Here is a 57,671-nt window from a genome sequence, read left to right on the forward strand (position 1 = left end):
GAAAGAAGGAACACTTTATTTATCTGTATTTATTGATGTCTGTACGAGAAAGATTGTTGGATGGTCTATGTCACCTAGAATGAAAGATCAATTAGTTGTGGATTCTTTTCTTCAAGCATTTGGAAAAGAGCATCCTGGACCAGGATTGATTATTCACACGGACCAAGGCTCACAATACACAGGTACGAAATTCCAATCGGTGTTAAGAAAAAAAGAAGCACGCGCTAGTATGAGTCGAAAAGGAAACCCCTATGACAATGCCTTAATGGAATCTTTTTATAAAACGTTAAAAAGAGAGCTGATCAATGATGCTCAATTCAGCGATATCGATCAAGCTCAAATGGAGATATTTAAATATATTGAAACTTACTATAACACAAAACGCATACACTCTGCCCTTGACTACCAATCTCCTAGAGACTTTGAAAAAAAATCCGCTTATTCTCTTAACTAAGTGTCTAGTTTTTCTTGACAACTCCACCCCAAAAGTCAGATTTTTGGTCTAACTTTTGGGGGTCGCTTCAATCCGCCATTACTTAGCGACTTTTTTACGGAAACCTAAGTCGTTGGAACACTCACTTGTTTTGAAGAAGACACCCAAGCTGCGACACTGTTTTTTTCAGTTTTATCAAAAGACTCCGCGTAGATTTCTTTAATTCATTGAAAATCATTTAAGTATCTCTTTAGATCAATTGATCATTCATTTAGAAGAAGAAGCATTGAAAGACCATGAGGTCTCTAAAACACCGCCTAGTCGAGCAGTAAACGAAGCGAGAAACCAGCTACAGGAATATAATTTGATCCACAAAGTGAGGAAGGTGGCCAATAAATGATTGAAGCATATGCCAAACAATTAAAGCTGCCTTATCTGAAGAAAAACTATTCAACTTTACTTCAACAAGTAATCGATCTGGATCAAAGCTTCGAAGAATTTTTCACACAATTACTTACGTTAGAGCTTGAATAGCGACAAAACACTCGAATCCAGACACTGATTCGTCAATCGAAATTGCCAAGTAAAGTGACGTTTGATGACTACATGGATAGCCATTTGGAAGTGAAAATGAAGAAACAAATCAAAGAACTAAAAACGTTACGATTCATTGATCAAAAAGAAAATCTTATTTTAATGGGCAATCCTGGTGTTGGAAAAACACACTTAGCGACTGTTCTGGGAATGGAAGCATGTCTGGCTGGAAAAAGTGTCTTATTTACGAATATCCCTAACTTGGTCATTGAGTTAAAAGAATCTATGAGTGCGAACCAGTTGAACTTTTATAAGCGTCGATTTGGTAAATACGATTTGGTGATTTTGGATGAATTAGGTTATGTTTCATTTGATCAAATAGGAAGTGAAATACTTTTTAATCTTCTCTCAAGGTAGTTCTTGAAATGACAGGTGTCGATATTTCATTGGGTCTTCAATTAATCGCTGAAATTGGTGACGTACGTCGCTTCTCTAATCGAGGTGCTTTGACCGCTTTTGCAGGACTTGATCCCGGGTGTTAACCAATCTGGAACACATAAGCATAAAAGTGTTAGAACCTCTAAAAGAGGATCCACACAACTTCGAAAAACGTTGTTCTTGATTATGAGCGTTCTTATGAAAAGGGCACCTGATCATGATTCTGTCTATTGTTTTATTCAGAAGAAACGAAATGAGGAAAAACCTTTTTTTGTTTGTATGAACGCTGGTGCGAATAAGTTTCTTCTTATTTACTTTGCACGAGTAAGGGAACACTTAGCGACCCTCTAATCAAATTATCTAAATAACGATCGTTTTAAATCGGCTCTTTTCGGTGCTCTTCTTTATTGTGTCTTCTTTTTCTGTGTCACTAAAACAGATAATCCTCATATTCCCTCTTGACAATTTATTTGCAGGCTGTCCATAAAGAATTGATAAATAACTTTTAAGTTTCTGGCACATTAACATTATTCTGAAATTTAGATAAAATTTCACATTTTACCATGCACTTCTCTTTTTAAACTTTGTTAGATATCTCTAAGTAAAATAGACATACGAACACAGTTATCTTGTTTATTAAAAATTAAATACAAATTTGTAACCCTATATCCGTCTTTCATAAGTAGATATAGGGTTAACTATTAAATACAATTTGCATGTGAATAAAATTCTCGTGTCTCGCTAGTAACGAATTCATCAGATTTGATGGTGAATTTGCCTTTTAGACGAATATCATTACATGAACTACCTAGCATGACGTTAATAAGACCGGATTCAACTTTCCAACGCATTTCTCTATCAAGAAATGCTAACTGGCTTATGTGAAACTCAAAAATAATTTTCTTTTTCTCTTGGGGTGCCAAAGAAATGCGTCCAAAACCAACTAATTCTCTTTCGGGGCGAATAACAGTAGAAATAGGATCATTTATATAAAGTTGAACAACTTCTGTCCCTTTGCAGTCACCAGTATTCTCAATTGCTAATTCAATCTTTAGTTTTTCATATCCATTTACCTCAATTTTAGATAGTGAAAGATCGCTATACTTAAAACTAGTATATGATAATCCATGACCAAAATAATATCTTGGCGTATGTGGTAAATCAATATATGAAGTGAAAGGCGATTGGGTTCCTACATGATAACTGGATCCACGTCCATGATTATAGTATAGAGGTGCTTGGGCAGAACTATAGGCAACCGTAACTGGCAATTTCCCACTAGGATTGTTGACTCCTATTATTGTTTCAACAATTGCTTGACTGCCGAATTCTCCAGGATTCCAAGCTTCAATAATAGCAGAAGCGTATTTATCAGCTGCATCACTAGAAATTGGTCGACCATCAAGATGTACAACAATAAATTCAATTCCTGCTTTTCCTAATTTCTCTAAGAATCGTTCTTGGCAAGGCGGTAAATTGATACTGCTAGAATCTATCCCTTCACCTGTACTACAGGAAGTTCCCCAACCATATTTCCCACCCACAGTTACAATCGTAACATCGGATTCTTGAGCTAAATCTAGAGCGGCGTCATGACCTGTTTCATCTGAACCAACATATGGATAACCATAGGAATATCGAATTTCAGCATCTGAGCATTGCTTCTTAAGTTCCTCAAGAATATTATTGCAATGATCATAACACTTGTTTGCTGTTTTTTCTAGATGAGGAAATTCGACATCAACAATACTCCCAGGATAACTCTCTTTTTCTTGATACTTCCATGCTTTTTCTTGAACTGTTTCAATCCCTGCCATCGTATTGCGACCACCCATAGCCAGCTCCAAAACACTCATATAAGAATAACCACCAAAGAGACTACGAACTGAAGTCGCTAAATGTCCAATAACCGCAATTTTTTTCCCGCTCGGATTGACTGGTAATATACCATTATTTTTTAAGAGTGTCATAGATTCTCTTGCATAAGTCAAACTAACTTTTTTCGATTCTATATCATTAAATGTTTGATTAATTACTTCCTCAGACTTTGGAAATGGTTCTTCAAACAATCCCAATTCAAATTTTTCAGTCAATACACGAGAGACTGCTTGGTCCAATAATAGGGAATTTATCTTCCCTTTTTGTATTTGAACTTTTAGTTCTTCTGTATAAACATTAGGAGTCGGAAACTCCATATCAAATCCTACTTCTAATGATAGTTTAGCCGCATCCGTTTTATTTTCACATACTCCCATACGACTATGCAACTCTTCTAAAGAAGCATAGTCAGATACTAACAAACCATCAAACTTCATTTCTTTACGCAATAGCTCTTGCAACAGACGCCTTGAACCAGCCATCGGTTCACCATCTACTGCTCCATAGTGATTCATAACCGAACGAAGATTACTTTTAGCAATTGCCGCTTGAAATGGTTTGCCAAATATTTCTTGTAATTCTCTTTCTGGTAAGTTGGTCGCAGCTGCGTGAATACCACCTTGCCCAGCTTGGTAACCTACAAAATGTTTACTAGTTGCCATTACATTATAAGACTCATCTGTTCCAGAGTTTTGAATTCCTTCCACATATGCAGCTCCCAGCGCAGATACCAGTGTGGGATCCTCACTATAGCATTCACCATAACGACCAAAACGAGCGTCTCGACTAACATCTAAAACAGGTGCTAAAGCATGCTTGATTCCAACAGCACTCATTTCTTGCCCAATGACTTTGCCCGCTCGCTTTTCTAAAGCCATATCCCAAGCCGCCCCTCGTCCAATTCCCGTTGGGAAACTTGTTGCTTCTGGCATCAAAACGCCCGTTAATCCTTCTATATGAAAAAGTGCTGGTATCCCAAGTCTGCTTTTTTTCATAACAATTTCTTGATAAGATCTCAATTTCCCAGCAACCGTTTCTTTGCTGTCATCCCAAGCTGCAGCTAAAAAGGCCACTGCTCCAACACCATTTGGGAAATCATGTTCTAAATTTGGTCCGTTTTTATCCTTCGGATTATAACATTGTAACTGTGAAATTTTTTCATCAATTGTCATTCGCTCAATTAGATCTTTGGCGCGTTCTGAACTTGAGAGATTTTTATTTAAATACTTCAATTCTTTCAAACCTTTCTTATTTCGAATTATACTGACTCATTTTCCTCTTCTGGTTTTGTCATAAAGAATGTCAATATCGCACTTAATCCAAATGAGACAAAGAAACAGATAAACCAGCCAATCAAGGATTTAGGGTTTCCATCAGGACTCATATGAGCGCCAAAAGTCAAAACTCCTCCTACGGTTGCCGGAGAGTATTGATTAACACCTAAAATGGTACTCAACATTCCTGACAATCCACCAGCAATCATGGCGGCGATAAACGGTTTTCTATAAGCCAATGCGACACCGAAAATAGATGGTTCTGTGATACCGAATAGAGCGGATGTCATAGTGGAAAAACCAAGTGCTTTTTTAGTTTTATCTTTAGCTTTTAAGGCAAATCCTAGAGAAGCACCTGCTAAGGCCCAAACTCCCATTCCTAAAATTGGATTGAAAGCACTAGATCCTTCACGCAAGACGATATCGGTTAATACTGGAATTAAAGCATAGTGAATACCAAACATTACGCACACTTGCCAGAAAGCTCCAAAGAATAAACCAGCTAAAATTGGACTTAATCCATACATTCCCATAACAACATTTCCTAACAGTTTACCAACTTCTGTAAACACTGGACCCACCGCAAGAAACATAATAGGAATCATTACTACAACAACAATCATAATTTTGATAAATTCTAAAAACTGTGGAATATATCTATCCAAGAAGTGTTCGAACTTCGCCGCAATTAAAGTCCCAATCAGCATAGGGAATAAAGAATTTCCATAACTGACTTGCGGCACATTTATACCTAAAAAAGTGAGCCCTTCTGCCCCTTCACCTAACGCAGTTACTATAGCCGGTAAGACCATCGTTGAAGCAATTGCCACTGCAATATAAGGATTTGACTTCATGTATCTTGCTGTTGAAAAGGCAATCAATAAAGGCATAAAATAGAGAAATCCATCGTTCGCTGCTGCAAGAATAATATAAGTACCATCGGTTTCCGTTAAAACACCAGCCAAGACTAGCAATGCCATCAGACCTTTAAAAACACCTACTGCGGCCATCGTTGGTACCAATGGATATACGGTATTCATCAACATTCGAGAAATACGATTAATCCATTTTTCTTTGTTCTTAGCCTTGATGGAATCCATTTTTCCTTTTAACTGAGCGACATCTTCATTTATTTCGATTCCTTCAACTTCTGTCGCTTGCCTATTCTGATCGTTAGTTAATAAAGTGATAACCTCTTCATATACGTTACCAACCTCATTCCCAATAATCACTTGAAATTGACCGCCAGCCTTGATCACACCAAGAACTTTATCCATCTTTTTTAGCTCATCTTCGTTAGCAATTAACTCATCTTTTAGTGTAAATCGCAATCTGGTCGCACAGTGTACTACCTCATTAATATTGGATTCTCCACCAACTTTTTCTATGATTGACGATGCAAGCTTTTCATAACTCATTATTCTCACCTTTGATCTAAGCTTAACTTAGATCGTCCCTTTCGTTTAGTATTTATATATAAAATCATGATAGATTTAGTTCCCATTTTCCTTGCCATTTCAAGGTGGGCATATCATCATCAAAATCAAAAGGTAACCAAACATACTCAGAAATACTTGTATCAATTTTCCATGAACTTTTCTCAATCGGTTTTAACAAATCAATAATCCAGCGATCACCAATAGCAATATAAAGATCTTTATGAGGAACTTTAAACACACTGCTGATTTGCGCATTGAATGTATTCTTCTCAATGTCATTTATGCAAGGATCTCCCATAATATACCAAGGTCCGTGCATACTATCTGCCTTTGCAATCATTGAAGAATTCGGATAATAACCGGTTGTCCCTGAAGTGACCATATAATAGATATTTTTTCGTTTAAAGACTGCAGGTGCTTCTCTCGCTAATGGTGGTCCCGCGAAATGTAAATGTTCTGTATATTCTCCAGTAAGATCCGTGTAGTCTTCATTAAGGTCTGCTACGATGACTTCCGTATGAACTTTACCAAAAACCAAATAGGCTTTACTATCATCGTCAACAAAAAGATCAAAGTCACCACTACTCATGTTTAAAGGAATAATGCGATTTATTAGTTTAAACTCTCCAGTGATTGTTTTTGAAGTTGCAATACCCATGTACTGATCGTTCCAATCACGTGGGTTTTCGTCTGAGCCAACTAATTTACACCACATGACATATTCTTCATTCTTTTCATTATAAATAATGTGAGGTCTATCCATAATGCGTGATGGATGTAGGGGATCTGAAAGGTCCTTTCCTGGTTTTAAGATTGTATTCTCAAATGTCCAATTGACCAAATCATCAGACGAATAACAGTTCACCCCTTGATGCCAAATACCCGAGTTTGCTTTTGAATCCTGTTTGTTTTCACCAAAGAAATAATATTTCCCTTCAAAATACTTTACACTTCCGCCATGAGCTTGTATTCGGTTACCATCTGTATCAAACCATGGTTTATTTAAGATAATTTTATTTTTCACACTTCTCCCTCTTTTCTTAAAAATATACTTGCTTCCATTTCTTTACATTCCGTTACTAAGCGAGCCAATTTCTTTGCTGTGGGGAAGTATGCCAATATTATTTAGCACCACAAAATCTTTTTCATTTTTCGTAATCACTACGATAATTTCTGACGAATATCCTCTTTCTTTTATTTTATTTATATCTATTTCTGCAAGTAGTGTATCCTGTGTAACCAGCTCGTTTTCTTTTGTAAAAATTTCAAAACCATCTCCTTTCATTTCTACGGTGTTGATTCCCATATGAAGCAACAACTCATCACCATTACTAGTAGTAAGACCAATTGCGTGCTTCGTCGGAAAAATAGTGGTGACTCGTCCATTTACTGGAGAGTAAATACTGCCCTTTTGAGGCTCTACAATAAAGCCATCTCCTAGTAACTTTTGAGCAAAAACAGGATCAGTTGATTCATCAATAAACTTCACATTACCATCAACAGGGTTATATAGATTAATTTTATTTTTTTTATAAAAAAACACTTTGATTCCTTCTTTCAAATACAAGAATATACCATCCAAAACTATGATTAGATTACCAAATCCCTTAAATTCAACCTTCCAGTTCTAGTTTGATTTCACCAATTAACCCCAAAGGTTCAAAATCAAGATACTGAGATAAAAAGTCTTTCATGTATCTTCCTAGACTATTGGTTACTTCTATTTGTATTGTATTTTCTCCTGTAATTAGAGAATCCGTTACATCAAAAGTATAGGGGTAACTGATTCTTGTAGCTATTTTTTCACCATTAATATACAGAGATACTATTTCATTAGCATTCTCAATTGATAAATGTGCGCCTTTAATAGGGTCTGTTACTTTGATCGTTGTTTCGTAGGTTATTTTTCCGCTAAAATCTTCCAGATCATCACCAACTCCCAACAGAGGTAAACTTTGGAAAGTTTTAGGGTACAGTCCCTTATTTCTCGCTCCTTTTCCTTCAATAGAAAGGATCCATTCATTATCGTTTAACGAATAGCAAGTAGTTGCTAACGGCGAGACTTCTTCAATACAATAATTATTTTCCTCAATGGCTTCAAACAAAATTACCGCTTCACCTCTTGAGAGTTCTAATACGAAGTTATTAGCTGATCGTTTGATATTTTTAATTTTGTTTGTTATCGGATCAAAGAGTAAAAGTTGACCATCGAATCTATCTTCAAAATAAATGACGGTGTCAGACAACATACTTTCGTTAAATATCATATAAACAGATTGCTGCTCCTGTTCGTAATGAAAGTACCGAATATTGCTATACTGCTCCATCGTTCTAAGCTGATCCACATCTTTTTCAGCAAGACACTTGACTAAATTAGATAAAGAGGTTATTTCAGCATGAATCGCTAATTCTTTTAATTCATTAATCACAGAAGCTTGTTCACAAGAACCTGCGGGCAGTGAATCAATAAAAAGTACAGACACTCCATGCGCAGCTAACAATGCTAGTTTCTCTATCGTCTTTTGTGGAAGGTATTCAGAATATGGGATCACTAAAACTTTAAAATCTGCTTGATTAATAGAAAAACAATTTTCATGATATTGACTGTCCTCAATCATTTCACAAGAAACAATATCAAATTCTACTTGATTTTCAGTAAGAATCTTTGTCGCTTTTTGAATCAACATCGCCTCTCCAGACCATTCTGCTTCAGCAGTGTATAGCACAGCAACGTCAGCACAATGCCGTCCACCACTAAAAATATAGCTAAGCTTATTCATGTAATTCATCAACTGGGAAAAGCCGAAAAACTGAGGATTTTCCCCGTGAGCATAAAAATGTGGGGGACAATCAGGATCTGGAAATTTTTTCATTGTAAATGCGTGCGGTACAAAGTAATTCACCCCTCTAACTAGCATATGATCAGCTATCCACTTCATCAATTTTGTTCCTTCTGCCCATCCATATGCTCCAAAAACTTCACACATTGTTCTCCCCTGTTTTTTTGGATCTAAGTACGCTAGAGAAGAACCTAATTTAGCTAAGGCAAAATGGAAAAATTCACCATCCCAGCCATTAGCCGTCATTGATTGAAAATAACCTTGGTTTTGATCTGGTAGAAGTTGATGCAAGACAATATCAATTCCAGCCATGTCTTGTCCAGCCATGGATTTAAAAAAGTGCCCTGCACCATATCCTAGTCGACTATGAGCATTATTATCTTCAATTACATGTCCTATATATTTAACTCCATGATTTTCACACCACTTACCAATTCGTTTTGTAAAGTTTTCCTTGTATAGATTTGTGACATAGTTCATATAGGAAAAACGTAAACTTTTAGCTTCCGTTGAAGTCCCTTTCCTTAGTAAGAGCAGCTTCTTTGATAATTCTTTCTTTTCGATTTGTAAATATTGCGCAAAATCGGTGAGCATTTCTGGTCGCCAAGGTAATGGCATGTCCTGCTCGCCTATTACTGCATTCGGCCCCTTAATATTTCCGAATCTTGGTTCATCTGAAAAAAAGCCTTCAATTGTAGAACCAAATTTATCACCATACTTATCATAATGAGACTCATAAATTGTATTGATAAGAATATCAGTAGCTTCTGGTACCAATGGGTTTAAATAACCTTCTGTGGCAGCTTCTCCTCCTTCAGTCGTCTCAAAACAAACAAAGATACTCCAATGGCCCTCAGGAATATTCCAATAAAGCATGTCATTTTTTAAATACTTTGTTACATCAATTATTTCTTTTTCATCAATTTGATTATGATCAGTCTTAGGTGCTGCCACGATCGAAAGTATTTTCCCTTTGGAACTATTTTCTTGAAGTACGATCTCTTCTTCCGTTCCAACACTCATAAAATTAGGACGATTTTGTGTTGTCCATCGAATAAGCGTGCCTATGTTGTTCTTCGGCCCTACAACGTCTAACTGGTAAAAATCTAAGAATAGTTTCTTAAAATGTGGGTATTCTGTCGCTACTTTTCCTGCAGCATATCCAGTTGGAAAGTGCTTATCATCTAATATCCAGACTGTCATGTCATGTTTCTCACATTCATCTAGAATAATTGAGACATCTGTCCACCATTTTTCTTCTAGAAATTCATCATGAGGACGCGATTCAATACATACAGATTTAATACCGCTTTCATAAATTTTAGTAATGTATTCACGAGTTATTGCTTCATCCTCACCATGCATCCATAAGAATGGCATTATATGATTATCATATTCATTGTTTATGATTTCATTTATTTTTTTCATCTATTCACATCACACCTTTAATTACCTTTGATTTACTAGTATAATTAGAGTATATTTTAGTTAAAATAGAAACGATATATCAGAAAACGGTTTCTTTTATATCACATTTTTATATTTCAGTTAATGTAATTACTTTTTTATGGAGGGATTAATTTATGGATTTTCACTCTGTCCACCAAACATTATTAGAATTAAACGAGCGTGAAAAACATTATAAGGAACATCCTGTATTGTCCCAAGAGTATTATCAAAAATTGTCAAAGAAGAACGTAAAAAATGATGAAGTATACATATTTGATGACTTGATTCCTACTGGGCAAAATTTTAATGTAGTAAAACATACTCGATTTATTCCTGTCCCTTTACATGTACATAATTTCATCGAACTTAACTACATCTATTCAGGAAAATGTACACAAATAATTGATGGTAAAAAAGTTACTTTAACAAAAGGGCAAATCTGTTTAATAGATATTTCTGTTCCGCACTCAATAGAAACTACGAGTGAAGAGGATATTATAATTAACATCCTGGTAAAGAAAGACTATTTTATAAAGCAATTGAGTCAAGAAAAGTTTAGTTCCAGTATAGTTTTTGATTTTATTTTGAACGCACTATCTGAAACGCAAAGTCATAACCAATACATAGTGTTTCAAAAAAGTGAATATGATCAGATTCAATTAATTATTGATCAAATTCTTTATGAATACTTCGAAAAAAAAGTAGGAAATACACTTATAATTGAAAATCTTATAGCGATTTTATTTACGTTGCTAGTAAGAAATTTTAATTATGACACCAATAGAAAAGAAAAAAAGAACAAAGAGCAAATTGTAAATCTCTTACAATATATTGATAAACACTTCATGAACTTAACTTTGGCAGACCTAGCAAAAAGGTTCAACTATACTTCGAACTACCTCAGCATTTTATTGAAAAAAGAGACAGGGAAAAATTTTAGCCAACTAATATTAGAAAAAAAATTAGATCAAGCAGAAATATTGTTACAACATACTGAAAAAACTATCCAAGAGTGCGCTGAGGAAAGTGGGTTTTCAAATATTACTTTTTTTTATGAGAAATATAAAAATTATTTCCATAAATTCCCATCTCAAAGAAAAAGAAGTACAGAACCTTAAAGTATCAGGAATTGATGTAAACGTCACAAACAGTACCATTAGCAGCCCGCATATTTCTCGAACCTTAGACATAGAAAAATTCAGTAGGTTTCATTTAATCAAAAAATACAAATAATATTTGGATTATAAAATTCTTTATTAACTCTATTTATTAATCTCACTATCGACATTTTCAGCCAAAAGCAAATTACCCAAATTAATTCAAGTATCTATCTACTTACCATTTTCTGAACATTCTTTATCAAAAATTTTTATTACTAAAAAAATCTTAAATTTCTCCCCCTTAAATGAATTGTTCTAAAATTCATCGACTCCTATTTTTAAACTGAACATAGCTTTTGTTACAGGATTGTGTACACGACATAGAATAATTTTCATAGAAATTTGATCCCAAAAAAGAGTGTCCAGAAATAAGTCATGAAGTGCTCCCCGTAAAGTAGACAGCTAAAAAACAAAAGTAAAACTATTCAGGAATCGAGTTGCTTGATTCCTGTTTTTTATACCACTAGCTTCCTAAACTCGTTTGGTGCTAGTTCGTTCAACACTTCCGAATAGCGATAGTTATTGTAATAGCACATATAACTACGCACAGATTTCTTTAACTCCTCAAAGTTCTGATAGCACTCTTGATTGAACTTCTCTTCTTTAAATGTGCTTAAAAATGTTCGATCGGTTGATTATCCAGGCAGCGACCGACTCGGGACATGCTTTTGATGAACTTATATTTTACTTCAAGTGACTTATAGTCATAAGAGGTGTATTGAAACCTGCGATCACTATGAAGAAGCGGTCTTGCGATAGGATTCTTACACATGGCTTTTTCAACAGTATCCATGACAAGTGAATTATTATTGGAATGACCGAGCGCCCAAGAAACGATCGAATGATCATAAAGATCGATGATGGCGCCCAAATAAGCCTTTCGACCATTACCGTATTCCAATTCAGAAATATCCGTACACCATTTTTGATTGGGCTTCTCAGCGGTAAATTTCCGGTTTAATACATTTTCAGCAACGTGTGCTTCCATTGCTTTTATATAGGTCGGACGCTTTTTCTTGATCACTGCTTTGATTCCCAGTACTTTCATTAACCGGTAATAACGCTTCCGAGAATAGTGCTTTTTAAGTTTTATATTCAGCTGCATTCGAATTTGTCGATAACCGATCGCGCCTTTTTTACTATCGTATTTTTTTAATCTATTTGGCTAGTTTTCTGTTTTCAAGTTCCTTTTTGGAAGGTTGCCACTTTAACCATTTATAGTAAGAAGAGCGTGCAATCCCAGCTAATTAACAGAGAGGAGTGATTGAATAGTGTTTTTCTTCATGCAGTTCTGAAATCGCTTGGTAGAGTTCAACGTTTCTCACTAACGTGAGGGTCGATTTCGTCGTTGAATCTCTTGTAACTTTTTTGCGAAGTCATTCTCCATTTCTAAATGCCTGTTTCGTGCTTCTAGTTCTTTTATTCTTAATTTTAGCCGTTCTTCTTCGGTTAAGAACTCACTTGATCTGTTTCGTCCACGGTTGTCTTTTAGTGCTTCTTCTCCGTGTCATTGGTATTTTTTACCCAAGAATACAATTGTCGGTATGAAACATCATATTTTTCAATCGCTTGCGCGTAATTCAGATCGTTAGCGATTGTATATTGAACAATCTCAATGCGTTCTTGATAGGTCGTTTTACGTCCGTTTATCATGGTTTTGGGTACACTGCATTTACTCGTAGATTTTAGCATTTCCCCATTAGTATAGCTTGAAATCCATTTTCTTAAACTAGTAGTCGAAGAAAGTTGAAACACTGCTGTTGCCTGCCGAAGAGATAGCTCTTCATTTATGACTGCTAGAACAGCGTTCCGTTTTCGATCACTCGTGTACCGTTTCCACGTTGTAGATTTTTTCAGTCCCTCGATTCCGTCATCATTATATTTACGAATCCAATCTTTTATTATCGCCCATGAAAGGGAATGCTTCTTGGCGATACTGTTCAAGCTATGGTGTCCATTCATCACTTCTGAAATAACTTGATATTTTTCTTCTGGAGAATAAAGGCTTTTCTTAGACATGCAAAACTCCCTATAAAGTAGATTTGGAATTTTTGTTTTTTCTTTGTCTACTTTATAGGGAGCATATCATTATTTTCTGAAAACTCTAGAAGTGTATAAATGATCTTTAGAAATTCTACTTGCAATTATTCTTCTAAATAATAACCACCGCTATCCAATAATTGCGTACGTCTATATTCCTTTGATAGAAAACATCTTATTTCTCTCTCGTTAAATCCAATTACTATCTTTTTTTCATTGACTATAATAGGCAACTTAATCATCGAAGGATTCTTGATAAGTATTTCGATTAAATATTCTGTAGAACACTCATTTTCATCAATTTCTAGCGCCTGAAATTTTTTTGTCCTAGAATTGATCAAGTCATCAAATCCATTTTCAGCACGTGCCAATATTTTTTTAGTTCGTGTACTTCAATCGGATTTTTTTAGTAATCTTTCGATCGACATATTGCAGATTGTGATTCTCCAACCACTTCATTGCCGTACGACCCGAATTAGTATTAGAAAGATAATAAACCTTAATCATATCATCGTCTATCCTAAAAATTTGTCCCAAATTTATTGAAGTTGATTATAGTGTTAAAAAAAGCCTGATCATTCATGATCGAGCTCAGAGAGTTAGAACGAAAGGTTCTAAATGATAGGATAAACTCAGTCTACCTTCTTTAAGAAAATTGTTCAAGAATAAAACAATACCTAAAATGAGGTTTGTCTTTGTCTATGTAATATCTAGCCATGCCAGTAGAAAAGCTTTATGTTCTTTATGGGTTTAAATAAGGAACTGTTTCCAGTTGGATAACAAGAAATAAGACCGTAGGTTTGTTAACAGTAAACTTTATTTACTGCCTGGGCCTAGCTTCTAGCAAGCCCATGGATTTTGTTTATCAGAAGCTTTTAGATTACGAAGAACCTTACCTAAACAGAAAAAGAATTAAAAGAAGGATCGATATTTAAGCAAAATAAAACGGCTCTTCTACATTTAATGTTGTATCTTTCTCTACCAATACTAAATGTAAAAAAGCCCCAAAAAACCGCAAGAAATTAACGCTTTCTCGTCATTTCTTGCGATTTTCTTATATGGACTTATGTCGCAGTCCCTTTTTTCTACCTAGTCTTTATCCTTCTTCTTACCAGAAATTCAAAAATTCCTATGACAATAAGCAATCCAGCCAATATCATTGATAACTGTCCGATTAATGATTCACCTGTATTAGGTAATCTTTTATTTGAATCGGAGAAGTTGTTATCTGTCGATAAATTAATATCAGAATTGTCTTGATCACTATCGATTTTATTTATCGCATAGATATAAACAACTTCTTGAGGTTCTTCGGTGAATGTTCCTGAAGCATTGTCTGGTGTTTGGACCACATACCAACCACGGATCTCTTTGGCTTCACTTTCATATGGCAAGCCGACTTTTCCGTTTAAGATACTTGGTTCGCTCAGCTGGTTCCCTTCTGTATCTAAGTATCTAACGGTGACCGGTGCGGCATCCTAACGATCGTACACGTACACCACTTCTTGTGGACTATCGGTAAAAGTGCCTGTGGCATTTCTCGGTATTTCGACCACACTCCAGCCGGGAATTTCTTTAGCTTCCGTACTATACTGACTACCAAATTAGCCCTCTATGGTAACTGAAAGCGCCAACTCATCTCCTTCAAGATCAAGAAATTTAACTGTTACTGGTTGAGAAACTCTTTTTTCTAATATATAGGTTCCTGGTTTTGAGCCGTCGTAAAAGGTACTTAACAATGTTCCTCGAGCTGTTACTACTCTTTCTTCAGGATCATTCCCGTTTTGATCTTTGAGATAAAGCCAATTTCCGGTGTATTCTACAGAAGGGGCACCGGTTTGGAAAACCGGTCTTGAAGAACTACTCATGAGCATTAATGTTGTATTTACTCCTAAATGAATGGTTCGTAAGTTTCGAGCCTCGAAGATAAACCAAGAGTTCGTTGAGGTATTCCTTACGTTCGCCATATTCCAACTACTAATATCAAGTTCAACTAAGGAAGTCATATTATGAAAGGTTCTATTAATTGATCTAACATTGCTAGTGTCCCAACCATTCAGATTTAAAACTTCCAGAGAATCGCTGTCGGAAAACAAAAAATCGAAAGTTGTTACCTGGCTTGTATCAAAAGATAGCGTATCAATATAGGTCAAACTTTTTAGATTTTGAAATAGGTTAGCTGCATTAGCTTGTAAAACGACTGTACCCTCAACAACAATGCTTTGGACATTGGTATACTTTTTCCACGGAGCATCACCAACTGTTCCCGCATTCCCTCCTCGTAATATAAATTTCAGAGCCGATAATTCGGTCTGATCGTTCACTTTTGTTTCTTGATAATTGAATAACACATTATTTTCTTGGTTACTGTGTGATGTCTTAGAATGGAACCTGGAAAGGACTCACGGGAAAATGCTCATCCTCCTTGCAGCTTTGACTGCCTTAGAAGTCTGTGACCCGAACCGTTGATGAAACAACCAACACACTAGCTGTATCCACTGGCTTTCTACTCGTTCGTACAGGAACGAGGGTGGCTTTGAAAGCCAGTGATCAGAATACTATTAAGCGAGGCTGTCGTAGGCAACGGTCTTCTGGGATATCCCACAGTAACCAAGCAATTTCCAAAATACATTTGAAAGGAGGTCCTTCCCTCATGAAATTATTTGTCGGTCTAGATGTCAGTTCACAACATTTGGATGCTTGCTTTATGACAGATGATGAATCACTCACTGTCTTGCAGGAAGCACGATTTGAGAATAGCCTGATTGGTGCCTCTCAAATCAAGAAAGTCATCTTGGACAATGCCCGGGAATTGAATTTCACCAAAGTTGTGATTGGAATGGAAGCCACATCTTTATACAGCTTTCACCCAGCCATGTTCTTCAAAGAAGATGAAGAACTGAATACGTTGAATCTAGAAGTTTCTATTGAACAACCAAATAAAATCAAGAAGTATCGAGATATTTTCTCAGAAGAAAAAAACGATCAAATCGATGCTTTCTATATTGCCGACTATTTTCGTACACGTCGCTTTGCGACTTCTATTACCAAGAAAGAGCAGTATGTTGCTCTACAACACCTGACTCGATTTCGGCTTCAAATCGTGGAACAGCTTGTGGAAGCCAAGCAACATTTTATCGAAAATATCTACTACAAATGCAATCGACTGCCTATTGAACTGAAGGCTGATAATACTAATGCTTCTGTCTTAAGTGCAACGATCGTCCATTTGATGACAGAGGATGACTCTCTTGATCAGTTAGCTACTATGCCTTTAGAGGACTTTGCCAACTTGATTCAAAAAATGGGGCGCGGTCGCTTCAAAAATCCTGAAGGAACTGCAAAGGCAATTGCCAAAGCCATTCGGAGCAGCTACCGCCTTGGAAAGGTTCAACAAGATTCTGTAGACCTTGTACTCGGTGTGATTGCCCGAGAAATCCGCAGCTTGGAAAAGCTAATCAAAGAGCTAGACAAAGGAATTCAAGATCTTGTAGTGACCATGCCAGAGTATCAATGCCTCACTAGCATTCCTGGTGTTGGAGCAGTTTATGCAGGTGGTATTTTGGCAGAGATTGGCCAAATTGAACGTTTTGAAGATCAAACCAAAATCGCGAAATACGCCGGTCTTACTTGGCCGCGAAATCAGCCAGGCAATAAAGAATCAGAGAACACACCGTTAGCCAAACGGGGCAATCGCTATCTTCGCTATTACTTAGTTGAAGCCACCAACTTAGTTCGATTACGCGATGCCGAATATGGTGAGTTTTACCGCAAGAAATATATGGAAACCGCAAAACATCAACACAAACGTGCCATCGTCTTAACCGCAAGAAAATTTGTGCGTCTGGTGGATATCCTGTTACGTAACCACCAACTCTATATGCCGCAAAGGAGGGCGATAGAGAAATAACAAACTGTTATTGACGCAATCCTTTGAATGCGGCTAGCGAAAACGCTTTATTTCGGTGCACCTTCTTTCAAGTCTTTGTGGTGAAATTAGGAGAATCTTTCTCTTGACTTATTACCACTAGACTTTACTCAATTGGACTACTTTTCCTTCTGTAATCCCCGATTCATTGAACGCATCGACACGTACATAATACTCACGGTCTTTCACAAGCGCTCCAATACGTTGTTTTTCATGATAAACCAAATAACTGTGATACAATTTATCGGCTTGATGCCCCCATAAAATGTTGTAACCGACTGCTTCACTTGGTTGAATGGTCACTTCCATATCTAAGTCGCTCGTGCGTACCGCTTGAAATTGTGGCATTTCTGGTTTCAAACCCGTTCCGCAACCAAAAACACGTAAACCAGATACAGCCGGTTGTTGCTGATAAGGTAAGGCCATAATAGTTAATTTGATATAACGTGCCGTCACAGCCGTTTCATTTACAATCAAATCATGCGCTAAATCAGTTGTTGCCTTTGTTTTATCCGCCATTACAAAATAATCGCTACCGTCTAATGATCCTTCTAATAACCAACGAGTCGGTTGTGTTTCTTCGACAATGTATCGATTTTCTGCCAGCACTATTTTTTCAGCAGCAGCGGGTACCAATAAACGGTCATCAGCAAAATTAATTTGAATCGCAGCGACTGGATACGCTTCGCCTAAATCCAGTGTCAGCCATTCGCCCGGTTCATTGGTTGTTGCACGCCACCATGTTCGGATGTCTTCATTAATTGCCAAACTTGCTGGGTGGTCGCTTTCTTCAGAGGAAGCTTGGATGGATTTGCCATAACTTAGCAAATACCATTCCGGTTGCGCCCAAGGATTTGCTTGTATCGCTGCCAGATTTAGCGGCCAATCACCGTAGCGCTGATTGCAAAAAAGTTCTCCCTCCACATCAATTCCGGCTGGCCAAATCCCAACTCTTCTTTCAAATTGATGATTCAAGCTGATACGACTGGTCGCCGCATGCCATAAATTTCCATGTGGGTCTTCCATCGTAGAACCGTGCCCTGCACCTGTCAAAAAACCACCTGGTTGATAAGAATACGGATTATTTTCAGCTAGCGTAAACGGTCCCAGCGGTTGGTCAGAAACATAAACACTGTCACCATACACATTAAAATGGGTTCCTGGTGCCGCGTATTGTAAATAATATTTGCCGCCAAATTTGTTCATCCACGCCCCTTCCAAATAAGGTGCTTCTCTTAAAATGTCCTTAATTAAGGTTTGCATTTCGATTGGCAGAGCCGCATCATCTGTCAGCCCCATTTTCTTTATTTCCGCTTGATAGCGTACTTCTAAATCAGCCGCAGTCACTGGTAACAAACGATTGTCATCACCAATACGCTCAAACCCTTTTTCAAAAGGATTCGCTTCAATTAGCGCCCGTTTTTCACCCAATGGTTGCATCGTTTGCGGATCTAATTCAACTCCATAGATTGGATCTTTACACGATAACCCCCAGTAAAAATACAACCGGCCATCGTCATCGGCAAAAAGATTCGGATCTAAAAAAGCAAACGAACCTGCAATTTTTTCGTATGGACCATGGATGAGGTCTTTGCTGCGATAAAAATGACAAACTTCCGTGCTTTCATTGGCACAAAAATATACGTAGTCGCCTACCACTCGAATATCTGGTGCATAACCATAAAGCGGAAGTTCGGCTGGCAAGCGCTCACTTTGCCAAGCCACTAAATCGTCAGATACCCAAACGTCCAAAGTCATGGAAGCTACCAAATAATACTTGCCTTTGAAATAAATCAACGAAGGATCGGCTGCTTCACGATTCACCGTGATTGCCTCCTCCACTGGACTTTTGGTATATTGATAGCGATAGTTTACATTAAGTGGATTACAGATAACTGGTTTCATCTTGCTTTTTCTCCTTTTGCATCGCTTCTTATTTTTTTATACGGTCGTCAAACAACTCGTAACGGTTTGCAAGCCCGCACCTTTGACTGTGATTTGAACCGTTGGTTGCATGATTCGAATCACCGCTTGACTGCGTCCATAATAAGTCGTGTAGCCACCACTTATAAACGATTCTTCTGTTTTTGGATTGGCACTACCAAAAGCTAATAACTCGCCTCCTGCAACCGAAACATGTAAAAAGGTATCGCGATTGCATTCAATCTCACCATTTTCTCCTGTTAAATCAACAGCTAAATACACAATGTCGCCCACTTGGAAGGTGTTCGTTTCAGGTTGCACACGAATTTGTGTCTGCGCATCCGCTGATTGTAACTGACTTTCCGAATGAATCTGTCCCTTTTGATCATACGCCACCGCTTTTAACGTACCTGCATGATAGTTCGTGTGAAAAACCGCTTTAAAATCTTCCACAGGTGCTGTTGCCACACATTCCTCATTTAAAAATAACTCTACACGAGCAGCAGTTGTATACACTTCAATTTCTGCCAGATTTCCTTCACAACCTTGATAAGACCAATAAGGTAAGGCATTGCTACCGCGCCAAATCGCCTTGGTTGGTACCACTCCCGGATGATTTACAGGGCAAACGCCAATATATGGTGTGGTTCTTTGCCCCCAAATCACGGCAGCCGCACCAGCAATTGCCGTGTCATTTCCTAAAATGTCAAATGCACCTGCACCAGATAATAACCACGGATACGTTTTATTAAAGCCCATATCCTCTGAGTCATACGACCAACTACCAATCCCGACTTCTCCCAAATAATCCCAAGCCGTCCACATAAAATCGCCTAACAAATACGGATATTTTTCCACCTTTGGCCAGACAGTTGCCAAATCATACGTGTAGGTTTCCGTTCCAATGACTAAACGGTCTGGATGTTTTTGACTTTCCTCATCGTAACGGCTCACCGCATAATTGTAGCCTGCAATATCCAAGCGGTCAAAAATAGCTTGTGAGACTTCATCCGCTTGCGGTGTAGCAGCGACCATCGTCATGCGATTGCCCATTTCATAAACCATTTGATTATACGCAGTACTGTTCATCTTTTGCGATTCAGCTACCACGTCATCACTGGCATCTAATGGATTCTTTTCTAAAGTGGATAAAAATAATAAGGTTAAATTAATGCCCGCTGTGATTGGTCGTGTCGCATCGAGTTGTTTTAGCTTTTGAATAATAGCATCCGCTAATGCAAGCCCCTCTGGTTTACCTGGTTCAGTAATTTCATTGGCAATTGAATAGAGAATCACAGACGGGTGATTGTAATCTTTGGCAACCAATGATGCCAAATCAAAGGCATAATGTGCTTTAAAATCTTGTGCATAATCGTACGGGTTTTTAGCAACATCCCACATATCCCATGTCTCATCCATTACGTACATTCCCAACTCATCGCAAGCATCTAGTGCTGAAACACACAATGGATTGTGTGACGAACGAATGGCATTGAAACCAAATTCTTTCAAACGTTTGATTCGGCGGTATTCAGATTCTGCATAACTTCTAGCCCCCAAAATCCCATTATCGTGATGAATACAGCCTCCTTTTAGTAAAACAGACTTCCCATTAACAAATAAGCCAGACTTAGACCAACTAATTTGTCGAATACCAAAGCGCGCCGTTTGCTGATCCAAAATTGCGCTAGCCGTTCGCAACGTGACGCGACAATCATACAAATGCGGTGTTTCTGCGGACCAAAGTTTGGCGTTGGCAATCTGAATATTTTTTGTACCGACTTGTTCGGCGACTTTTTGTCCTTCATCAAAAATTTCAACCACCACTTCTACTTCAGAAACATTGGCTGCTTGATACGCAACGTCCACTGAAATTTCTGCAGGTTGGTACCCAAGTGTCGTCACACGAATGCCATCTGGTTCCACATGTGCACGTGAACTCGTCAGCAACCAAACTGGCCGATAAATCCCTGCACCTGAATACCAGCGACTATTTGGCAATTGACTGTTATCAACTTTCACAGTCAGTTGATTTTCTGCTTCATAGTTAAAATCTGCTAACGTCACTCGAAATAACGAATACCCATACTGACAACTGCCCACTTCTTTGCCATTTAAAAAAACGTGCGCATGAGGATAGACACCTTCAAATTCAAGCATCACTAATTGATTTTCCCACGCTTGAGGTGCCCAAAAAGTCTTGCTATATTCATAGGTTCCGCCTAAGAAAAAGGCGCCTCCTGTTCCTGTATCTGCTTCTTGTGCACGACCTTGTTGCAACATTGCATCATGCGGTAGCGTTATTTTTTCTTTCGGTTTTACTACTTCTGAAAAAAACCAGTCTTCGCAAAATTGGGTTCGTTTCATTTGATAAACCCCTTTCATTTTAATCTTTGTTTGCTGTTTCAAACGAAGCGATTCATTTAACCACAGCTTTTCTCATTACAATTACTATAATTCGGATGGTATTTTATATCTATTCGATTTCTCATAAAAATAGCAAATAACTCATTTTTTTATTGTCTATTGGTGCAAAACAGTCTATAGTTTGTAGTAAGAAAAAAATCGGATGAACCAACATGAGGTGCAACAAATGACTGACTCTTTTAAAATCAATCCCCTTCAATTTATTCCAGGCGAAGAAACGTTTGACCAAGAATACTCCGTCCAAAAGCAATACACCACTTTGGTTTTTGAAAACCGGGAAAACCAACAAGCTCATAATTCCTATCAACAAGAATTACGTGAAATGCAAAGTATTGAAAACGGTGATCTGGAACAATTGGAAGCTTGCTGGCTTGATTTACAACCAACTGCCTACGGAAAATTGGCAAATAATAAAATTCGCAATATTAAAAATCACTGTTTAATTGTCGTGGCTTTTGCTAGTCGGGCTGCCATTCGAGGCGGACTAGCACCGGAAATTGCCTATTCTTTGTGCGATAGCTACATTCAACAAATTGAAGACTGCGATGAATCCATTGTTTTGGTGCAATTGGCGCACCGTGCAGAACAACAATTTACTAAATTCGTGGCTGATTTAATACCTGCGTCCACTAAAGAAATCAGTCAAAAAGCCCGTGCGCATATTGATGCATGTAAACAATATGTTTTTATTCATTTACAAGGGAAACTAACCGTCCGTCAAATTGCAGCTGCACTCGAATTAAACCCCAATTACTTATCTAGTATTTTTAAACAACACGAAGGGCAACGCTTATCCCAATTCATTTTAGTTGAAAAAATAAAAGTGGCTCAAAAAATGCTAATCTACTCGGACTACAGTTTTGGGGAAATTGCTCATTTCCTAGGTTTTGCTTCTCAAAGTCATCTCGGTACACATTTTAAAACGTATACCCACCAAACTTTGGGTGATTACCGCGCCTTTTATCAAACAAAACAAAAAAATGACGAATAAAAAGCCCCTCTCAACCATGTGTACTACACGACTGAGAGGGGGTCAAATTAACTATTTTGCATTTTTTCAACGATTTGGTGCAAATAAGCCAAACTTTCCTTGGGATACCTTGTTTGCGTCTTTCGGTCAACTGCAATCAAGCCAAATGTTTGGGCATAGCCTAACTGCCACTCAAAATTATCCAAAAGCGACCAGTAGCAGTAACCAATGACAGGCACACCCGCTGCTTTGGCTTGGGCAACTCCTTCAATCGCACGAGCCATAAATTCAATTCGTTCCGCATCGTTATCTGTTGCCACGCCGTTTTCTGTTACCAAAATAGGTTTATGCCATTGTTTCGCAACCGCTTGTAGCACATTTCCCAACGCTTCTGGATAAAATTCGTACCCCATTTTGGTCATGCGCGTGGGCTCTTCTGGTACTGCTTGTCCTGGTAGCGCATGGATTTTACGCGTGTAATTTTGAACGCCTAAAAAATCATCGGCTTCCAAGTAAGGTAAATAGTCGAGAAAATCAGCTTGCTGTCCGGCTTCGGCTAACGCTTCGGCTCCTGGCAAGGCTTGATGGTCATACAATGAAAAGGTAATTCCTACTTGCGTTTCTGGATGAATGGCTTTAAAAGCTTCACGCGCCGCTTGGTGACAAGCCATAATAATTGCTTCCCCCGCTTCGCTTCTTGGTGCTAAAAAGGTTTGAATTTTATCAGGTGCGATTTCGAAACTATCGGCTAATCCCTGATTAAAAATCGCTCTTTCATCATTTGCCTGTAATTCATTTAATCCAATTTGTAAATCAGCAGTTTTCTCTTCCGTTGCTGCTTCGGGTGCTTGCTGTGCGGCGGCTTGCATGCCTTCAATTAATTTTCGAATTTGTTTGCCCATATTGGCTTCATTAATCGTACAAACATAAGGAATCAAATCGCCCAAACGTTCTGCAATCAATTGTGCATATTGACGGAAATAGGCAATCGTCGTTTGCGCTTCCCAACCGCCTTCTGTAATCAACCATTTGGGTGATGTAAAATGATGGAGCGTCACAATTGGCGTTAGATTTAACTGATGACAAGTTAATAAAACCTCACGATAATGGGCAATTTCCGTTTCATCATAAACCCCTTTTTGTGGTTCAATTCGAGCCCATTCAATTGAAAAACGATAGGCATTCGCTCCTGTATCTGCGAGCAGTTGTAGATCTTCTTTATAACGGTGGTAATGGTCTGCTGCATCCAGTGACGGTTCAGAAAAATTACTGCCTGGCAATTGTTCCATCGCCCAATAGTCACTCTTTTTATTGTTTCCCTCGACTTGATGCGCCGCTGTAGCCGCACCAACTAAAAATTTTGTTTGCTTCACCTGTTCGTCCTCCTGTTTTCCTCTATCCATTCGCATTTAGTGTTTCAATAATGTGAGTCAGTGTTTCCTCGCTGAATCTTCCACCAGATAGTGTGACTAACGAACGCAGAGGCATTTTATTCGTCATTTCATCCATTAATTGTGTATCGTTTGAATCAGCAGGATCACTTGGTTCAGGTGCTAAATTCATTTGCTGCAACACTTGTTTGCCAGCAGGTGTTTTCGCCAAATCGCCAATCAATGAATTGCGGTCAAATTTCAGCTGGTGAACCGCCGTTGAAGTAACATACACTTGTTGACTTCCCAAAATAGTTTGTGAAGAAGAACCAATTAACAGATTGAAAAAACCAGACGTAACACACCAGTCATGGCGTGTTTCATCATAATAAGCAAAGGCTCGTTTCCCTAACTTAAACTGAACGACTTTTGCTTCACCAGCTTCTAAAGCCACTTTTTCAAAGCCTTTCAGTTCTTTTAGTGGGCGAATCACTTGACTGTTCACTTCTTGAACATACAGCTGTACAATTTCTTTTCCGCTACGCTGACCTGTGTTTTGAATCGTAACAGAGACCGTCACTTCTTCTTCATCCGTCAATTCTTTCCGGTCAACGGTTACTTGACGATACTCAAAATTAGTGTAACTTAAGCCATGACCAAAGGGAAACAACACTTCGGTTTCGGTTTTATCATAATATCGATACCCAACAAACAAACCTTCCCGATAAGCTACTTGCTGCTTTTCTCCTGGAAAATTGAGAAAAGAAGGATTATGTGACAGTTTCATAGGGAAACTTTCGGCCAATTTACCAGAAGGATTCACGTCCCCAAATAACACATCCGCCACGGCACCTCCCATTGCTTGCCCTGCTAAATACGTTTCAAGTACCCCTTTTACACTGGAAAGCCAAGGCATTTCAATCGGACCACCATTTGCCAATATCACGACAACGTTTTCTTGTACTTCGGTAATGGCTGCTAATAATTCCGTCTGATTAACTGGTAGCTGTAAATGTTGGCGGTCATAGGCTTCTGATTCATAATGCTGCGGTAGTCCTAGAAAAACGAGTGCAATCTCGGCGGCTGCCGCACCTGCGACTGCCTCTTGAATTAAATCAGCATCTGTATCTTCATTCAATAAGTAACCCGGATAATAGGACGCTGCACCTTCTTCCGTCAATTTCATATGAATTTGTTCCTGAACCGTATCCATCATTGTTGGATTGACACGCGAGCTACCGCCACCTTGAATTCGTGGTTCTTCTAGTAAACGACCAATCAACGCCACTTTTTTATCTGATGCAACTGGTAAACTCTGCGCCTCATTTTTTAACAAGACGAAACTTTCACTGGCTGCTTTACGGGCTAATTGATGATGCGTAACCGAGTCATCTGTCACCGACTGCATCTGTTCTTGCACACGAAATGCTAAACGTAAAATTCTTGCAACCGCAGTATCGACAACGGCTTCTGACAATGCACCTGACTGCACAGCTGCGATTATTTTTTGATCATTAATCCCTTGATTTCCCGGCATTTCTAAATCCAGTCCTGCTTCCAGACTCGCTACTCGGTCGTCAACGCCTCCCCAATCTGAAACGACAACTCCCTCAAAGTCCCATTCATCTCTTAAAATCTCTTTTAGCAAATGCGTATTTTCAGCACAGTAGTCCCCATTGACTTTGTTATAGGCGGTCATTACGGTCCAAGGTTGTCCTTCTTTAATCGCCGTTTCAAAACTGGCCAAATAAATTTCTCTGAGCGTTCGTTCATCCACTTGAACGTCTAAAACCATCCGTAAATGTTCTTGATTATTGGCGGCAAAATGTTTCACGGAAGCTCCGACTCCTTGGCTTTGAATGCCTTGAATTGCATGTTTTGCCAGTTGAGAAGACAAATACGGATCTTCTGAATAATATTCAAAATTACGTCCACATAACGGTGAACGTTTGATATTTGCGCCAGGTCCTAAAACTACACCGACTTTTTCGGCTTTTGCTTCAGCTCCTAAAGCCGCACCCACTTCTTCTATCAATGCTCGATTCCAAGAAGAAGCTAGTGTTACTTCCGTAGGAAAACAAGTCGCAGGAATACTTTCATTTAATCCGACATGATCGGCTTTTCCAGCTTGTTTTCTTAAACCATTCGGCCCATCTGTGAGCATAAAAGCTGGAATTTGCAAACGGTCAAGCGCTTCTGTATGCCAAAAATCGGCACCTGAACACAGACTGGCTTTTTCTGCTAAAGTCATTTCACTAATCAATTGTTCGATTTGATTCATCACGGTTTCATCCTTTCCAACTTTTTTATCAGTTACTTGTACCACTACGGGTTAGTCTTTTTCTAAACTATACATTTGAATGCCTTGGCTTTCTAAATGTTTTTTTAAATTGGAATAGTGAAAGGATAAATTTCCCAAAAGTGCTTGTCCAAAACCACGACAATCAATCACTACGTCGTATTCATTTGAACGTAACCAATCTGTCCACTCATCCAATGTTTGCTGATTGGCAATTCCTGTAAGCAACCAAACTTTTTTTCCCTCAAAATCAGCCGCATGATGATTCATCCAAAGAATAATCCGATCTTGGTCATACGATTTTTCAGCTTGTTGATATAACGTCATAAAACTTTTGACTAGTTCATAATTACCGTCTTCACTATAAAAAATATTATTCATGTGCATTGCTCCTTCTTATCCAATCAAGAACCTGATTTTTTTAAACAGCTAGGAGAAAGAGGGCATCCGCCATAAATCTTGCCTAGCTGTTATTTTAAATACTCACTTATTCAATTGTTGCTTTAAAAATTCATAGACAGCATCCATCGTTTTTTGGCTGTCAAAAACGTCAATATTCGCATGTGGGCCATTTTCATAAAAGAGAGTGGTTACTTTATCTTCACCGATTACTTCACGCGCCTTGGCTTCCATTTTATAACTATGGTCGATTGTCACCGCTTGATCATTCATTCCATGGGTCAAAAACATCGGTGGACAAGCCGGCGTCATTTGTTCCAATGGACTCGCCTCTTGCACTTTTTCTTCTGAATAATCGGCTCCAAATAATAATTCACCCATAATTCCGTGCATATCCGTTGGACCAAAGTAAGAAACAATTGCCTGAATCGCACTCGATTCCTCTGGATTGCCCATTGTTAAATCTTCATGTGATGCTTTGTCATTAGTGGTTCCCATTAATAAAGAGAGATGTCCACCAGCCGATTCACCCATCGCTGCAATGAAGTTTGTGTCCAGGCGATATTTCGCATGATTCGCTCGGATAAAGCGAACCGCTGCTTTTAAATCATAAATCATTTGCGGATACCCCGGCGTAATCACATTGTCTTGGTTAACCGAAAGGGTATATTCGGCACTCACAATTGCAAATCCTTTTGAAAGCAAGAACTCCATCGTATCACCAATAAAAACGGACTTACGGGTAAATTGTGTCCACGCTCCCCCATGAATCCAAAAAATCACAGGATAAGGTCCTTCCCCTTTTGGTACAGTAATATCAATCATCTGATTCGAGTTTTCCGGTTCAGTGGTTGGGATGTCCAAATATTGATCTGTTTCGACTGGTTCCCATGTTCTTTCTGCAATCGTCGCATTCGGGTCAATTTCACCAAATTTCCATTCAACCGCAAGAATTTCAAACTCACCAAAAATGCCACAAGCCGTTAAATGATGCGCATCTTGGTTAAACAACGCCATATTCCCATCATACGTGACTGTCGTTGTTTCGCCTTCAGCTAATTGATTGCCTGCATCAAAACCATGTTTGAAAAACATATATGACGTGTATGAACCCGCACCCGTTGCATGAGTGATTAATTCTTTGGCTTTTCCAACATAACGTGGAACACCTTCAAATGACATTGCAAATTCTTCTGGTTGATAGGCACCGTTGGCAATCATCAACGCATTGAGTTGAAAATCACCACCTAAAGCACCACTTTTAATCAAGCGATAAGTCATCTCAAAACCGGTAATCTTCGTATACGTATCCGGATATGTTGTTTTTGCATCCAACCAATACGTATTTTCTGCTTTTTTTTCAATCATTTTAAAATCCCTCTCCTTCAATGCCAGTTGCTAATTCAACTGTCGCATTATTTTCTTGTTGATTTCGTTTTTCTTTCAATTCTTGATCAATTTTTGGCTTAATCGCATCGTATTTGTAAAAATGAAGCGCAATTAATGAAATGAGAATCCCGACAGCCGGTAAAAAGGAATGCAAGAGTCGAATGCCTTCAATCGTCTCAGCTGATTGCGTTTCGACACCTGATTGTAAATTAACAACAGTTAATGCCAAGCCACCTAAGAAAGCACCCACAGAAGCACCTGTGTTGTTGAAGAAACTAGATAATCCTGCAATGACACCTTCCATTCGAGGCAATCCTTGACTTTCATTATAGTTAGACTGATCAATTAATAGAACAGATAACATGTAAGAAGAAGCCATTGTTGAAATTCCATTTAAAATACCAGCTATCGCTAATGCGAACAGACTCGTGTAAAGATAATACGTTATAAATGCTGCCGGCAGTGCCAATAGACTGGTAGCGATAATTAATTGTTTAATTGTATAGCGTTTCAAAATAAACGGATACAGCGCCAACGTGATAATTGGAATAATTCCTGATATACCAAGATATCCGGCTACTGCCAAGTCACCCACTACATATTGGAAGAAATAGGTTCCTAGACCAATGCCACTTGTACAATTCACTAGAAAAGAGAACAGGAACAAGGAAACAACAAATTTATTGTGTTTAAACAATCGGAAGAAATCAGAAAATTTTACAACGTCGGTCTTCACATCCACTTCATACACTTCTTTGACTGCAAAGAAACGTAGCATGCCCATCACACACATTGGAATGGAAATAAACAACATCGTACGGCTCCAAGCACCTGCATCTGAGCCTAAACGTGCTAAAATAATCGGAGCTATGATATTGAAGACCATGATGAACAACGTCGTTAAAATTCCACCCCATGAATTCAATTTAATATAAATCGAATCATTATTGAACGCTCGAACTTGATACGCTAAACCAGCTGCTTGTAGCAATGAACGTGCCACCGTTTGAGATAACGTATAGAAAATAAAAATCCAAGCATATTTAAAGGTCGCTGACGCATCCACTGGTGTCGAGAAGAGTAGCCAAGTCGCAACCCACAAAACAATCACAAACAAATCATACGGACGACCACGCCCCCAGCGTGTATTGGTGCGGTCAATCAAAATTCCAAAGAATAAGTCAACGACACCATCCAAAATTTTAGAAACCAACAAGACCGTCCCTAAAAGTCCAGCGTGTAAGCCCAAGACACTCGTTGAGTACAACATCAGATAACCTAATAAGACAAATTCCACTGCCAATGAGGTACCATTTAGTACCCAAGATACAAATTTAAACATGCCAACTTGATTTGGATCTTTTTTCTTTTTAGCCATTTTAATCCCCTCTTTTAGACATATTTTTCGTATTTCGAACTCTTATCAAAAAATCAATCACATGAATCAACAGTAATCCGTACCCGATCCAGATTTAGAACGTCTAAGAATCGATCTCGTTTACCAGCAGGCAGAGGATTGGTGATGACATTGACCACTGCAAAATAAGTACCTGGTTGGTCATAAATAAATTGGTTGGCGACTTGATAGGTTTCAGAATCCAATGCAGTCACCGCCAATTGTTCTTCCCCATAACACACTTCACGAATGTGATCTCCGTACGTCGTTTGTCCTTGACCAGTTTGGTTCCAACGACTCGCAACCACTTGTCCACCACCGGAAGGTACGCGAATGGTTGCTTGTAAATTAACTTTTTCGCCCACTTTCACATGGACATGTTTTAAACCATTCACTACTAATTCGATTCGCGGTTGAACACCGCCTAATTCATCCGCTGTTTCATCTAATAAAACTTGCGCACCTTGTAAATGATAAGCCGTCGTTGGCGCAGGTTCAATCTTTTTTTCTACCCAATCACTAAGCGCTAATAATCCCCGTTTAACTGCACCGTCATAATTAACTGTCTGCGGTCCTAAATCATAAACAGAATCATTGTGTAACGCACGATCCATGTACCAGACTCGAATCATTTCATCCGATGCCATTCCTTGTTTTTGTGCCTGTTGATTAACCAATTGTCGATACCAATCTGCTTGCCAAGGACTAGCAAATTCATCCATTAAACTTTCTACGACAATCGCTTTACATTGCAACTGACCGTCTTGGACACTTCCTGAACCACCTTGAGCAATCCACGGCCCTACCGATTCAACCGGTCGTTTTGGTAAATTCGGATGCCGCTCATTCAGATAGGCATACGGCGCAAACGCGCTAGCGACTGATTGATACATAAAGTAATGTTGAAAAGCTAAATAATCGGCATTTTCAATCGCGATAGCATCTCCAGGCTGCAATTGCGAAACGACTGCTTCTAAATCATCAATTCCATAAGTAGGTCCTAACAAAATATAATTATCTTGAACCGCTGAAATCGTTAAACTCGTACCGGCAGCATTCCCCGACAAAATTTTAAATTCTAAACCTAAAATATATAAGTCTTCTTTCTCCAAAACATCTTCCAGCTCAATCAAACTTGTACTACCCTTACTTAGTTGTTTTAAAAAAGCATCGTTGGTTCCATTGCTACCAATATTTTCACGCTGCACTTCTTTACCAACGGTCACTTTTTTAATTCGGCTGGAGAACGCAACCAAATCTTTGGTTGCACTTTCTGCTTTTTCATAGCCCGCATAGCCTGGTTTTTGCCAAAAATCATCCCAATACGTTGCGTCAAATGCTTTTACAATCGGTGCGATTACGGGAATTGCACCGTCATCCATCAATCCCTCTTGCATCATAAACCACGTTCGCGGTGGGAAACCAAGTCCAATCATTTCTTCCAACGTATTCGCTTCCAATTCAGTCAACTCTGATTGAATGGCTGCTAAGCCGACACCGCCCGCATCTAGCGCATCTAAAATTTGCGGTAAACGATGCCGTAAAACACGTTTACCTAAACTTGAAATCGTCAAACACAATGGTAACGCGTAGGGACTGCCAATCACATAAGGTAACCCACCATCCCAAGCATTGGTATTTTCAATGCAAGACATTGTTTTATAGGCGCCGCCACTTCCACCATAAACATAACCATAGGGACGTCCCATGTCGTATTCTTTTTGCGCAATCTCCCTTGATAATTCCGCTGCCGCAGCACTCGACTGATACAATAACGTCGCATCAGAATTCCCACCTTTGAAAGGATCTTTGGAACCCATATTTGTCGCTACAAAATAAGCACCATGAGTCAACGCAAAGACAATCTGATTGTCTAAAGCGGGACGGTCAAAATAAGCATTTTCTTCATCTGGTCCAGGAAAAGGGGACAAATGTTGAAAAAATCTTCCTTGATAGTGTTCTTTCAGCGGGAAACAAAAGGAAAATTTAACGCACCGATTTTCTTCGTCTTCGGTGACAAATGTTCCATGGTAGTATTTGTAACGCAATGGTTTTCCATCTAGTCCTTTGATTTCTCTGAACTCCTCGCAATCAAAGACCGGTTGTTGCCATCTTGGATCTTTTTTGGCATCATAAATTTCTTTCATCGTCCAACTCTCCTTACTTCCCCCAGAATGTATAAGTCCCCGGTGCAATTTTTGTTTCCACACCATCTAATCGCACACAAGCTGCAACTGGCGTCGTCACTTCATAACACAGTTGTTCTTCACGCCAGCTCCATTTGGTTTTTACAAGACCATGCGGTGTTTCCATACAAACAGCTAGCCACGGTAAGTCTTTCGTTACTTTTGGTTCAAACACAATTTCCTTAAATCCAGCTTGTTGTATATGAATACCGGCTGCTTCTTCATACATCCAATCAATGACTGAACCATACGCATAATGGTTAAACGAATTCATATCTTCTGACCAGAAATCGCCATGCTCATTAAAACCATCCCAATGCTCCCAGACAGTTGTCGCACCCATCTCTACCGAATATAACCATGAAGGAAAGGCAGTTCGTAACAAGAGTTTGTAAGCTAGTTCTGTATAACCGAAACGACTGAGTGCATGTAAAATATGCGGTGTTCCCACAAATCCAGTTTGCATTTTAAAGCCATCCGCCTCAATTTTTTTGGCAAGGTCTGCTGCCGTTTGTTGCGGGTCACTCGCTAACTCAAAGACTAACGCTAATACATGCTCTGTCTGCGTTTCATACGTTGGAAAAGTTTCTCTAAACGTTGTCACAATCTTTGCATATAATGTTTCATATTGCCGAACATCTCGGTTAATTAGGCGACCGGTTTCTACCAAAATACGCGTTGAGTTGGCATAAAAGGCACTCGCAACAAAATCAACACGGCTAGAGCCCATCAATGAACCTGCTGGCGCATCTAAGCCAAGCCAATCACCAAAATACAACGTACCCGTCCATAAATTTTCAGTTTCCGTCGTTGCCGTTACAAAATCAACCCATTTTTGCATCGCTTCAAAGTTATCCACTAAAAAGCTTTTATCTCCATACGTTTGATACAACTGCCACGGAATAATCGTCACTGCATCCGCCCAAGCAGCGCTATAATGCCCATCATTTAGATAATCTGGGACAACATCTGGAACCATGCCATTTTCTTTTTGCGCCACACGCAAATCAGCCAACCATTTTTTGAAGAAACGTGCAACATCATAGTTATAACTTGCGGCTTTAACGAACGCTTGCGCATCGCCTGTCCAACCTAAGCGTTCATCTCGTTGCGGACAATCGGTTGGTACGTCAACAAAGTTCGTTTTTTGTCCCCAGAAGATATTGGAAATTAATTGATTCAATTGCACATTACCTGTTTCAATACTTCCCGTTTGCTTGATATTAGAGTAAATCGCAATGGCTGAAAAATGATCCGCACGAGGTGTTTCAGGAAACGCCTCAATTTTTAAATAGCGAAAACCAAAGAACGTTAACTTAGGATGATACTGATTGTACCCTTCTTGACAAATATAATGTACTTGCGCTTTGGCAGAACGATAATTGGCATTATAAAAATTGCCCTCTTTATCCAAAACTTCACCATGTGTAAATTTGATTTCAGCTCCACGTTGGGCTGTCAGTTGAATTTCAACGTAACCAGTCACTTCTTGCCCGAAATCAACCACAGTTTCTCCTTTTGGCGTTTGAAAAATACGTTTAACAGCTACTCTTTCTTTTTCTTGAATCATTTCTCCTTCTTGTGCAATCAAGTTTTCGTGCGTTTCATCCAAAATCACAGGACGCTGCCAATCCGTTACAAGAAAGCCAGCATCATACGTTTCACCATCGTAAATTTCACTAAAACGAATGGCACTTTCTGCGACTTCCCACTGTTCATCGGTAACAAGAATTGTTTTCTTGCCTGTAGCATCGGTCAGATGAATTTCTGCGAGTAAAGCCGTGGGACGCTCCATGCGACCACGCTTATCTTCATTATCATCTGCAATCCAACCCGGCATTGGTGAACTGTACCAGCCTTTTCCTAATTCGATTTGAAGTTCATTCGTAGCCTTTACTAAATCTGTAATCACATAACGCTGAACTTGCAACCGTTCATCGTACTCTGTCCATCCCGGTGCGAGTACAAAATCACCGACCCGTTTCCCATTAAGCGTTGCTTCGTAAACGCCTCTTGCCGTAATCCATAACTCTGCTTGTGAAAACTCTGTTTGCTGCCACGTTTTTCTAAACACCTGACACGTTGCTGTCGGTTTTTCACTTAAACTAATCCATTTCGCTTTTTCTAACATGATGTCCTCCTAGTCAAAATCTTCTATTTTCCATTCATCAAACCAGTCAATCACTGGTCCTTCTTCCGTAAACCGCAATGGTAACCAAACATAATCAGCGATTGATGTGTTGCGTTTCAAATCATTCCCAAACGTATTTTCTGGGACAGGCAAGTTATCATCAAATAACGCTTCAAAAAATTTGGCGTATGCTGGATAAGACAACTCTTGTTGGTCAGGTACCCAGCGGTCTGCACAAGCAATGTATAACTTTTTTTTCCCTTGTACTTTAAAAACCGACGAAATCTGCGAGTGAAACGAGGTATTCGTCGCATCAGTCGGATGTGGATTTCCTAAAATAGTAAACGGACCATGCCAACTGTCAGCCACAGCAATTTCAGACGGATTAGGTAAATAACCAGTCGTCCCGGATGTCAATAAATATTGTTTATTTTTTCTCGTGAAATGTGCCGTTGCTTCACGGACAAACGGCGGCGATTTCCTTGCAAAATGTGTACTGTAATATCCCGTCACATCTAAATAGTCATCCGTCAAATCCGCACAAATGGTTTCACTGTGAACGCGTTCAAAATAGTAATACGCTTTCCCATCAGGAGCAACCACTAAATCAAAGTCTCCTGCGGACATATTTAATGGACGCAAACCACTTTTAACCATTCGATACGGCCCTAAAAAACGATCAGCCACCAAAACAGTCGATGCCTGTTGTCCATTTGGCAACATAATTTTTAACCAACAGACATACTGCTGATTGGCTTGATGATAAATAATATGTGGGCGATCCATCATACTACTTGGATGTAACGGAGACTCTGGATTTTTGGTATCTGGTGGAATGATTAAACCCAAGTCCTCCCAGTTATACAAATCTTTCGATGCATAACAGCGAACACCCCAATGCCAGATACCGTTTTTTCCATCGGTCTTTTCTTTATTTTCTCCGTACCAATAATAAGTTCCTTCTTCATAAAATACTGAGCCACCGTGTGCTTGAATTCTTTCTCCCTTAGTATCCAGCCACACCTGACCCGGTCGAATGCTCGTTTGCATCTTTCTTTTCCTCCATTACATGTGCCTCGGCGTAAAAAGCTCTGGTTTTCCCATCAATGACGGCACTTTCTAACACTTCAATGCGTTCAGTTAGCACTATATTTTCAGCCGTCGTCCCCAACATCACGCGAAACATTCCTTTTTCAATGAGCCATTGATTGTCACGATTGATAAAAGCAACTTGGCTCGGATAAAACGTAAAGACCACTGTTTTAGCCTCCTGCGGTTGCAAAGAAACTTTTAAAAATCCTGCCAATTCATGATGTGGTCGCGTCATTGAAGCGGCTTCATCCGACACATACAATTGCACCAATTCACAGCCTGCCCTTTCGCTAGTATTGGTCACTGTCACGGTTATCTCCACTGCTTCATGCGGTAAAAATTGCTGCTTATTTAATTTAAAGTCCGCATAAGCAAACTGACTATACGATAAACCATAGCCAAAAGGATAACGAGGGTGGTGTGATGTTTCTAAATATTCGGTAAAACCAACCGATTCAGCTTGATGCCACTGGGCGCCATTCAAATGATCGTGATACACCGGAACTTGCCCCGCTACATAAACCACCGACACCGGCAAACGCCCGCTCGGATTGTTCACACCAATTAATGTATCGACAAGTGCGGCGGCGGCTTGATCTCCGGGATTCCACGCTTCGATTAGCGCATCAAGTGTCTGGTCAGCCCTATCACTTGAAATTGGTCGGCCATCAAAATGAATCCCAATGGTTTTCACATTTATTTTCGCCAACGCTTCAAGAAACTGTTCTTGCACCCACGGCAAATTAATTGAGGTACTATCAATCCCCTCACCCGTACTAGCAATCATGGACGTCCCATATTTACCACCTAAAGTTACAATCACTACATCCGCTTGTTGTGCAACCGCTAGAGCTTCTGCAAAATGACTCGTATCGGTCCCCGCAATGTCATAACCATAAGCCGTTAAAATTTCTGAATCCGGCATTCTGAATTTTAATTCAGCAATTAAGCTACGTTCGTCTGGTTTTAACTGCTGAAACAACGCTTCAAACTCAGGACTATCGACTTGAATCGGCGTGCCCGGAATTTTTTCATAGTCTGCTGTTGCTTCAATTCCAGCCACACCGGCCATGGTTTTTTTCGCTGCCAGTACACCTTCTGCCATTGAAAAATGGGAATACCCCCCATAAAAAGTACGTGCAGTGTCCGCATGGCAACCAATCACAGCAATTTTAGTGACAGGTTTGAGTGGTAACAAGCCATTGTTTTTTAGTAACACGAATGATTGACTCGCAATCGCTTTGGCAGTTTCTCGTTTAGCCGATTGACCAAAGTGTAACGAAAGTTCCTCTTCTGGTAAGGCAAATGGCGCTTCGAATAACCCCATGCGGAACTTGGCTTCTAAAACCTGTAGTACCGCTTGATCAAGTACGGCGATTGGGACACGTCCTTGTTCAAACCATTGCCCCAGTTCTTCATTAAAAGTCGTGGCATTGGGCAATTCAATCGCCATTCCCGCTGAAAGTGACGCGTAACCTGTTTCCGTCAGACTTTCAAAATTTTTCTGAGCGGTGTGTACGTTACTAATCGCTGAATAATCCGATACCACGAGTCCTTCAAAGCCCATCTCTTGTTTCAGCAAATCTGTTAATAAGGCTTTGGAAACACTTGGCGGTTCATTATCAATCGCCGAATAGCACGGCATCACACCTTTTAAATCAGCTAAGACCATCGCTGCTTGGAAAGGCTTTCCATATTTCTCACGCAATGTTCGATTGGAAACGGTCGCCTGCGTGCCATGAATCCCACCTTCGGAAGCATGAGATGCTAAAAAGTGTTTAGCAACTGCTTCGGTTCGCTTGCCATTACTAACTTCTGATTGCAAGCCTTGCGTATAAGCAACGCCCATTTGTGCCACTAAATTGGCATCCTCACCATACGCTTCACCTTGGCGCCCGAAACGTGGGTCTAAATTAATATCTAAGACTGGGGCAAATGTATGCGTAATGCCCACGGCTCGTTCTTCTTGCGCCGTTATCAGTCCGACTTGATATTCAAGTGTTGGATTAAACGTGGCACCGCGCGCAATCCCGGTTGCAAAACTCATTGCTTGTGGAAGATAGGCGCCCGATAACCCTTCCATATGAAAAATTGCCGGAATCTGGTGTGGCGAAAGTTTCATAATCTCTTCCTGCATTTTTTTTTGATAACGCGCAGTTTCCTTCAAATTGGTTAAGCGTCTCATTTCCAAAAGCGAAATTTCGCCAATACCTTTTGGACAATTTTTTCTCAGGGCATCCATATCTGAAAAATCTTGTGGTAGAAAACCCACTATTTGTGCCATTTTTTCTTCAATACTAAGTTCTTCTAATAATTTCTCTGCACGTTCTTTGCTTGAAAGTTGCGTATCTTGCCATGTCATCACTTCCTAGCTCCTTTCTTTTCTTTAGTTTACTACCTATTGACAGCGATTCCAATTTCACATATCATGAATAGTAGTACGCGATTCTCAGATTGTTTTTTCCCAAAAAAGGAGCCCGTCATGTTAAATCAAATTACTTCGGATTATTTAATCACACTCAATAAAATTGAACATTTGCAAAAACAAACGGGGCATTTCGAATTGGAATTTCCCCAACAAGCTTATACGCGCACGGCTCAAGGTGAATTATTTTTCTTAAAAGATTTTTTTCTAAAAAAATCCAGCGTGAACATTTCCAAACACAACCGATTTGCCCCTTTTCCTTTGCATACACATGACTTTGTAGAACTAAGCTACATGCTCAAAGGTCACTCAGAACAAATTGTCAACAATGAACGTGTTCTTTTGAACCAAGGGGATATTCTTTTAATTAATTCTGGTTGCCACCATTCCATCGCCCCTTTAGGTGAAGAGGATATTCTAATCAATCTAATTTTTGACTTAGGAAAAATTGATACGACTTGGTTTGAGAAATTAGAAAGCTCTCAAAAGTTTTTATTCACTTTTTTGTTACATCCGGGTGAGCATCAAACGTCGCAATATGTCATTTTCTTTGGTCAATCCAATACGGATGTACTCACCGTTTTTGATAGTTTACTTAATAAGTATTTTACAACCGAACATTTCTCCACTTATCTGGTTCACTACTATTTGACGATTCTTTTAATTGAACTATTAAGCAATACCAAATTTGATGTCCGCGGGAACACGAATATGAAAAACACTCAATTATTTGAACTATTTTTCCAAATTGATAAGCATTTTAATGAGATTAGTTTGGATCAGTTAGCACGGCAATTTCACTACAATAACAACTATCTTTCTGGCATGATTAAGCGTTTTACAGGGAAAACTTTGTCAGAGATTATCAATGAAAAACGAGTTCAGCGAGCAGCTTTTTTACTTGAAAATACAGATTTAAGAATTGAAGATATTTTGGATGACCTACATTTGAAAAATAAAGGTTTCTTTTATAAAATTTTTAAAGAACACTATCAACAGACGCCGATTCAATACCGCAAAAAAAAGCAAACATCTTCATAAAATTACTGAAAATGTGCATGAATGCGTCTATTTATCAAGCATCCCTACACATTTTCATTTTTTATGTCACTCTCTAAATTTATTTATATGCATTGTAAGCGAGTTCATTCCAACGTAATTCATTCTCCAAAGTGTGAATAGTCGTGTTCGCATCAATCAGAATCGTTTCAATGCCTAATGTTTTCGCCCATAATTCCAATTGTTCTGCTGTCGCATGATAGGAAAAACCAAAATGATGACCTGCGCCCGCTAAAATCCAGGCTTCCGCTCCTAAAGTCGTTGACGGCTGATTTTCCCATAAAATACTTGCTACGGGTAAATGTGGTAAATCATTGGGATTTTTGACTGCAGTCACTTGATTAATCACTAATCGAAAGCGATTGCCCATATCAACAAGTGACGCTACCACAGCTGATCCGGCTTTTCCTTTAAAAATTAAACGAGCCGGGTCTTTACGATTCCCTACAAATAGCGGATGCACTTCAATTTTAGGTTTCTCTTCACTTAAGGTTGGACAAAGCTCCAACATATGCGCGCCTAAGACGGTCTGTTGACTTGTTCCAAAATTGTAAATGTAGTCTTCCATAAACGAAGTACCTTGATTATGCGTCATTACTTTCATCAATCGCACCATACCGGCCGTTTTCCAATCGCCTTCTCCGCCAAATCCGTAGCCTTTCGCCATCAAATTTTGCGCGGCTAAACCTGGTAATTGCTCCAAGCCATGTAAATCTTGGAAACAAGTAACGAACGCTGTGTATCCATTTTCATCCAAAAATTCCTCGATAGCAATTTCAAGTTTGGCTTGGTAACGTACTGCATTTATATCAAATTGTTGTTCGTCAAAATCGTAGTTCGTCAAATATTCTGCCATCAACTGATCGACTTTTTCTTCTGCTACAACAGCAACCAACGCCGCTAAATCACCAGCTGCATACGTATCAATCGTCCAGCCCAATTTAATCTGCGCTTCTACTTTATCTCCTTCAGTGACCGCTACTTCTCGCATATTGTCGCCAAAACGAGCAATTTTTAAAGAAGATACTTCCGTAATCGCAACCGCTACATTCATCCACTCGGCTACTTTTTCAATCACTGACTCCGCCTGATAATAACCCGAAATCACTTTACGAACTTTCCGCAAACGACTGGCAATAAAACCAAACTCTCGGTCGCCATGCGCGGATTGATTCAAATTCATGTAATCCATGTCAAAACTTTCCCATGGAATGGTTTGATCCATCTGTGTATTCAAATGCAATAACGGTTTTTTCAACGCTTGTAACCCTTTAATCCACATTTTTCCAGGTGAAAAAGTATGCATCCACGTAATGACACCACCACAAGCGGGATCCGCATTTGCTGCAACAAAAGCATCCAAGATTTCCTGTTCAGTTTTGACAACTGCTTTGAATTTCACCGGATAAGGTAACGTTTCTAGCCCATTATAAAAATCAACAACGCGCACTGAATCCGCTACAACTTGCTGAACCACTTCTTCCCCGTATAAAGATTGACAACCGGTCACGAACCACAATTCATATTTTTTTTCTTTAATCATTCTTTTCTCCCTCTATCTCAAATCGCACGGTCAATTCCGTGGTCATTTTTTCTTTTGGTGCCAATATTTTTAATGATTTTTCTTGACTTCTCCCTTGCGTCCAGACATTAGCAGGCTCAATTCCTAAGACATAGTCACCTTGACCGGCCATCTTCCATTGCACCAATCGTGGCAACTGTTCTGTGTTCCATGCCAGTTTTGTCCACAAGGTATGCGCATGCGGTCCTACATAAAAATGGGGCGTTTTTAAGCGCACTTCCGCCCACTCTTTTTCTAACACTTGATGGTAAAAGACTTCTTCTTGAAAACCGGACGTGGGTTGTTGAAAGCCATGCACGTTTTTTTCTTTCATATCCCCTGCCGTCGCCAAATGCGTTTGGACTGACGGTAAATAAATTTCGGTTGCTTCGTTCAATAATGGAAAACCAAAATTAAAATGATACAACAATAATAGCGGGACTTTTTCAGCGCCAGCATTTTCAATTTCGTCACAAATCTGAATCGCATTCGAACCCAAGGTGACTGTGATGGTACGTGTCATCCGCAACCGATGTCCTAACATGCTTGTTTCTTGTACAATGCCGCGAATCAGCCATTTACATTCATCGCCTTGCCACTCTTCACTGATTGAAACTTGTTCAGCAGGTGTATGGTGCACTGCGCCATGCAACCCATACACCCCCCTTTCATCTTCGCCAGGTTGGCCAACTTGCGTTAAGCCACAAGTCATTAATAAACCGCCTGAAGCCGTTTTTAACCAATTTTTACCGTTAGCATCATAATAACTCGGATGTACCATCCCATTCGGACTGTCCCACGAAAGCGCCGCCCCATATAATTCAGCATGCGCAATATCCATACCTTTATCCTGCGTAATCCAAAAACACAGACCACCACCTGTTTTAACTTGTAAGACAGTGACGCCTCGTTCTTTTCCTGTTTGCATCTGAAACGTTTGGACACCTGCCACTTGCGTCATTTTACCGGTATAATTTTCCAAAGTCGCTTTCGTCATTTTTCTGCCAAAAATGTCCATTTGTTACGCCTTTCCTGATGAGCCAAACAACTGCATACAAGCGGCGACTTCTTGCTGAATGTAAGTTTGCGACCATTGTGCAACGTCACTAATAAACACTTTATTGGTTTCTTGATTCAATTTTTCTTTCATCGCCATCGCCGTGTCATAAGCCATCGTACTATAGTAATTAATTTTAGAAATACCGAGAGACACCACTTTTTGATATTCTTCTTTAGTCAAACCTGAACCACCGTGCATCACTAGGGGTACCGTCGTTATTTTTGAAAGTTCGTGTAATCGTTCAAAATCCAACTTAGGGGTTTGCGTGTATACGCCATGAACCGTTCCAAATGCCACCGCTAACATATCAATGCCGGTTTTTTGTTCAAATTCTTTCGCATACGCTGGCATCGTAAATGTTTCACTAATGTCTTCATACTGCACCGAATGGTCATTCACGATGCCACTCTCCCGGTTCATTCTGCCCAATTCAGCTTCCACACTTACGTTTAAAACATTCGCAATACGAACGATTTCTTGTGTTTTACGGATATTTTCTTCAAACGAATCCCTTGAGGCATCCATCATGACGGACGAGAAACCAAGGTGCATCGCTTCAACAATTTTTTCAAAAGTTTCACCATGGTCAAAATGCACCGCAACAGGCACACAGGCTTGCTTTGCCTCACGAACCATAATCTCTCCAATACAATTCAACGGTACATACGCTTCATGTCCTTCTGCAAATTGAAGAATGACAGGCGATTTTTCTGCTTCCGCTGCTTGGATGACGCCCCGAATCATTTCTAATGTCGTGACGTTAAAAGCACCGACACCATAACCTTCTTTTTTTGCTTTGCTTAACATTTCTTTAGTATTGACTAATCCCACATTCCTGCACCCTTTCTAATTACCATTTGTGCGTGATACAAACGCTTGTAAATTTTGAAACTTTCTTGATAAGCATGTACTTGTGCTTTTTGCGGATAAAACGTTTGTTGACGGTGACAATTTTTGGTCATTGCCTCTTCCAAACTTGGCATCACACCAGTTGCTACACCAGCTAAAAGAATCACTCCCATGGTTCCAGATTCTTTCACTACCAATTGCGAAACTGGTTTATTATAAATATTAGCCTTGATTTGTAGCCATTTATCTGATTGAGAGCCCCCACCTGATGCAATGATTTCATCAATCATGATGCCCGCTTGTTCAAGCTGTTCGAGATTGATGTTCATTTCAAAGGCAATGCCTTCCAAAATCGCCTGATAGATGGTATGACGAGTGGTCTGCGTCGTCAATCCATAAATTAACCCACAAGCAGCATCATCTTGATACGGTGTCGCCGCCCCACTAAAATGCGGCAACACATAGACAGTAGACGGTTCTTTGGAAAAGTGCGCTTCCAGCTGATTAAAATCCTCATACCATTCATAATGTTTCCGAAACCACTTCGTTAGCGCCCCACCATCATAAATATAAGCGTACGTCGTATATAGATTTTGTTGGTATGGCACACAAGCATAGCCTTTAGCCAACATTTGCTGACTATCAACTGTATCCAACTGAAACAACGGTGTAATACAATCAACCGTCCCCATCCCATCCAGCGCTTGTCCTTCTTTGCAAACGCCTGACCCAATTGCACAACAAACTTGGTCATGCCCGCCCATTACTAATTGAATGCCCGGATTCAGACCTAATTCATGCGCTCGTTCGTCCGAAATTTGACCAAAAATTTTCCCAATCTCAACCAGCTTGGGAAAAACGGCTTCAGACAGACCGACATACGTTACTAAATCGGTATCCCAAATTTTTTCTCGGTAATTCAGTAAATACGTACGAGCCGCTAACGAATAATCGACCGCCTTAACACCACTTAACTGATAATAAATAAACGTACTGATGGGCATAAAGGAAGCAATTTTTGCAAAAAGTGTCGGCCACTCTTTTTTAATCCAAAGTAATTTAGATAAGGAATAACTTTTATTCACGGATAAACCAGTCACTTGTTGCAAGCGCGATTTGCCGAATTTTTGTTCTAACTCTTTGGCTTCCGTACTTCCACGCTCATCCGCATAAAGCAATGTATTCATCAGAGGCTTGTCCGCTTCATCCAATAACACAAACGACTCGCCAAATGAAGAAATACTCAGCCCTATAATCGGTTCTGGACTTACTTGAGCCACTTCTTGTAAGACACTTTTGGTTTGATTCCAGATTTTTAAAGGATCCAATTCCTGCACTTCTTCAGAAATAGCCACATACGGGCGATAAGCAGCTGTGATAAACGAACCGTCTGCTTGCGCTAACGTTGCTTTCACTCCGGTTGTCCCTAAATCAATTCCTAGTAATGTCATGAATCGTTCTCCTTTTCAACTTTATTTTTCACCACTTGCAAAGATGGATTATTCACTTTTTTATTCAGCTATTTAATCTTTGTACAAGTCAAACACAGCAATCCCTTTTAAAGCCAACTGCGCTCTCAAGTAATTGTGATGAAATTTTTTATCGCTAAAGAAATTCTGAGCCAAGCCCCGCGCATCAACTACTAAATCATATTTATTTTCCAATAACCACGCTTGAAATTCTTCAAACGTCTGGTCTTTCTTAATCCCTGTCAATAACCAAACTTTTTTATTTTCAAATAACGTTTCATGCTGATTCATCCAGTCAATAATTTTATTTTGGTCATAGGATTTTTCAGAACCTTGCAAGAAACTCAAAAAACTCTTGACTGCCAATTCATTCAAGTTATCGCTATAATAAATATTCGTTAATTTTTCATTTTTCATCTACATGATCCTCCGCTATTTTTGATAAAGTCTGTCTAAAAGTTCAATCCTTGGGGGCAATTTTTAGACAGACAGGTAGTCAAAAGCTATTTATTGCGTTTTATTCATTTTACTCGCTTTCTTCAATGTTCATTGCAACCGCACCGACTGCATCTGGTGCAGCATTTGCTTGACTCGCTTCACGTTTTTTCTCTAAATCAGACATCATTTGCGGTTTCACATCATCAATTTTATAGAAGAACAGCAAAGCGGATGCAAGTAACATCCCAATCGTAGGGACTAAAGCAAAAGCCACTTTAATATGGGCGATGGTTTCTGGTGTTTGTACTTCAATCCCCGATTGCAAACCAGCTATCGTTAAAATAATACCGCCTGCAAAGGTACCAATCGCTGAACCAGTATTGTTGAAAAAGGAGTTAACACCAGCAATGACCCCTTCCATACGTGGCATCCCTTTCCATTCATTGTAATTAGCAGCATCAATCAACATATTGGTAAACATATAAGAACCTGCTAAACTAGAGAATCCCCAGAAAATGCCGGCAATAGCTAACGCCACGAAATTTTTTGGAAAGAAATACAAGCAAAAACTAGTAATAATCGACGAAAGTGAAGTCAATTGAATCAAATGTTTGACAGAAACTTTCTTTAGAATTGTTGGGAAGAAAATCATTGCAACCATCGGCACCATCCCAAATATCGCAAGGGTTCCCATTACCGATAAATCACCAGTCACATACTGATAATAATACGTATTAAGCGACAAACCAGTTGTGATATTCAAAGTCAATTGGAATAAAAACAACGGTAAAATATTTTTATTCATTTTAAAGAGTGCTAAGATGTCTTTGAATTTTACGACATCTGTGTGTGAATCAATATCGTCATAGACTTCTTTCACAGTGAAAAAGCGTAACAAGCCTAAAATTGTCATTGGAATGGCAATCATCAATGTAATTCTTGACCAAGCGCTCGCGTCTGACAAGATTGGAAAAAGAAGTCCTGGCAATTTCATATTGAATAACATCACGACACCGATTGAAAGAATACCACCGTAACCATTGATTTTATTGTAAATTTGTTCATTATTAAACGCGCGAACTTGATAAGGTAACCCTGCCGCTTGCATCAATGAGCGAGCCACACTCATGGCTAACGTATAGAAAACAAAAATCCAAAGATATTTCAAAGTGTTAGAAAGTCCTAATGGTACAGAAAATAGCGCCCATGTACTTCCCCACAACAAAATAATGAATAAGTCATACGGACGACCACGTCCCCATTTCGTATTGGTCCGGTCGATAATCATTCCGAAAAATAAATCCACTACACCATCCATAATTTTTGTTACTAATAAGACCGTTCCGACAACGCCGGCATTTAAACCTAAAGCAGATGTACAATACATCATTAAGTAACCCAAAACGACAAATTGCACTGCTAAGGAAGTACCTTGAATAACCCATGAGAAAAACTTCATTGGTCCGATTTTTGTTTGTTCTTTGCTCTTGCTTTTTTCCATTTGTTCTCATCTCCATATCAAATTTATTCGTTATAAAGAAACATTCCCACTTGAAATCGACGCCTCAGTCCCTTCAAGAGGTAACCACCGAAGTACGGCTTCAATTTGTTGATCCCAAAACTGCCAATTATGCCCACCTGCAGTCTTAGACCATGTCACATCAAAATCAAACTGCGACAATTTATTTCGAAAAACTTCATTGGCCTGCAATAAATCATCTTCTTCTCCACAAGCAAGGTACACACGCGGTTTTTCTTTCTCTGTTGGATAATTTTCGACTAAAAAATCATAATCATTTTCACTGCCAGCCAACATATCTAAATCACCAAAAGTTGTTTGATAGTACGTACGACTAAACGGCCCTTGCGTCTCATCCGTGGCTTGTAGAATCGTATCAAACACTAATGCGGAAGAAAGCGCGCAGATATGACTAAATTTATCCGAGTGTTTCAATCCATTCACAATAGCGCCGTACCCTCCCATGGATAACCCACCGATAAAAGTATCTTCCCTTTTATTAGAAACAGGAAAACTTTTCTGTACAAAATCAATTAAATCGTCAACAAGATATGAACTATATTTTTCCCCAGAAGTCGGATGATTAATATAAAAATGATTCTCACCTGAAGGCATCACTACACATAATTTTTTTTGAGAAGCATAGTCAAGTAATCTCGTATGGTTTACCCAATCGGTATGATTTCCTAAAAAACCGTGCAATAGATAAAGTGTTTTAAAATTGCCTGCTTCTTGATTGGTTGGTTCAAATGGTGAAAAGGTATCGGTTGGTAATATAGCTGTCAATGGAACCGTTCTCATTAGGCTTGGTGATAAAAAATTACACGTTAAAATTGCCATTACTCTTCGCCTCTTTCTTGTTAAGCAACGTGTTAAACCGACTCTTTAGGAAATATACCTAAATAATTTTTCCAATTACTTTTTTCAGATATCTCTGCTTTTTACGCTTTATCAACCCTCTCTAAATGCATGCATCCTCCAAAATTTCTTCTCCTTTCCTTCACTCACTATCCTCTTTTAATCATGAAAATGAGCAATTAGCACTGTGTTGCAAATTCAGTTACAACCCTTGATAACACTCATTTTCAAATCGTTTGAATCCATATTTCGATTCGATTGATAGCGTTTTCTTTTCATTGATTATTTTATCTTTATTTGCTTTAACTTCAATTACGTGTATTATTGCTTTATGTACGGTATTGTGACCTTAAGTTCTTAGGAGGTAGTTTTACATGTTAAACGAGATTGCATTAAAATACTTGGAAGCCTACAACAGCGTGGAATCCAAACAAAAAAAAACAGGGAAAACGATTATTGAATTCCCTTTAGCTTCGTATCAAGAAGAAGCCAATAACTTATTCACTTTTTTTGATGATTCCTATTTTTTAGATTTTAAATTGTATCTTTCTAAACATAATCGCTTTGCCGATTTTCCTGAACATCGCCATAACTTTATCGAAATTAATTATGTTCTCAGAGGAAGCTCTACACAAAAAGTCAATGGTGAGGATGTGTATTTGCAAGAAGGCGATATTTTATTGATGAATCAAGGTTGTACCCATTCATTAAAAAGGCTGGAGGAAAATGATTTGTTAATCAACTTAGCCTTTTCATTTAAAAGTCTTGATTTATATTGGTTGGAAGAACTCGAACCCGCACATGCTTATATTCTTAATTTCCTGATTCACGACCCTGAAAAAGGCAGCAACCAATATATTATTTTTAATGGGCGATCTAATCCAGATGTTTTAACTATTTTCGACAGCATCATTAATAAATATTTTACCGGCGTACATTTCTCAAAATCAATTATCTACAGTTACTTTGATATTCTGATGATGGAACTATTATCCAATACCGAAGCAGACATTCGCGAACCGCTTGCGCTTGGGAAAAATAATCTGTTTAATCTATTTTTAGACCTCAATAAAAATTTCCGCTCCATTACGCTAGCCGGTTTGGCGCAAAAATATGGCTACCATAAAAATTATCTTTCAAAACTAATCAAAAAAATATGTAGTCAGACCTTCTCTGAAATTGTCACTGAAAAACGCTTAGAACGGGCTGCTTTTTTGCTTACCTATACGCAATTATCCATTCAGGACATTTTAGAAGACATCAATTTGAACAACCGAGGATATTTCTACGAAGCTTTTAAGAAAAAATTTGGGATGACTCCATTTGAATTTCGAAAATCAACTCATCAAGCAGCCTCTGAACAAAACTTTTTAGACAAATAGGCGCTTCTCTACACCTAGCACACAAAAAAAACGACTCTTTAATTCCAAGCATCTAGCAACTGCCTGCAAAGTCATTCTGTCAGCAACACAAATATGACTTTGTAGGCTGTCTTTTTTTCCATCAAAAAAAACGTAAATAAGTCACACACACCGCCTTCTTTGAGAGCGCCAACTAGCCAAGCACACCAATTGATGTTGGTCTATCCAATCGGTACAAGTCTTTAGCTATAATTAGTTCAGCTCTCTTTCACTTCAGCTCGTCTTCACTTTCGGTTTCGTCCATGCTTACATCACGGCAATTTTCCGAATGGTATTGGCCGTCCGAATCGTAATTTTTTTACTGACTTTTGAACGAGCCGTTTTCGACCACCAATTGGTTTTTTGATAGGCTTCACGAACAAAGGACCAAAAAATGGTATTTTCAAAATGTGCCACTTGTTCATACGCCGCATGCGGTGCACCCAAATCTGCGATTACCTCGTCATAAGTCAGCGACGGGAATAACACAATCAAGTTATCATACATTTCTTTCGAAGAATTTCCCCACCACTCCGGAGCATTTGCTAAGACGGCTTGTAACTCCACTTGTGCAAGCGTGCAAACCGGGACATTTAATTGCCAATGTTCTTGAATCAACGCACTCATTTGTTGCGACAATTGTAGCGTATCGTCCGTTGCACTCGAAAAAATCACATTGCCACTATTTAGATACGTCATGACTTCTGAAAAACCATTAACACTTAGTATTTCTTTTAATTCTGGCATAGAGAGTTTATTTTTCCCACCGACATTAATCCCTCTTAATAACGCCACATACCTTTTCACATCTGCACTTCCTTGTAACCAATAAATAGAATATCATTCTTTTAATGTATGCTAATCAATCACTGAACACCACGGAAGAAAACAAACACGTATCATAGATATAAATGTAATGGCATAGTGCGGGTTTTAATTTCAGCCTGTATCATAGCCAAACAAATCGAGTTGTGTCGCTGTTTTTGGACGTTCTGCCAACTTGTTTAGAGTTTCTTGAATAAATGTACGTTCTAAATTAAACGAAGCTGTCAGCGCCTTTATATAGCTTTCTCGTTCTTCTTTTTTTAATTTAATGATCGATAGCAACAATGATTTAACACTAGCAAGTTGAATACCACCATTTCTTCCTGATTTAATCTTAAAGAAAATCTTCTGGTTCGCCTTCAGTACCTTCAGCAATTTATCTAATGTCCGTTCAGGAATGCCTAGCGCTTCTCTAATCTCTTTTTTAGTCGTCACTAAATAAGGCTTGTATACATAGCTTTTTTCGCTAATATAAGCCATTAAATCTTCTTTCCATTCTGACAAATGAACACGTTGACGTTCACTTCTTTTTTTCTTGAATTTAAACCACCCTTGACGGACAAATAAATCTTTACTGGTTAAATCACTTGATACCCAAGCTTTGCAAAGAATGGTAATGTATTTCCCTATTAGCCCCTTGATAGTTTTCTGAATAGGGGTACATGGAACATAGAAACGAAAATGCACGGTAGGAAAGCGAATGAATGTAGTATATTTCTACAAATCATTCGCTTTCTTTATTTTATATATGGTTGGTCGAGAGAGACCATTTTCTTTGGAAATCTCTGCAACTGGAACTCCTTGCTTTAACATGTCTACCCTGTTTTATAAACTAATCGCTTTTGCGGATCTGTCGAATCAGTAGAATATTCAATTGGTCGACCTTTATATCGTCCAGCTTTTTTAGCCAATACTACGCCTTGACGCTGGCGTTCACGGATCTTTTCACGCTCATTTTGCGCAATATAACTCAGTAGTGTGTTAAACGCAACTGAAAAAGGGGCCATTCGATGATTTAAAAAGGGGCCAAAAATTATTTTAGCCAATTTTTCGTATCTTCCACCCGAAAAGATGGGCCACTAAGATCCAATACATGAGCCCGATGGGCCAAACGGTCCACCATAGCCGCTGTAAGCATTGGATCTTTAAAGGTTTCTTCCCATCGATCAAAGGAAAGGTTCGTTGTAATAATCATCGAACCAGCAGCTGTTCGATTTGAGAGTAGATTAAAGAGAATCTCGCTCCCAACTTGATCAAATGATACATAACCAAGTTCATCCAAAATAACCAAGTCATACTTTCCAAAAGGTCGTTTATAAAAGTTTAGTTGATTGGCGCTCATGGATTCTTTCAATTCGATGACGAGATTTGGAATGTTAATAAATAAAACACTTTTCCCTGAAAGACAAGCTTCCATTCCTAAGACAGTCGCTAAATGCGTTTTTCCAATACCAGGATTTCCCATCAGAATGAGATTTTCCTTTTGATCAATAAATTTCAGGGTTTTTAATTCGCGTATTTGTTTTTTTACTTTGATCTCTAAATGGCTATCCATATAATCATCGAAAGTGACTTTATTGGGTAATTTGGATTGGCGAATTAATGTCTGAATGCGGTTATTTTGTCGTTGCTCAAGTTCTACACTGAGCAACTGAATTAGAAATTCCTCATAGCTTTGATCTAAATCAATCGCTTATATGTTAATCACGCATTGGCCAGACTTGTTGTTATCATTACAAAAAAATCAAGAGAAGCTGCCTGTTTCTCTGGTCTTTGATTCTGATAGTGCTCATACCTTTATGATAAAAAATATATTAGAACTAAGCTTTCCGAATATGTTTCTTTTTACCGTTGAACAAAATTATGACAGTCTTTCGGATTTAGAAAATAGACCCCTGCACCAGCTAGTTATTACCAATATCCCTAATCTCACCTTACCAAATAAAGAGACTATTTGTATTTCCTTATATCCTACGGACAGAGAGTTAGAGAACATTTATCACTATTACTCCAAAAACCGAGAGAACGATATGCTAGTTGAGTGATCCTATCAAAAAAATGTCGAACCCTTGAGCGCTCAAAGTTATTTTGTTGCCCCAAGACATTCGATTACGAATCACATCAGAAAGAAAATTATCCATTTCTATTGTTTCAAATGAGCTTAGGATCACACTCTGACAACCAATAAATAGCAAAACAAGCGAGCCGAGTGAAGGATTCGCTTGTTTATAATCAATTCTTTTTAATTTTACCTAGGATCACTTCAAATGTTTCAAAGGTATCTATGTCTAACTAGCATAGCCACAACAAATATTTCTTCTCCTTGTATGTCCATTCAATAGTAGGGTAAGCGGATAGGAGTTTGTCGAACCTTGCATGTTGATCACTAGACGCTAATCGCCAGCGTTTTTCAAATATTTTTTTCTTCTTCCATTATCGATCCCCCAAAAAAGAGCGCTGCCTGAAACTTCAATAACGGGCAGCGCAAGTCTAATTATGCAGATCTAAGTATAGCATAACAAACATTTATGAAAAAACTTTGAACATAGAAAACATTCCTGAATAACGACCAACACAAAAACTATTTAAATAGATCCGAATGACTACCTGTACGTTCAAAAATGATTGTATTATCATAATAGTAGAAGATAACCACCCAGTCACTATTTCGACCACCTATGTGTATATCCCATCGTTTAGGAACGAGATTTTTTGGTTCTAACGGGTGAAGTTTGTACTCAGTGCCTAACTCTTCTTCATTAATAAGTAGTTCCATAGCGACTTGTAATTTCTTTATAGGCTTACCTTGCTTAATTAACTTTTTAACATCTTTATCAAACCGTTTCGTCGTCCTATAATTCAGCATGCTCTTCCTCAAATGCTTCTTTTTTCATTCTAGTAAAATAATCGTTCAATTCTTCTTGGTTGGACAAGTCGCTTTTTTCAATTATTTCTTTGGTTTCTTTAAAAGCTTGCAAGGTCTCATTCGTAGGTTGAAATGAAACTGTTTCAATGTCAAATGGAAATTTTCCAGTTTTAACAAATTTAGTTAGAAATATTTTCACTGCAGTAGACGTGTTCATTCCAACTTCGTCAAACATTTTGTCAGCATCATTTTTCAATTCATCATCAATTCGAATAGTTGCCATGATAATTCCTCCCTTTGATAAATTCATCATACCACAAACCATCTCATTTGTATACAACCCTATACAAATGTATATAAATTTCAAAATCTAATAGATAGTGAATGTTCGTCCATCTAATTACTGACATTTTTTTCTAATACGCCGACTAATCGAGGCTCGACTTAGTTGTTCGCACTTAATGCACTCTTGGATAGTGGAATATCTCCTGAGCTGCTGCTTCTCTTCATCGAAAACAGCAATCCCATTCACTTTTTTAAAATCAATGCGTACAGAGGAGCCATCAATAACCAGTTCACCTAAATCTTGGACTTTTTTAACTGTCTTGGGACAATCCATCCATTCTTTATCCGAGGTAAGCTTCAAAATCTGAGTATACACTTCTTTATTCCTCAATCGTTCACCACCTTTAATACTTTTTCTTCAGCAGCTTGCTTCTTAATTCGATTTAAAGTAGATAAAGAGATTTTCATCTTTTTTTCCACGTCTCTCATACTGTGGGTTTCCATTAGCTCTAATGCCAGTTTGTAATGATCATTCAGTACACGTTTTGGTCGACCTTCTTTGTAGTTCTTTTGATTGGCTCTATGCCATTGTTTACCCTCTTGTGTTCGGGTAACGATTAAATCTCGCTCAAACTGCGCAAAACTTCCAAGCATGTTCATCATCAGTGTCTGCATTGAATCATTTTTATTTGGTTCAAAGGTGAGGGAGTTATCTAAAAAAGTAATGGTTACGCCAGAACTGTTCAACTTAGATATAATGCCATTTAAATCGACAATACTTCGAGCCAAACGATCAATTTTCGTCACTAAGACGAGATCACCTTTTTCTACTATTGATAGTAGTTCTTCTAATTCTTTTCTACCTTCTTTTTTTGTACCCGTATATTTTTCACTAAAGATTTTATCAGCACCAGCATCTTCTAATTTAAAAATTTGCGTTTTGTAATCTTGATTGCTGGTACTGACTCGGGAATAGCCGTAAATTGCCAAATTTCGCTCACTCTTTCTGGACATAAGTTTCTGACACCTGTTAAAGTCAAGTATATCAAGAAAATTTGAAGGGGTCAAAAACTTTTGAGTTTCTGATCCTTATCTTCATTATGCCTTAAATGACATTTCAAGATCTTGGAAATCATAGATATTCTCATCTATACTTTTTATTTAAGAAATTTGATAAATACTTTGCTTGTCGTATATGTTTCTAAGAAATTATTACCTGTTTTAGTTTTTTCTAATAACTATTCCTTCTCAACTTTTGAGAATTATCAATAGATATAAGCGATTTAATCCCTCCTCAAAGAGGATACTCAAAACTTTCGAGTCTAACTTACCAACATAATTAGTAATTTTATGTACAAATTAGGACATTGTATTTTTTGAATATCACATTTGAAAATTGTGTAAGTTGGTGGTATAATTTATATAAATATCTATCGAAACGTTTCGATAGGTTGGAAAGGAGATAGAGATGAAATTAGATTCTGAAAGAGAGATTCAATACATTTATAAAAAAATCAATGATTTAACTGAAAAAGACTATCTATCAAGCTACGTTTTCAAAATTAATCAAGTATTATCTGTACACATCTGTAACAAAGTCTGGAGATATACAGAAAAACACAAAAATTTCATGGGCAAAATCAAGCATATATTTTTAAAAACAGATTTTTATTCTAATATGAAATATATCAACGATGAACTATACTCTTTGCAAATTGATGAGTACAATAGAGCGGTTATTTGTTATAAATGTGATAAATATGAAGTTCTTTTTCTTTATAATAATTATGTAACTAAAAATGATACCGTTATCAAAGAACTTGAGTTATTACAGAATAAGTTTCCAATTGTAGATTCGACAACAGACACTTTAAATAAAATAATTCGTGAAAAAAAATCCTTATCTAGATTTGGAGATGGTGAATTTAATTTAATATTAAAAAAAGACATTGGATTTCAGAAACATAGTGATCGATTATCGAAAAAGCTTATAGAGATTCTTACATCTCAGAAAAATAGCATACAAATTTCCATACCTGAGTTTAATTCTATGCACAATAATATACCAAAATGTTTTGGGGATTTATCATTCTGGGAGCACTATTGGTACACTAATTTCGATAGCTTAAAAAATTATTTTACTCGTCCTAGTTATGGTAATACGGATATGACAAGAAATACGGTATTTTTTGAAAATACAATCAGTGAAATAAAAAAAATATGGCAAAGAAAGAAAGTAGTTTTTGTCTATGGTAATAAGTCAAGATTTAATACCGACAGTGTCCTCTTCGAAAACATTTGTGAAAAATTCGAAATAGAGTGCCCAGCGACAGATGCTTTCTCTTCTTATAGTGAAATAAAGAAAAGATGTTTACAGTTTTCAAAAGACACCCTTTTTCTAATATCATTAGGACCAACTGCTACAGTACTATCTTACGAACTAGCAAATTTAGGCTATCAAGCAATAGATATTGGGCATTTAACTAGCTCCTATGAACAATATTTGGGAAAAATTTCATTTCCTGAGTCATTACCTATAAAATGAATAGAAATATGGAAAGAAAAAATACATTAAGTTTGATCGTGATCGGAATTTGTATGCTCGTTATAATTTTTTTAAACTCTTTTCTTATTTCAAAAATAAATATAATTATTGGTCAAATCATTGATTTTATGAAGCAAAAAATGTATCTAGAAATCCATAACATTTTGAAGTACCTACTTATATTATTAACAGCTTTTTTTATCCTAGATATTTTACAATCTTTAATCACAAAGTTTTTCTTAGAAATATATAGTGCCTTAATAAAAATAAATAACTTTAACAAAATATTATATTTAAACCCCTTACATTTTCAATTGTCAAATGAAAGAAATTACTTTACAAATGTTTTTTTGAATGTAATCGAAAACTATTGTAATTGTATGACTACCTTCTTTACTTGGCATTTAGTTTTAATTCTAAATGGAATTGTTGCATTAGTATCTCTCTTTAAGATTAATCATGTTTGCACGCTCGCATTGCTGATAATATTCCCGACATTCAGTATATTTTTCTCTAGGATTGCTAATCGAATTGCAGACTCCCAAACAAAAATTTACAAAGAGCAAAAAGAACAGATTAACTTTGTTTACTCTATTCTAAAAAATATATTTAAAATTAGAAATTTAAAAATAGAAAATTTCATGCTTTACAAATATAAAAAATATCTCGAATTAATTTTTATGAGCCAGAAAAGATCAAATTTATCAGATGCATTTTTATCGATACTATCATACTTGCAAAAATGTTCTATTGCAATAACCTTGTTTTTAATTGGTTTTTTGCGATAAAAAATAATATATTAACGATTGGGGAGTTCGTTTCTTTTATTATTTTAGCCAATATTGTTAGGAATCCGATAGAACTTTCTGGCGAAATTATTAAGAATTTGCGTTTAATCAAAATGAACAGAGATGAAATAAATAATTCTTTTTCTTTCTCAAAGATAGCACAAGAAGTATCAAATCTATTAGTCTATGATCAAAATTCAAAATATTGTATAGAAATGAAAAATGTCGAAAATCGTATAAAAGACAAGTTAATTCTAAAAAATATTTGTATTAAATTAGAAACGAATAAAAGCGTAGGGGTGTTCGGTGAGAGTGGATCTGGAAAAACAACCTTACTAAAGGTACTCACTAAAAACCTTCCGTACAATGGACAAATACTTGTATTAGATAATGAACTAAAGGATCTATCTTTTGAGCAGGTAAGCAATTTAATGGCCGTTAGTTTTCAACATTCTTCTTTTTTTCCTGGAACATTGAAACAGAATATTGTCAATAAACATAGCAATCTTAACAAGATGAGCAATTACACTGAAAAATCAAGTTTATTCTATTTTCTAAAAAACTATAATTTAGAAGGGGAAATAAATAATTATAATGAACAATTTTCAGGTGGTGAAATGCAACGTCTAAGTTTGTTATCGACTTTTATTACAGAAAAGAAAATTATCCTTTTAGATGAACCTACAGCATCTTTAGATTTAGAAAATGAAATTATGGTGACCCTTGAAATAAATAAATTGAAACAGGAAAAAATAATTTTAACAACATCTCACAAAAAAACAACGTTATGTTCTCTGGATTATCTGTACGGAATTAAAGACGGGGAAATAATTGAAGAAGGTAGTCCTTATGAATTATGTACCAAAAAAAATAGCTACTTCAAATAAATTTTGCAAACTAATATTTCTAGTTTTTCCTATGAATTTAAAAATTCTTTCAAAGCAATTTCTTTTTCTCTAAAATCAATTGAACAAAAAAAAATTTGCTTTCATGCTTGCTACCATTTTGTCTTTAGGAGATATAATCGTATCTTTTTTAATGCCTATTTTTTATAAGAATATACCAGATATCGTACAAGGAAAAATTAATGTATCAAAATATTCTTTACTGTTTTTTTTACTACTTTTTTTATTAGTTGGCTTAGTTATAGGTATCAGTAAGTTTCTTCAACAACAACTTTTACTTTTTGGGTATTCTAACCTTAGCTATAAAATGTTAAAAAAAGTTTTACTGACTGATTTAAATGTATTATTTGATTCTTATGATATTCCAACCATTATAACGCGATTAGTTAAAGACACAAATAAGTCTGTTTCATTATTAGGATCTTATTCCTTTATATCTTTAGTGAAGTTCCTTGTTATCTTCATAATTGGAAATATTATTTTTATAAAATTTTCATATGTATTTTTATTGGTAAACATTTTATTGTTAATCATCTTGTTGATCAATTCATGTATATTAAATCCTTTGATTCGAAAATTAGAGAAAGAAAATAAATCCCAAATAGATGACTCTATAAACTTTGTATCTAATTCCGTATCATCTCTACCAGCAGTACGTATCAACGAAAGTCAAAGTTTATTAAGTGGCATATTTTTTGTTCAAATAAAAAAAATAATTAAAAACAGAATAATATCAAGTATATTCACTGGCTTGTATCATTCGATCGGCGAATCGTTAGTATTCGTTGCAAAAATATTTGTTTTGCTGATAACTCAAAATTTATTCAAAAAAGAATATGTATCCTTTGATGATGTCATATTTTTAATTACTTTGAATGAACTAGTTTCTCAATCATATAAAGACTTAGCCACTTTTATACAATATATACAAAATAGTATTGTTTCAATAAAAAGAGTAGAAGAAATACTGCAAATCAATAGAAAAAAATCTGAAGAAATCTCTATTGAAGAATCACAAAACGTGGCAATTCAAATAAAAAACCTATGTTTTACTTATAGTAGTTCAAATAACATATTTTACAACTATAATCTTTCAATATTTAAAGGTGAGCATGTAGCAATAATAGGAAAATCAGGAGAGGGAAAATCTACACTAGCAAAGTTGTTACTATCCCAACTGAGGCCAATTTCTGGAGAAATAATAATTAATGGAGATATTTTAAATGTGGATCAAAAAAATATCCCCTTCTATATGTCACTAAAAGAAAACATTGTCTTAAACGAACCATTTGATTCTTTTAAGTTCTCGGATGTTCTCGAATTATCATCATTAAACAATACAATTATGCAAAACCAAATAAATATAGAAGAAAATATTGCGTATATGTCTGGCGGCGAAGCACAGAAATTAGAATTTTCAAGGTTATTCTATCATAATATGGATATTTTAATACTTGATGAGGCTACTTCTGCATTAGACAAAAATTCAGCAAAGTTAATTATCGAAAATCTAGTATCTAATTTTAGAGAAAAAACAATTGTCTTCATTACTCATGATCTAGAATTATTGAGTTTAGTCGATAGAGTAATTGAAATAACATCCTACAAAGGAGAATAAATATGTTACTAACTGCCTGTATTCTTGAATTCAATGAAAGTGACCGCCTAAAGGAAACAATAGAAAATGTGGATCAATATGTTGACGAAATTGTCGTTGTAAGCAATGGCCAATTTGATAAATCAATAACAAGTAGCAATAATAAGATAAAACATGTTAATGGGAACTCACTCGAATATGATTTAGCTAGAAATTTATATTTAGAC

48 protein-coding genes and 5 pseudogenes (1 of these 53 running past the window's edge) are annotated in these 57,671 nt (G+C 37.7%); 14 read left to right on the forward strand and 39 right to left on the reverse strand.

The annotated features are described in order from the left end of the window. From FJU10_RS16180 to FJU10_RS19860, 5 genes are all read left to right on the forward strand, one after another. The coding region (locus FJU10_RS16180; RefSeq protein WP_140966367.1) for an IS3 family transposase at positions 1 to 454 on the forward strand (454 nt) is incomplete at its 5' end. 375 nt (positions 455 to 829) lie between these two features. Beyond that, positions 830 to 967 carry a hypothetical protein gene (locus tag FJU10_RS19485; protein ID WP_223273099.1) on the forward strand — a complete coding sequence of 46 codons (138 nt, stop codon included), beginning with the start codon at positions 830 to 832 and terminating at the stop codon, positions 965 to 967. Positions 968 to 1,021: 54 nt separating this feature from the next. Next, positions 1,022 to 1,384, forward strand: a complete 363-nt coding sequence (locus FJU10_RS16190) for an ATP-binding protein (protein ID WP_411268843.1) — start codon at positions 1,022 to 1,024, stop codon at positions 1,382 to 1,384. A gap of 8 nt (positions 1,385 to 1,392) precedes the next feature. Beyond that, the gene (locus tag FJU10_RS19855) at positions 1,393 to 1,509 is read left to right on the forward strand and encodes a transposase (protein ID WP_140966368.1); all 117 of its coding nucleotides are present in this window, start codon (positions 1,393 to 1,395) and stop codon (positions 1,507 to 1,509) included. Next, positions 1,493 to 1,756, forward strand: coding sequence for a transposase (locus FJU10_RS19860; RefSeq protein WP_411268844.1), 264 nt, complete (start codon positions 1,493 to 1,495; stop codon positions 1,754 to 1,756). Before FJU10_RS19855 ends, FJU10_RS19860 begins: the two co-directional genes overlap by 17 nt. 350 nt (positions 1,757 to 2,106) lie before the next feature. On the opposite strand, the gene FJU10_RS16205 is transcribed toward FJU10_RS19860, so the two are convergent. From FJU10_RS16205 to FJU10_RS16225, 5 genes are all read right to left on the reverse strand, one after another. Continuing rightward, positions 2,107 to 4,524, reverse strand: a complete 2,418-nt coding sequence (locus tag FJU10_RS16205; RefSeq protein ID WP_189372358.1) for a glycoside hydrolase family 3 N-terminal domain-containing protein — start codon at positions 4,522 to 4,524, stop codon at positions 2,107 to 2,109. A 17-nt stretch (positions 4,525 to 4,541) separates the two neighbouring features. Beyond that, on the reverse strand, positions 4,542 to 5,975 hold the full coding sequence (locus FJU10_RS16210; RefSeq protein WP_140966370.1) for a PTS transporter subunit EIIC: 1,434 nt from the start codon (positions 5,973 to 5,975) through the stop codon (positions 4,542 to 4,544). 64 nt (positions 5,976 to 6,039) lie between these two features. Then, positions 6,040 to 7,020, reverse strand: a complete 981-nt coding sequence (locus tag FJU10_RS16215) for a family 43 glycosylhydrolase (protein WP_140966371.1) — start codon at positions 7,018 to 7,020, stop codon at positions 6,040 to 6,042. A 42-nt stretch (positions 7,021 to 7,062) separates the two neighbouring features. Continuing rightward, the gene (locus tag FJU10_RS16220; protein ID WP_189372361.1) at positions 7,063 to 7,563 is read right to left on the reverse strand and encodes a PTS glucose transporter subunit IIA; all 501 of its coding nucleotides are present in this window, start codon (positions 7,561 to 7,563) and stop codon (positions 7,063 to 7,065) included. A 46-nt stretch (positions 7,564 to 7,609) separates the two neighbouring features. Beyond that, positions 7,610 to 10,264, reverse strand: a complete 2,655-nt coding sequence (locus FJU10_RS16225; protein ID WP_140966373.1) for a glycosyl hydrolase — start codon at positions 10,262 to 10,264, stop codon at positions 7,610 to 7,612. A gap of 155 nt (positions 10,265 to 10,419) precedes the next feature. On the opposite strand from FJU10_RS16225, the gene FJU10_RS16230 reads away from it, so the two are divergent. Continuing rightward, positions 10,420 to 11,403: an AraC family transcriptional regulator gene (locus tag FJU10_RS16230; RefSeq protein WP_140966374.1), complete on the forward strand. Its 984-nt coding sequence runs from the start codon at positions 10,420 to 10,422 to the stop codon at positions 11,401 to 11,403. Between the two features lie 497 nt (positions 11,404 to 11,900). Here the strand turns inward: FJU10_RS16230 and FJU10_RS19865 are convergent. The 8 genes and pseudogenes from FJU10_RS19865 to FJU10_RS16270 form a co-directional block, all read right to left on the reverse strand. Then, a pseudogene (locus FJU10_RS19865) lies at positions 11,901 to 12,005 on the reverse strand (IS3 family transposase); the annotation flags it as partial. Between the two features lie 53 nt (positions 12,006 to 12,058). Continuing rightward, a pseudogene (locus tag FJU10_RS16240) lies at positions 12,059 to 12,580 on the reverse strand (IS3 family transposase); the annotation flags it as partial. Between the two features lie 353 nt (positions 12,581 to 12,933). Beyond that, a complete protein-coding gene (locus tag FJU10_RS16245; protein WP_140966376.1) occupies positions 12,934 to 13,464 on the reverse strand; it encodes a helix-turn-helix domain-containing protein in 531 nt (176 codons plus the stop codon). A gap of 125 nt (positions 13,465 to 13,589) precedes the next feature. Next, positions 13,590 to 13,856: an ArsC/Spx/MgsR family protein gene (locus FJU10_RS16250; RefSeq protein WP_189372364.1), complete on the reverse strand. Its 267-nt coding sequence runs from the start codon at positions 13,854 to 13,856 to the stop codon at positions 13,590 to 13,592. A gap of 714 nt (positions 13,857 to 14,570) precedes the next feature. Then, entirely contained in the window at positions 14,571 to 14,774 is a 204-nt protein-coding gene (locus FJU10_RS16260) for an LPXTG cell wall anchor domain-containing protein (RefSeq protein ID WP_411268845.1), read from the reverse strand. Between the two features lie 6 nt (positions 14,775 to 14,780). Beyond that, positions 14,781 to 14,942: pseudogene (locus FJU10_RS19870) on the reverse strand (MucBP domain-containing protein); the annotation flags it as partial. Between the two features lie 21 nt (positions 14,943 to 14,963). Beyond that, positions 14,964 to 15,074, reverse strand: a pseudogene (locus FJU10_RS19875) (MucBP domain-containing protein); the annotation flags it as partial. A 15-nt stretch (positions 15,075 to 15,089) separates the two neighbouring features. After that, positions 15,090 to 15,809, reverse strand: coding sequence for a BspA family leucine-rich repeat surface protein (locus FJU10_RS16270; protein WP_189372366.1), 720 nt, complete (start codon positions 15,807 to 15,809; stop codon positions 15,090 to 15,092). A 329-nt stretch (positions 15,810 to 16,138) separates the two neighbouring features. On the opposite strand from FJU10_RS16270, the gene FJU10_RS16275 reads away from it, so the two are divergent. Then, positions 16,139 to 17,395, forward strand: a complete 1,257-nt coding sequence (locus tag FJU10_RS16275) for an IS110 family transposase (RefSeq protein ID WP_140966380.1) — start codon at positions 16,139 to 16,141, stop codon at positions 17,393 to 17,395. A 117-nt stretch (positions 17,396 to 17,512) separates the two neighbouring features. On the opposite strand, the gene FJU10_RS16280 is transcribed toward FJU10_RS16275, so the two are convergent. Together FJU10_RS16280 and FJU10_RS16285 are read right to left on the reverse strand one after the other, a co-directional pair. Next, complete coding sequence (locus FJU10_RS16280; protein ID WP_140966381.1) at positions 17,513 to 19,318, reverse strand: family 43 glycosylhydrolase; 1,806 nt, start codon at positions 19,316 to 19,318, stop codon at positions 17,513 to 17,515. 36 nt (positions 19,319 to 19,354) lie between these two features. Beyond that, a complete protein-coding gene (locus tag FJU10_RS16285) occupies positions 19,355 to 21,703 on the reverse strand; it encodes a glycoside hydrolase family 2 TIM barrel-domain containing protein (protein ID WP_189372368.1) in 2,349 nt (782 codons plus the stop codon). Positions 21,704 to 21,929: 226 nt separating this feature from the next. Here FJU10_RS16285 and FJU10_RS16290 point away from each other — a divergent pair, with 226 nt between their 5' ends. Beyond that, positions 21,930 to 22,754 carry a helix-turn-helix transcriptional regulator gene (locus FJU10_RS16290; protein ID WP_223273105.1) on the forward strand — a complete coding sequence of 275 codons (825 nt, stop codon included), beginning with the start codon at positions 21,930 to 21,932 and terminating at the stop codon, positions 22,752 to 22,754. A 47-nt stretch (positions 22,755 to 22,801) separates the two neighbouring features. On the opposite strand, the gene FJU10_RS16295 is transcribed toward FJU10_RS16290, so the two are convergent. From FJU10_RS16295 to FJU10_RS16335, 9 genes are all read right to left on the reverse strand, one after another. Continuing rightward, positions 22,802 to 24,106, reverse strand: coding sequence for a glycoside hydrolase family 1 protein (locus tag FJU10_RS16295; RefSeq protein WP_223273100.1), 1,305 nt, complete (start codon positions 24,104 to 24,106; stop codon positions 22,802 to 22,804). A 22-nt stretch (positions 24,107 to 24,128) separates the two neighbouring features. Continuing rightward, positions 24,129 to 26,384, reverse strand: a complete 2,256-nt coding sequence (locus FJU10_RS16300) for a beta-glucosidase (protein ID WP_223273101.1) — start codon at positions 26,382 to 26,384, stop codon at positions 24,129 to 24,131. 51 nt (positions 26,385 to 26,435) lie between these two features. Next, positions 26,436 to 26,783 (reverse strand): hypothetical protein, encoded by a 348-nt coding sequence (locus FJU10_RS16305; RefSeq protein ID WP_140966385.1) that lies wholly within the window; start codon positions 26,781 to 26,783, stop codon positions 26,436 to 26,438. A 102-nt stretch (positions 26,784 to 26,885) separates the two neighbouring features. Further along, on the reverse strand, positions 26,886 to 28,169 hold the full coding sequence (locus tag FJU10_RS16310; protein ID WP_140966386.1) for an alpha/beta hydrolase: 1,284 nt from the start codon (positions 28,167 to 28,169) through the stop codon (positions 26,886 to 26,888). A 1-nt stretch (position 28,170) separates the two neighbouring features. Next, positions 28,171 to 29,568: an MFS transporter gene (locus FJU10_RS16315; protein WP_140966387.1), complete on the reverse strand. Its 1,398-nt coding sequence runs from the start codon at positions 29,566 to 29,568 to the stop codon at positions 28,171 to 28,173. A 53-nt stretch (positions 29,569 to 29,621) separates the two neighbouring features. Beyond that, positions 29,622 to 31,733: a hypothetical protein gene (locus tag FJU10_RS16320; protein WP_140966388.1), complete on the reverse strand. Its 2,112-nt coding sequence runs from the start codon at positions 31,731 to 31,733 to the stop codon at positions 29,622 to 29,624. 13 nt (positions 31,734 to 31,746) lie between these two features. Continuing rightward, on the reverse strand, positions 31,747 to 33,903 hold the full coding sequence (locus FJU10_RS16325) for an alpha-L-rhamnosidase (protein ID WP_140966389.1): 2,157 nt from the start codon (positions 33,901 to 33,903) through the stop codon (positions 31,747 to 31,749). 9 nt (positions 33,904 to 33,912) lie between these two features. Next, complete coding sequence (locus FJU10_RS16330; protein ID WP_140966390.1) at positions 33,913 to 34,953, reverse strand: family 43 glycosylhydrolase; 1,041 nt, start codon at positions 34,951 to 34,953, stop codon at positions 33,913 to 33,915. Then, positions 34,910 to 37,357 (reverse strand): glycoside hydrolase family 3 N-terminal domain-containing protein, encoded by a 2,448-nt coding sequence (locus FJU10_RS16335; RefSeq protein WP_140966391.1) that lies wholly within the window; start codon positions 37,355 to 37,357, stop codon positions 34,910 to 34,912. Before FJU10_RS16335 ends, FJU10_RS16330 begins: the two co-directional genes overlap by 44 nt. A 120-nt stretch (positions 37,358 to 37,477) precedes the next feature. On the opposite strand from FJU10_RS16335, the gene FJU10_RS16340 reads away from it, so the two are divergent. Further along, the gene (locus FJU10_RS16340; RefSeq protein ID WP_189372372.1) at positions 37,478 to 38,461 is read left to right on the forward strand and encodes an AraC family transcriptional regulator; all 984 of its coding nucleotides are present in this window, start codon (positions 37,478 to 37,480) and stop codon (positions 38,459 to 38,461) included. A gap of 79 nt (positions 38,462 to 38,540) precedes the next feature. On the opposite strand, the gene araA is transcribed toward FJU10_RS16340, so the two are convergent. The 7 genes from araA to FJU10_RS16375 form a co-directional block, all read right to left on the reverse strand. Then, positions 38,541 to 40,022, reverse strand: coding sequence for an L-arabinose isomerase (gene araA / locus FJU10_RS16345; RefSeq protein ID WP_140966393.1), 1,482 nt, complete (start codon positions 40,020 to 40,022; stop codon positions 38,541 to 38,543). After that, positions 40,015 to 41,058, reverse strand: a complete 1,044-nt coding sequence (locus FJU10_RS16350) for a DUF4432 family protein (protein ID WP_140966394.1) — start codon at positions 41,056 to 41,058, stop codon at positions 40,015 to 40,017. Before FJU10_RS16350 ends, araA begins: the two co-directional genes overlap by 8 nt. A 3-nt stretch (positions 41,059 to 41,061) precedes the next feature. Further along, a complete protein-coding gene (locus FJU10_RS16355; protein WP_140966395.1) occupies positions 41,062 to 41,931 on the reverse strand; it encodes a class II fructose-bisphosphate aldolase in 870 nt (289 codons plus the stop codon). Further along, positions 41,922 to 43,400, reverse strand: coding sequence for an FGGY-family carbohydrate kinase (locus tag FJU10_RS16360; protein ID WP_140966396.1), 1,479 nt, complete (start codon positions 43,398 to 43,400; stop codon positions 41,922 to 41,924). The genes FJU10_RS16355 and FJU10_RS16360 overlap by 10 nt, the downstream gene beginning before the upstream one ends. Positions 43,401 to 43,472: 72 nt before the next feature. Next, a complete protein-coding gene (locus tag FJU10_RS16365) occupies positions 43,473 to 43,835 on the reverse strand; it encodes a hypothetical protein (protein ID WP_140966397.1) in 363 nt (120 codons plus the stop codon). 109 nt (positions 43,836 to 43,944) lie between these two features. After that, the gene (locus FJU10_RS16370; protein ID WP_140966398.1) at positions 43,945 to 45,357 is read right to left on the reverse strand and encodes an MFS transporter; all 1,413 of its coding nucleotides are present in this window, start codon (positions 45,355 to 45,357) and stop codon (positions 43,945 to 43,947) included. A 30-nt stretch (positions 45,358 to 45,387) separates the two neighbouring features. Then, positions 45,388 to 46,215, reverse strand: coding sequence for an alpha/beta hydrolase (locus tag FJU10_RS16375; RefSeq protein ID WP_140966399.1), 828 nt, complete (start codon positions 46,213 to 46,215; stop codon positions 45,388 to 45,390). Positions 46,216 to 46,607: 392 nt separating this feature from the next. On the opposite strand from FJU10_RS16375, the gene FJU10_RS16380 reads away from it, so the two are divergent. Beyond that, positions 46,608 to 47,615 carry an AraC family transcriptional regulator gene (locus tag FJU10_RS16380; RefSeq protein WP_140966400.1) on the forward strand — a complete coding sequence of 336 codons (1,008 nt, stop codon included), beginning with the start codon at positions 46,608 to 46,610 and terminating at the stop codon, positions 47,613 to 47,615. Positions 47,616 to 47,900: 285 nt separating this feature from the next. On the opposite strand, the gene FJU10_RS16385 is transcribed toward FJU10_RS16380, so the two are convergent. The 8 genes and pseudogenes from FJU10_RS16385 to FJU10_RS16420 all read right to left on the reverse strand — a co-directional run bounded on the left by FJU10_RS16385 (position 47,901) and on the right by FJU10_RS16420 (position 52,623). Then, entirely contained in the window at positions 47,901 to 48,440 is a 540-nt protein-coding gene (locus tag FJU10_RS16385) for a DUF1697 domain-containing protein (protein WP_140966401.1), read from the reverse strand. Positions 48,441 to 48,572: 132 nt separating this feature from the next. Beyond that, complete coding sequence (locus FJU10_RS16390) at positions 48,573 to 48,938, reverse strand: hypothetical protein (protein ID WP_223273102.1); 366 nt, start codon at positions 48,936 to 48,938, stop codon at positions 48,573 to 48,575. Between the two features lie 237 nt (positions 48,939 to 49,175). Continuing rightward, positions 49,176 to 49,438, reverse strand: a pseudogene (locus tag FJU10_RS16395) (helix-turn-helix domain-containing protein); the annotation flags it as partial. Positions 49,439 to 49,491: 53 nt separating this feature from the next. Beyond that, complete coding sequence (gene istB, locus FJU10_RS16400) at positions 49,492 to 50,148, reverse strand: IS21-like element helper ATPase IstB (protein WP_223273106.1); 657 nt, start codon at positions 50,146 to 50,148, stop codon at positions 49,492 to 49,494. Positions 50,149 to 51,039: 891 nt separating this feature from the next. Then, complete coding sequence (locus tag FJU10_RS16405; protein WP_140966402.1) at positions 51,040 to 51,324, reverse strand: type II toxin-antitoxin system YafQ family toxin; 285 nt, start codon at positions 51,322 to 51,324, stop codon at positions 51,040 to 51,042. Continuing rightward, on the reverse strand, positions 51,311 to 51,607 hold the full coding sequence (locus FJU10_RS16410) for a type II toxin-antitoxin system RelB/DinJ family antitoxin (protein ID WP_140966403.1): 297 nt from the start codon (positions 51,605 to 51,607) through the stop codon (positions 51,311 to 51,313). Before FJU10_RS16410 ends, FJU10_RS16405 begins: the two co-directional genes overlap by 14 nt. 117 nt (positions 51,608 to 51,724) lie before the next feature. Next, positions 51,725 to 52,000: a hypothetical protein gene (locus FJU10_RS16415; protein ID WP_140966404.1), complete on the reverse strand. Its 276-nt coding sequence runs from the start codon at positions 51,998 to 52,000 to the stop codon at positions 51,725 to 51,727. Continuing rightward, a complete protein-coding gene (locus FJU10_RS16420) occupies positions 51,997 to 52,623 on the reverse strand; it encodes a recombinase family protein (RefSeq protein ID WP_140966405.1) in 627 nt (208 codons plus the stop codon). Before FJU10_RS16420 ends, FJU10_RS16415 begins: the two co-directional genes overlap by 4 nt. Positions 52,624 to 53,077: 454 nt before the next feature. On the opposite strand from FJU10_RS16420, the gene FJU10_RS16425 reads away from it, so the two are divergent. From FJU10_RS16425 to FJU10_RS16445, 4 genes are all read left to right on the forward strand, one after another. Then, complete coding sequence (locus FJU10_RS16425) at positions 53,078 to 54,154, forward strand: GT-D fold domain-containing glycosyltransferase (protein ID WP_140966406.1); 1,077 nt, start codon at positions 53,078 to 53,080, stop codon at positions 54,152 to 54,154. Positions 54,155 to 55,055: 901 nt separating this feature from the next. Further along, the gene (locus FJU10_RS16435) at positions 55,056 to 55,829 is read left to right on the forward strand and encodes an ATP-binding cassette domain-containing protein (protein WP_189372377.1); all 774 of its coding nucleotides are present in this window, start codon (positions 55,056 to 55,058) and stop codon (positions 55,827 to 55,829) included. Between the two features lie 103 nt (positions 55,830 to 55,932). Continuing rightward, a complete protein-coding gene (locus FJU10_RS16440; protein WP_140966409.1) occupies positions 55,933 to 57,465 on the forward strand; it encodes an ATP-binding cassette domain-containing protein in 1,533 nt (510 codons plus the stop codon). A gap of 2 nt (positions 57,466 to 57,467) precedes the next feature. Further along, a protein-coding gene (locus FJU10_RS16445) for a glycosyltransferase (protein ID WP_140966410.1) crosses the window boundary here: on the forward strand, positions 57,468 to 57,671 show its start. 897 nt of this gene lie beyond the right edge of the window; the window shows 204 of its 1,101 coding nt (coding positions 1-204); its start codon is at positions 57,468 to 57,470; its stop codon lies off the right edge, out of view.

It is taken from the genome of Enterococcus sp. OL5 (genome assembly GCF_006491895.1).
In the GTDB taxonomy this organism is placed as follows: Bacteria; Bacillota; Bacilli; order Lactobacillales; family Enterococcaceae; genus Enterococcus_D; species Enterococcus_D innesii.

Coding starts and splice junctions, on each gene's coding strand:
- FJU10_RS16370 (WP_140966398.1), bottom strand. CDS start 45,357: ATGGAAAAAAGCAAGAGCAAAGAACAAACAAAAATCGGACCAATGAAG.
- FJU10_RS16285 (WP_189372368.1), bottom strand. CDS start 21,703: ATGAAACGAACCCAATTTTGCGAAGACTGGTTTTTTTCAGAAGTAGTA.
- FJU10_RS19485 (WP_223273099.1), top strand. CDS start 830: ATGATTGAAGCATATGCCAAACAATTAAAGCTGCCTTATCTGAAGAAA.
- FJU10_RS16390 (WP_223273102.1), bottom strand. CDS start 48,938: ATGGCTTATATTAGCGAAAAAAGCTATGTATACAAGCCTTATTTAGTG.
- FJU10_RS16305 (WP_140966385.1), bottom strand. CDS start 26,783: ATGAATAATATTTTTTATAGTGAAGACGGTAATTATGAACTAGTCAAA.
- FJU10_RS16210 (WP_140966370.1), bottom strand. CDS start 5,975: ATGAGTTATGAAAAGCTTGCATCGTCAATCATAGAAAAAGTTGGTGGA.
- FJU10_RS16245 (WP_140966376.1), bottom strand. CDS start 13,464: ATGTCTAAGAAAAGCCTTTATTCTCCAGAAGAAAAATATCAAGTTATT.
- FJU10_RS16335 (WP_140966391.1), bottom strand. CDS start 37,357: ATGACATGGCAAGATACGCAACTTTCAAGCAAAGAACGTGCAGAGAAA.
- FJU10_RS16420 (WP_140966405.1), bottom strand. CDS start 52,623: ATGTCCAGAAAGAGTGAGCGAAATTTGGCAATTTACGGCTATTCCCGA.
- FJU10_RS16280 (WP_140966381.1), bottom strand. CDS start 19,318: ATGAAACCAGTTATCTGTAATCCACTTAATGTAAACTATCGCTATCAA.
- FJU10_RS16340 (WP_189372372.1), top strand. CDS start 37,478: ATGTTAAATCAAATTACTTCGGATTATTTAATCACACTCAATAAAATT.
- FJU10_RS16300 (WP_223273101.1), bottom strand. CDS start 26,384: ATGAATCAAATCGAACAATTGATTAGTGAAATGACTTTAGCAGAAAAA.
- FJU10_RS16315 (WP_140966387.1), bottom strand. CDS start 29,568: ATGGCTAAAAAGAAAAAAGATCCAAATCAAGTTGGCATGTTTAAATTT.
- FJU10_RS16410 (WP_140966403.1), bottom strand. CDS start 51,607: ATGGCAACTATTCGAATTGATGATGAATTGAAAAATGATGCTGACAAA.
- FJU10_RS19855 (WP_140966368.1), top strand. CDS start 1,393: ATGACAGGTGTCGATATTTCATTGGGTCTTCAATTAATCGCTGAAATT.
- FJU10_RS16375 (WP_140966399.1), bottom strand. CDS start 46,215: ATGGCAATTTTAACGTGTAATTTTTTATCACCAAGCCTAATGAGAACG.
- FJU10_RS16360 (WP_140966396.1), bottom strand. CDS start 43,400: ATGACATTACTAGGAATTGATTTAGGGACAACCGGAGTGAAAGCAACG.
- FJU10_RS16230 (WP_140966374.1), top strand. CDS start 10,420: ATGGATTTTCACTCTGTCCACCAAACATTATTAGAATTAAACGAGCGT.
- FJU10_RS16380 (WP_140966400.1), top strand. CDS start 46,608: ATGTTAAACGAGATTGCATTAAAATACTTGGAAGCCTACAACAGCGTG.
- FJU10_RS16330 (WP_140966390.1), bottom strand. CDS start 34,953: ATGCAAACGAGCATTCGACCGGGTCAGGTGTGGCTGGATACTAAGGGA.
- FJU10_RS16225 (WP_140966373.1), bottom strand. CDS start 10,264: ATGAAAAAAATAAATGAAATCATAAACAATGAATATGATAATCATATA.
- FJU10_RS16350 (WP_140966394.1), bottom strand. CDS start 41,058: ATGGACATTTTTGGCAGAAAAATGACGAAAGCGACTTTGGAAAATTAT.
- FJU10_RS16440 (WP_140966409.1), top strand. CDS start 55,933: ATGCTTGCTACCATTTTGTCTTTAGGAGATATAATCGTATCTTTTTTA.
- FJU10_RS16275 (WP_140966380.1), top strand. CDS start 16,139: ATGAAATTATTTGTCGGTCTAGATGTCAGTTCACAACATTTGGATGCT.
- araA (WP_140966393.1), bottom strand. CDS start 40,022: ATGATTAAAGAAAAAAAATATGAATTGTGGTTCGTGACCGGTTGTCAA.
- FJU10_RS16365 (WP_140966397.1), bottom strand. CDS start 43,835: ATGAAAAATGAAAAATTAACGAATATTTATTATAGCGATAACTTGAAT.
- FJU10_RS16425 (WP_140966406.1), top strand. CDS start 53,078: ATGAAATTAGATTCTGAAAGAGAGATTCAATACATTTATAAAAAAATC.
- FJU10_RS16435 (WP_189372377.1), top strand. CDS start 55,056: ATGAACAGAGATGAAATAAATAATTCTTTTTCTTTCTCAAAGATAGCA.
- FJU10_RS16320 (WP_140966388.1), bottom strand. CDS start 31,733: ATGAAAGAAATTTATGATGCCAAAAAAGATCCAAGATGGCAACAACCG.
- FJU10_RS16310 (WP_140966386.1), bottom strand. CDS start 28,169: ATGATTGAAAAAAAAGCAGAAAATACGTATTGGTTGGATGCAAAAACA.
- FJU10_RS16325 (WP_140966389.1), bottom strand. CDS start 33,903: ATGTTAGAAAAAGCGAAATGGATTAGTTTAAGTGAAAAACCGACAGCA.
- FJU10_RS16405 (WP_140966402.1), bottom strand. CDS start 51,324: ATGCTGAATTATAGGACGACGAAACGGTTTGATAAAGATGTTAAAAAG.
- FJU10_RS16290 (WP_223273105.1), top strand. CDS start 21,930: ATGACTGACTCTTTTAAAATCAATCCCCTTCAATTTATTCCAGGCGAA.